General features: G+C 66.9%; 51 protein-coding genes and 1 pseudogene (1 of these 52 running past the window's edge). 16 read left to right on the forward strand and 36 right to left on the reverse strand.

Features of this window, described 5'->3' with window-relative positions:
* Positions 1–26: 26 nt before the first annotated feature.
* The 22 genes and pseudogenes from rpsO to tsaB form a co-directional block, all read right to left on the reverse strand.
* The gene (gene rpsO, locus OCH7691_RS02100; protein ID WP_085881763.1) at positions 27–296 is read right to left on the reverse strand and encodes a 30S ribosomal protein S15; all 270 of its coding nucleotides are present in this window, start codon (positions 294–296) and stop codon (positions 27–29) included.
* A 15-nt stretch (positions 297–311) separates the two neighbouring features.
* Positions 312–1208: a tRNA pseudouridine(55) synthase TruB gene (truB, locus tag OCH7691_RS02105; protein WP_085881764.1), complete on the reverse strand. Its 897-nt coding sequence runs from the start codon at positions 1206–1208 to the stop codon at positions 312–314.
* An 11-nt stretch (positions 1209–1219) separates the two neighbouring features.
* On the reverse strand, positions 1220–1624 hold the full coding sequence (rbfA, locus tag OCH7691_RS02110; RefSeq protein ID WP_217807744.1) for a 30S ribosome-binding factor RbfA: 405 nt from the start codon (positions 1622–1624) through the stop codon (positions 1220–1222).
* Between the two features lie 61 nt (positions 1625–1685).
* Positions 1686–4364 (reverse strand): translation initiation factor IF-2, encoded by a 2679-nt coding sequence (infB, locus tag OCH7691_RS02115; RefSeq protein ID WP_085881766.1) that lies wholly within the window; start codon positions 4362–4364, stop codon positions 1686–1688.
* Between the two features lie 2 nt (positions 4365–4366).
* Positions 4367–5023, reverse strand: a complete 657-nt coding sequence (locus tag OCH7691_RS02120; RefSeq protein WP_085881768.1) for an RNA-binding protein — start codon at positions 5021–5023, stop codon at positions 4367–4369.
* Positions 4998–6578: a transcription termination factor NusA gene (gene nusA, locus OCH7691_RS02125; protein ID WP_085881769.1), complete on the reverse strand. Its 1581-nt coding sequence runs from the start codon at positions 6576–6578 to the stop codon at positions 4998–5000. The genes OCH7691_RS02120 and nusA overlap by 26 nt, the downstream gene beginning before the upstream one ends.
* A 17-nt stretch (positions 6579–6595) precedes the next feature.
* Positions 6596–7105, reverse strand: a pseudogene (rimP, locus tag OCH7691_RS02130) (ribosome maturation factor RimP); the annotation flags it as partial.
* Positions 7106–7218: 113 nt separating this feature from the next.
* A complete protein-coding gene (gene trmB, locus OCH7691_RS02135; protein WP_085881770.1) occupies positions 7219–7959 on the reverse strand; it encodes a tRNA (guanine(46)-N(7))-methyltransferase TrmB in 741 nt (246 codons plus the stop codon).
* 13 nt (positions 7960–7972) lie between these two features.
* Positions 7973–9142 (reverse strand): methionine adenosyltransferase, encoded by a 1170-nt coding sequence (gene metK, locus OCH7691_RS02140; RefSeq protein WP_085883446.1) that lies wholly within the window; start codon positions 9140–9142, stop codon positions 7973–7975.
* 196 nt (positions 9143–9338) lie between these two features.
* A complete protein-coding gene (locus OCH7691_RS02145; protein ID WP_085881771.1) occupies positions 9339–9767 on the reverse strand; it encodes a helix-turn-helix domain-containing protein in 429 nt (142 codons plus the stop codon).
* A gap of 194 nt (positions 9768–9961) precedes the next feature.
* Positions 9962–10321 (reverse strand): helix-turn-helix domain-containing protein, encoded by a 360-nt coding sequence (locus OCH7691_RS23155; protein ID WP_176244893.1) that lies wholly within the window; start codon positions 10319–10321, stop codon positions 9962–9964.
* Between the two features lie 59 nt (positions 10322–10380).
* Entirely contained in the window at positions 10381–11979 is a 1599-nt protein-coding gene (gene lnt / locus OCH7691_RS02155; RefSeq protein WP_085881772.1) for an apolipoprotein N-acyltransferase, read from the reverse strand.
* Positions 11979–12953, reverse strand: a complete 975-nt coding sequence (locus OCH7691_RS02160) for a hemolysin family protein (protein WP_085881773.1) — start codon at positions 12951–12953, stop codon at positions 11979–11981. The genes lnt and OCH7691_RS02160 overlap by 1 nt, the downstream gene beginning before the upstream one ends.
* A 26-nt stretch (positions 12954–12979) precedes the next feature.
* Positions 12980–13513 (reverse strand): rRNA maturation RNase YbeY, encoded by a 534-nt coding sequence (gene ybeY, locus OCH7691_RS02165; protein WP_217807748.1) that lies wholly within the window; start codon positions 13511–13513, stop codon positions 12980–12982.
* Positions 13452–15824 (reverse strand): HD family phosphohydrolase, encoded by a 2373-nt coding sequence (locus OCH7691_RS02170; RefSeq protein ID WP_085881775.1) that lies wholly within the window; start codon positions 15822–15824, stop codon positions 13452–13454. Before OCH7691_RS02170 ends, ybeY begins: the two co-directional genes overlap by 62 nt.
* Positions 15821–16795, reverse strand: a complete 975-nt coding sequence (locus OCH7691_RS02175) for a PhoH family protein (RefSeq protein WP_217807749.1) — start codon at positions 16793–16795, stop codon at positions 15821–15823. The genes OCH7691_RS02170 and OCH7691_RS02175 overlap by 4 nt, the downstream gene beginning before the upstream one ends.
* A gap of 50 nt (positions 16796–16845) precedes the next feature.
* Positions 16846–18198, reverse strand: coding sequence for a tRNA (N6-isopentenyl adenosine(37)-C2)-methylthiotransferase MiaB (gene miaB, locus OCH7691_RS02180; RefSeq protein ID WP_085881776.1), 1353 nt, complete (start codon positions 18196–18198; stop codon positions 16846–16848).
* Positions 18199–18318: 120 nt separating this feature from the next.
* Complete coding sequence (locus OCH7691_RS02185; RefSeq protein ID WP_085881778.1) at positions 18319–19152, reverse strand: lysophospholipid acyltransferase family protein; 834 nt, start codon at positions 19150–19152, stop codon at positions 18319–18321.
* Between the two features lie 49 nt (positions 19153–19201).
* On the reverse strand, positions 19202–19645 hold the full coding sequence (locus OCH7691_RS02190) for a Fur family transcriptional regulator (RefSeq protein WP_370853099.1): 444 nt from the start codon (positions 19643–19645) through the stop codon (positions 19202–19204).
* A 113-nt stretch (positions 19646–19758) separates the two neighbouring features.
* A complete protein-coding gene (locus OCH7691_RS02195; protein ID WP_085881779.1) occupies positions 19759–20178 on the reverse strand; it encodes a Ros/MucR family transcriptional regulator in 420 nt (139 codons plus the stop codon).
* Between the two features lie 154 nt (positions 20179–20332).
* Complete coding sequence (locus tag OCH7691_RS02200) at positions 20333–20797, reverse strand: GNAT family N-acetyltransferase (protein WP_217807750.1); 465 nt, start codon at positions 20795–20797, stop codon at positions 20333–20335.
* Positions 20794–21477 (reverse strand): tRNA (adenosine(37)-N6)-threonylcarbamoyltransferase complex dimerization subunit type 1 TsaB, encoded by a 684-nt coding sequence (gene tsaB, locus OCH7691_RS02205; RefSeq protein WP_085881780.1) that lies wholly within the window; start codon positions 21475–21477, stop codon positions 20794–20796. The genes OCH7691_RS02200 and tsaB overlap by 4 nt, the downstream gene beginning before the upstream one ends.
* A 64-nt stretch (positions 21478–21541) precedes the next feature.
* On the opposite strand from tsaB, the gene ddpX reads away from it, so the two are divergent.
* Positions 21542–22117 (forward strand): D-alanyl-D-alanine dipeptidase, encoded by a 576-nt coding sequence (gene ddpX / locus OCH7691_RS02210; protein ID WP_085881782.1) that lies wholly within the window; start codon positions 21542–21544, stop codon positions 22115–22117.
* A gap of 13 nt (positions 22118–22130) precedes the next feature.
* On the forward strand, positions 22131–23213 hold the full coding sequence (locus tag OCH7691_RS02215; protein ID WP_085881784.1) for a polysaccharide deacetylase family protein: 1083 nt from the start codon (positions 22131–22133) through the stop codon (positions 23211–23213).
* A 21-nt stretch (positions 23214–23234) separates the two neighbouring features.
* On the opposite strand, the gene OCH7691_RS02220 is transcribed toward OCH7691_RS02215, so the two are convergent.
* Both OCH7691_RS02220 and OCH7691_RS02225 read right to left on the reverse strand, forming a co-directional pair.
* The gene (locus OCH7691_RS02220) at positions 23235–24146 is read right to left on the reverse strand and encodes a glucosaminidase domain-containing protein (protein ID WP_085881786.1); all 912 of its coding nucleotides are present in this window, start codon (positions 24144–24146) and stop codon (positions 23235–23237) included.
* A 13-nt stretch (positions 24147–24159) separates the two neighbouring features.
* Positions 24160–25089 (reverse strand): glucosaminidase domain-containing protein, encoded by a 930-nt coding sequence (locus OCH7691_RS02225; protein WP_085881788.1) that lies wholly within the window; start codon positions 25087–25089, stop codon positions 24160–24162.
* A gap of 161 nt (positions 25090–25250) precedes the next feature.
* On the opposite strand from OCH7691_RS02225, the gene OCH7691_RS02230 reads away from it, so the two are divergent.
* On the forward strand, positions 25251–26507 hold the full coding sequence (locus OCH7691_RS02230; RefSeq protein WP_176244894.1) for an adenylate/guanylate cyclase domain-containing protein: 1257 nt from the start codon (positions 25251–25253) through the stop codon (positions 26505–26507).
* On the opposite strand, the gene OCH7691_RS02235 is transcribed toward OCH7691_RS02230, so the two are convergent.
* From OCH7691_RS02235 to mutS, 7 genes are all read right to left on the reverse strand, one after another.
* Positions 26483–26971, reverse strand: a complete 489-nt coding sequence (locus tag OCH7691_RS02235; protein WP_085881790.1) for a universal stress protein — start codon at positions 26969–26971, stop codon at positions 26483–26485. The two genes, OCH7691_RS02230 and OCH7691_RS02235, sit on opposite strands and share 25 nt — an antisense overlap.
* Positions 26972–27053: 82 nt before the next feature.
* Positions 27054–28028: a DUF2333 family protein gene (locus OCH7691_RS02240; RefSeq protein ID WP_085881791.1), complete on the reverse strand. Its 975-nt coding sequence runs from the start codon at positions 28026–28028 to the stop codon at positions 27054–27056.
* 98 nt (positions 28029–28126) lie between these two features.
* Positions 28127–29125, reverse strand: coding sequence for a tryptophan--tRNA ligase (gene trpS / locus OCH7691_RS02245; RefSeq protein WP_085881792.1), 999 nt, complete (start codon positions 29123–29125; stop codon positions 28127–28129).
* Positions 29126–29206: 81 nt separating this feature from the next.
* Positions 29207–30805: a murein biosynthesis integral membrane protein MurJ gene (murJ, locus tag OCH7691_RS02250; protein ID WP_085881793.1), complete on the reverse strand. Its 1599-nt coding sequence runs from the start codon at positions 30803–30805 to the stop codon at positions 29207–29209.
* 59 nt (positions 30806–30864) lie between these two features.
* Complete coding sequence (locus OCH7691_RS02255) at positions 30865–33666, reverse strand: [protein-PII] uridylyltransferase (protein WP_085883451.1); 2802 nt, start codon at positions 33664–33666, stop codon at positions 30865–30867.
* 141 nt (positions 33667–33807) lie between these two features.
* Positions 33808–34575, reverse strand: a complete 768-nt coding sequence (locus OCH7691_RS02260) for an SDR family NAD(P)-dependent oxidoreductase (RefSeq protein ID WP_085881794.1) — start codon at positions 34573–34575, stop codon at positions 33808–33810.
* A gap of 92 nt (positions 34576–34667) precedes the next feature.
* On the reverse strand, positions 34668–37298 hold the full coding sequence (mutS, locus tag OCH7691_RS02265; RefSeq protein ID WP_085881795.1) for a DNA mismatch repair protein MutS: 2631 nt from the start codon (positions 37296–37298) through the stop codon (positions 34668–34670).
* A 206-nt stretch (positions 37299–37504) separates the two neighbouring features.
* Here mutS and OCH7691_RS23720 point away from each other — a divergent pair, with 206 nt between their 5' ends.
* From OCH7691_RS23720 to OCH7691_RS02280, 4 genes are read left to right on the forward strand one after another with little or no spacing between them, the layout of a single operon-like run.
* Positions 37505–39769: an NADP-dependent malic enzyme gene (locus tag OCH7691_RS23720; protein WP_085881796.1), complete on the forward strand. Its 2265-nt coding sequence runs from the start codon at positions 37505–37507 to the stop codon at positions 39767–39769.
* 25 nt (positions 39770–39794) lie between these two features.
* Complete coding sequence (locus OCH7691_RS02275; protein WP_085881797.1) at positions 39795–40640, forward strand: sigma factor; 846 nt, start codon at positions 39795–39797, stop codon at positions 40638–40640.
* A 36-nt stretch (positions 40641–40676) separates the two neighbouring features.
* A complete protein-coding gene (locus OCH7691_RS23725; RefSeq protein WP_281251874.1) occupies positions 40677–40808 on the forward strand; it encodes a hypothetical protein in 132 nt (43 codons plus the stop codon).
* 37 nt (positions 40809–40845) lie between these two features.
* Positions 40846–41445 carry a ferritin-like domain-containing protein gene (locus OCH7691_RS02280; RefSeq protein ID WP_085881798.1) on the forward strand — a complete coding sequence of 200 codons (600 nt, stop codon included), beginning with the start codon at positions 40846–40848 and terminating at the stop codon, positions 41443–41445.
* 108 nt (positions 41446–41553) lie between these two features.
* On the opposite strand, the gene olsB is transcribed toward OCH7691_RS02280, so the two are convergent.
* From olsB to OCH7691_RS02305, 5 genes are all read right to left on the reverse strand, one after another.
* Positions 41554–42423: a l-ornithine N(alpha)-acyltransferase gene (gene olsB, locus OCH7691_RS02285; protein ID WP_085881799.1), complete on the reverse strand. Its 870-nt coding sequence runs from the start codon at positions 42421–42423 to the stop codon at positions 41554–41556.
* 137 nt (positions 42424–42560) lie between these two features.
* On the reverse strand, positions 42561–43991 hold the full coding sequence (locus OCH7691_RS02290) for an AmpG family muropeptide MFS transporter (RefSeq protein ID WP_085881800.1): 1431 nt from the start codon (positions 43989–43991) through the stop codon (positions 42561–42563).
* A complete protein-coding gene (locus tag OCH7691_RS02295; RefSeq protein ID WP_085881801.1) occupies positions 43988–45094 on the reverse strand; it encodes an alanine dehydrogenase in 1107 nt (368 codons plus the stop codon). Before OCH7691_RS02295 ends, OCH7691_RS02290 begins: the two co-directional genes overlap by 4 nt.
* Positions 45095–45125: 31 nt before the next feature.
* Positions 45126–45581, reverse strand: a complete 456-nt coding sequence (locus tag OCH7691_RS02300; RefSeq protein WP_085881802.1) for a cyclic nucleotide-binding domain-containing protein — start codon at positions 45579–45581, stop codon at positions 45126–45128.
* Between the two features lie 20 nt (positions 45582–45601).
* Positions 45602–48256 carry an ABC transporter transmembrane domain-containing protein gene (locus tag OCH7691_RS02305; protein ID WP_085881803.1) on the reverse strand — a complete coding sequence of 885 codons (2655 nt, stop codon included), beginning with the start codon at positions 48254–48256 and terminating at the stop codon, positions 45602–45604.
* A gap of 178 nt (positions 48257–48434) precedes the next feature.
* Here OCH7691_RS02305 and OCH7691_RS02310 point away from each other — a divergent pair, with 178 nt between their 5' ends.
* The 9 genes in view from OCH7691_RS02310 to OCH7691_RS02350 are tightly spaced (at most 7 nt apart) and all read left to right on the forward strand, a layout consistent with a single transcriptional unit that may run on beyond the window.
* On the forward strand, positions 48435–49643 hold the full coding sequence (locus OCH7691_RS02310) for a glycosyltransferase family protein (RefSeq protein ID WP_085881804.1): 1209 nt from the start codon (positions 48435–48437) through the stop codon (positions 49641–49643).
* A 2-nt stretch (positions 49644–49645) separates the two neighbouring features.
* Complete coding sequence (locus tag OCH7691_RS02315; RefSeq protein ID WP_085881805.1) at positions 49646–50899, forward strand: glycosyltransferase family 4 protein; 1254 nt, start codon at positions 49646–49648, stop codon at positions 50897–50899.
* A 7-nt stretch (positions 50900–50906) separates the two neighbouring features.
* Positions 50907–52043, forward strand: coding sequence for a glycosyltransferase family 4 protein (locus OCH7691_RS23730; protein ID WP_085881806.1), 1137 nt, complete (start codon positions 50907–50909; stop codon positions 52041–52043).
* The gene (locus OCH7691_RS02325) at positions 52040–52624 is read left to right on the forward strand and encodes a histidine phosphatase family protein (RefSeq protein ID WP_085881807.1); all 585 of its coding nucleotides are present in this window, start codon (positions 52040–52042) and stop codon (positions 52622–52624) included. Before OCH7691_RS23730 ends, OCH7691_RS02325 begins: the two co-directional genes overlap by 4 nt.
* Positions 52617–53768 carry a glycosyltransferase family protein gene (locus tag OCH7691_RS02330; RefSeq protein WP_139839487.1) on the forward strand — a complete coding sequence of 384 codons (1152 nt, stop codon included), beginning with the start codon at positions 52617–52619 and terminating at the stop codon, positions 53766–53768. The genes OCH7691_RS02325 and OCH7691_RS02330 overlap by 8 nt, the downstream gene beginning before the upstream one ends.
* A gap of 5 nt (positions 53769–53773) precedes the next feature.
* The gene (locus OCH7691_RS02335) at positions 53774–54538 is read left to right on the forward strand and encodes a polysaccharide deacetylase family protein (RefSeq protein WP_085881809.1); all 765 of its coding nucleotides are present in this window, start codon (positions 53774–53776) and stop codon (positions 54536–54538) included.
* On the forward strand, positions 54528–55091 hold the full coding sequence (locus OCH7691_RS02340; protein WP_139839488.1) for a hypothetical protein: 564 nt from the start codon (positions 54528–54530) through the stop codon (positions 55089–55091). Before OCH7691_RS02335 ends, OCH7691_RS02340 begins: the two co-directional genes overlap by 11 nt.
* A complete protein-coding gene (locus tag OCH7691_RS23735; RefSeq protein WP_085881811.1) occupies positions 55091–56977 on the forward strand; it encodes an ABC transporter ATP-binding protein in 1887 nt (628 codons plus the stop codon). Before OCH7691_RS02340 ends, OCH7691_RS23735 begins: the two co-directional genes overlap by 1 nt.
* Positions 56974–57671: the beginning of an ABC transporter substrate-binding protein gene (locus OCH7691_RS02350; RefSeq protein ID WP_085881812.1), read on the forward strand. The gene runs 1225 nt beyond the window's last position; only the first 698 of its 1923 coding nucleotides appear in the window; it begins with the start codon at positions 56974–56976; the stop codon falls past the right edge of the window. The genes OCH7691_RS23735 and OCH7691_RS02350 overlap by 4 nt, the downstream gene beginning before the upstream one ends.

Below are 57671 nucleotides of genomic sequence, written 5' to 3' on the forward strand. Positions count from 1 at the left end.
CGGGCGCGTCGTGTGCGACCGTTGCCTCAGCGGCGAATGCCAAGGCGCTGGATCAGCGTGCTGTAGCGATTGACGTCCTGGCCCTTCAGATAGTCGAGCAGGCTCCGACGGCGGCTGACCATTTTCAGGAGGCCGCGCCGCGAATGGACGTCATGCGTGTGTGACTTGAAATGTTCGGTCAGGTTGGTGATCCGCTCGGTCAGGATCGCCACCTGGACTTCCGGTGAACCGGTGTCGCCTTCATTGGTGGCATATTCCTTGACGAGCTCAAGCTTGCGCTCTGGCGTAATCGACATCGGTCTCTCCTGAAATCAAAGGTTGAAAACGCGCAGCGGACGGACCTTTTCCCGATCGACCTCGGCAAGAGCCACCGGCTCTCCTCCGGTCGTCACGCAAACCGTACCGTCGGCTGCACCGGGCACCGTCACCGGCTGACCATGTCGAAGGCGGTCGGCCTGCGGCTCCGTGATGGCCAGCGCCGGGATGTCGTCCAGCGCGGTCAGGATCGGGAGCAGGTGCTCGTTAGGCGCCGGAAACTGCCACATCGTGGCAAGCTTATCCAGCGAAATCGCCCGATCCTCGGAAAACCCGCCGACCTTCAGCCGGCGGAGTGCCGTGACATGGCCGCAGGTACCCAGCGCGCGGGCAAGATCGCGGGCCACGGCGCGGACATAGGTGCCCTTGCCGCAATCGATTTCGAGGCTCGCATGGTCGGCATCCGGCGTTTCCACGAGGCGCAGGGCGTCGATCCGGACGCTGCGCGGCTGCAGGTCCGGGGTCTCGCCCCGCCGGGCCAGGTCATAGGCCCGTGCGCCGCCGACCTTGAGCGCGGAATAGGCCGGTGGCAGCTGCTCGACGTCGCCGATGAAGGCGCCGAGGGCGCCCTCGATCTCGGCCGCCTCCGGGCGCACGGCAGACTGTTCGACGACCGGGCCTTCGGCATCGTCGGTTTCCGTCGTTTCGCCCCAGCGCACCGTGAAGCGGTAGCGCTTGGCGCCGTCCATGACGTAGGAAACGGTCTTGGTCGCCTCGCCGAGCGCGATCGGCAGAATTCCGCTGGCCAGCGGATCGAGCGTACCGCCGTGGCCCGCCTTCGCGGCGCCGGTAATCCGGCGGACGGCGCCGACGACCTGGGTCGAGGTCATGCCGACGGGCTTGTCGATGATCAACCAGCCATGCACCGGCAGACCGCGACGTTGTCGCGCCATGTCCGGCTCCTTCAGTCGCGATCGATGTCGTCGGAACCCTGTTCCGCGGCCACCTGCCGGAGGAGGCTGTCGATGCGGCTCGCCTGCTCGAAGCTGTCATCGCTCTTGAACGTGATCCGCGGCGTGTTGCGGAGCGGCACGGCGCGGGCGAGCAGGGTGCGGATATAGGTGGAACAGCGATTGAGCGCGGCCACGACGGCGGCCGCGTTCTCGCCGCCGAGCGGCGTCACGAAAGCGGATGCGTTCTTCAGATCCGGGCTCATCGAGACCTCGGTCACGGTAACCGAGACGCCGGCCAGATCCGGATCGCGAAAGGTTTCCCGCGTCAGCAGATCCGCCAGGGCGTGCCGCATCTCTTCGCCGACACGCAACTGGCGCTTGCTGGCCGGGCGTTTCGCCTGCCTTGTGCCCGCCATCATTCCCTCACGAAAATCCTGTCGAAAGACGCTGTCGCGGCGGCCGGAGCCGCCGCATGTCTCACAGCGTCCGCTCGACCTCTTCGAGTTCGAAGCACTCGATCATGTCGCCGGTCTGGATGTCCTGGTAATTCGCCAGCGCCATACCGCATTCGGCCCCCTGCTTGACCTCGCGGACCTCGTCCTTGAAGCGGCGGAGGGACGAAAGATCGCCCTCGTGGATCACCACGTCGTCGCGCAGGAGACGGACCTTGCAGCCACGGCGGACGACGCCCTCGGTGATCATGCAGCCCGCGACCTTGCCGGTCTTGGTGATGTTGAAGACTTCGCGGATCTCGGCGTAGCCCAGGAAACGCTCGCGCACCGCCGGCGCAAGCATGCCGGACAGCAGGCTCTTCAGGTCGTCGATCACGTTGTAGATGATCGAGTAGTAGCGGATATCGACACCATCGCGCTGGGCCATCTCGCGGGCCTGCTTGTTGGCGCGCACGTTGAAGCCGATGATGATGCCGTTCGAGGCCCGCGCCAGGATGACATCGGACTCGTTGATGCCGCCAACCGCCGAATGCAGGATCTCGACCTTGACCTCGTCGGTCCCGATCTTCTCGGCCGAACCGACCAGCGCTTCCGCCGATCCCTGCACGTCCGCCTTGATGACGAGCGGCAGGAGCTGGGCCTGGCCTTCCTTGATCGCCGAGAACATCTGTTCCAGCGTGCCCCGCTGGCCGACCGCGGCGCGCTTCTCTCGGGACTGCCGCTGCCGGAACTCGGCGATATCGCGGGCCCGGCTCTCGCTGTCGATGACGCTGAGCAGGTCCCCCGCTTCCGGCGCGCCCTGCAGGCCGATGACCTCGACCGGCTCGGCCGGTCCGGCGCTCTCGACATTGTTGCCGCGGTCGTCGATCAGGGCGCGCACGCGGCCCCATTCGGCGCCGGCGACGAAGACGTCGCCGATCCGCAGCGTGCCGCGCTGGACGAGAACGGTGGCCACCGAGCCGCGCCCGACTTCGAGCTTCGCCTCGACCACCACGCCCTCGGCATTGCGGTCCGGGTTTGCCTTCAGTTCGAGGATTTCCGACTGCAGGAGGATCGCTTCCTGCAGCTTGTCGAGACCGGTGCCCTTGGCGGCCGAGACCTCGACGTCCTGTACGTCGCCGCCGAGGCTTTCGACGACAATCTCGTGCTGCAGCAGTTGCTGGCGGACCTTGTCGGGGTTGGCTGCCGGCAGGTCGCACTTGTTGATCGCGACGATGATCGGGACCTCGGCCAGCTTGGCATGGCGAATCGCCTCGATCGTCTGCGGCATCACCGCGTCGTCGGCCGCCACGACCAGGATGACGATGTCCGTCACCTTGGCACCGCGCGAGCGCATGCCGGTAAAGGCCTCGTGACCCGGGGTGTCGAGGAAGGTGATGGTAGCGCCGCCGGAGAGTTCGACCTGGTAGGCGCCGATATGCTGGGTGATGCCGCCGGCTTCGCGGGAAACCACGTCGGTCTTGCGCAGCGCGTCGAGCAACGATGTCTTGCCGTGATCGACATGGCCCATGACCGTGACCACCGGGGCCCGCGGCTTCAGGCTCTCGACCGGATCGTCGTCACCGGACAGGCCGACCTCGACGTCCGAATCCGATACCCGGCGAATCCGGTGGCCGAATTCCGAGACCAGAAGCTCCGCGGTGTCGGCATCGATCGGCTGGTTGATGGTGACCATCACGCCCATTTTCATCAAGGCGCGGACGACATCGACGCCGCGTTCGGCCATGCGGTTCGCAAGCTCCTGGACGACGATCGTCTCAGGCACCACGACATCGCGAACGACCTTGGTGGGCGCTTCATCGCCCCTGCCGCCGGAACGGGCCTTCTCGCGGGCACGGCGTACTGCCGCCAGGCTCCGCTGCCGCTGGCGGCCGTCACCGGACACCAGCGCGTCGGTCACCGTCAGGCGGCCGGTCCGCCGGCTTTCGCCGCGGCGGGTGGCAACGGCGCGATCGGCCGTCTTGCCGCGACGGGCCTTGGTCGCGCCGCGCGGGCTGCCGCGATCGGAATCGCCTTCCCGCTCCTCGGGGGCACCGGCACGGGCCGCGGCCGGTGCCGCCGCGCGACTGACTTCCTGGCGTTCTCGCGCGGCTTCCGCATCGGCCTTGCGCTTCGCCTCATGCTCTTCGGCAAGGCGCTTCGCAGCCTCTTCCTCCGAGCGACGTCGGGCATCGGCGTCGTTGCGCTTGCGATCTTCCTCTTCCTGCTGGCGCCGTTCGGCGGCAGCACGTTCCTCGGCTTCGCGACGCTCGGCGAAATCACGCTCGCGCGCTTCCTCCTCGGCCTTGACACGGGCCTCGGCCGCTTCCTTGCGCGCACCATGCAGGGCTCGCACGCGGGCAGCCTTCTCCTCGGCCGTGAGCTGCTTCAGGACGACGCGGCCGCGCGTCGCATGGCGCGGCTGATCGTTGCGCGGCCGTTCCTTCTGCGGGGCCGGCGCGGGCGCGCTCGGCTTCGCCTGGACCGCAGGCGCGGCGGCCGGCTCGGGCTTCGGCGCGGTCGTCTCGCCGGTCTGACCGGCAGTCGTGCCGGGCCGGGGCGGCACGCGCTTCTTGCGAACCTCGACCTGGACGGTCTTGGAACGGCCATGACTGAAGCTCTGGCGGACCTGACCGCCCTCCGGACCCTTGCGCATTTCAAGCTTGCGCGGCTGCTTGTTCAGACTGAGCGACTTGCGCTCGTCCTTGTCGTTCGCTTCGGACATACCTACTCCGCCACCTGTGCCGGTTCGGCGCGCGATGCGCCGTCCCCGTCGAAATCGCCCCGGAACTCACTCAACCGGGCGATTTCTGTGAGAAAAGGCTGCGCCAACCGTCCATGGATCAGCGCAGCATGTACCACATTTTCCCGCCCCAATGCCAAACTCAAATCCGCTCGCGAGAAGTAGCGGCAATTGGGCAGTCCCGCGGCCGGAGCCGCGAGCTTGGCGCCGGATTGCGGCGCCGCATCGGAAGCTTCAATCAGAACGGCGACACGACCCTCTCGGAGCGCGCCGCGCACTTTCTCGAATCCGCATTCGAGGGCGCCGGCGCGCTTGGCGATACCAAGGCGGTCGAGACACCGGCGCACCAGCAGACGATCGACACGGTCGACGAGATCCGTCGGCACCGCGACATTGCTGCGCGCGGCGCGCGCGAACAGCCGCTTGTCGACGGCCCGCTGCAGAGACGTACGGTTTGGCGTCAGCCAGATGCCCCGGCCCGGCAGAATCTCCGCCAGGTCCGGAACAATGTCCCGGTCGGGGCCAACGACGAATCGGAGCAAGCCCGGCTTCGGCTTGCTCTCGCCGGTGACGATGCAACGCCGAAGCGGTCCGGCTTCCCTGTCAGGGAGCCAGTCACTCGGGGCGCACGGATTGTTCATCGGCCTCCTTGGCGCCGGCCTCGACCGTCGCCTCGTCTTCGTCGTCGAACCAATGGGCCCGGGCGGCCATGATGATGTCGTTCGCCTCGTCCTCGCCGAGGCCATGCTCGCGCAGGATCCCGTCCTGCGCATTGACCAGTTCGTCGCCGGCGAGATCGCCGAGATCGTCGAGCGTCTTCACCCCGGCCTCGCCGAGGGCGACCAGCATGGCCGGCGTCAGCGCCTCGATCGCGGCGACCTCGTCGCTGACCCCGAGCTCGACCCGGCGCTCCTCGTAGGCGGTGTTGACGCCGTCGACATATTCGCGGGCGCGCTGCACCAGCTCCTCGGCGAGATCCTCGTCGAAGCCCTCGATGTCGGCGACCTCGGACGCCTCGACGAAGGCAACCTCCTCGACGCGGCTGAACCCTTCGGTCACGAGCAGCTGGGCAATCACTTCGTCCACATTGAGCGTGTCGATGAAGTGCTGGCTGCGCTCGCGGAATTCAAGCTGGCGGCGGTCCGATTCCTCTTCCTCGGTCAGGATATCGATATCCCAGCCGGTCAACTGCGAGGCGAGCCGCACATTCTGGCCACGCCGGCCGATGGCGAGCGAAAGCTGCTCGTCCGGAACCACGACCTCGATCCGTCGGGTTTCCTCGTCGAGCACAACCTTGGACACTTCCGCCGGCGCCAGCGCATTGACGATGAAGGTCGCCGGGTCGGGCGACCACTGGATGATGTCGATCTTCTCGCCCTGCAACTCGTTCACGACCGCCTGGACGCGCGAACCGCGCATGCCGACGCAGGCGCCGACCGGATCGATCGAGCTGTCGTTGGACAGCACGGCGATCTTGGCCCGGCTGCCGGGGTCGCGGGCCACCGCCTTGATCTCGATGATATGGTCATAGATCTCCGGCACTTCCTGGCCGAACAGCTTCGCCATGAAGGTCGGATGGGTGCGCGACAGGAAAATCTGCGGGCCGCGCTGTTCGCGGCGCACGTCGTAGATATAGGCCCGGATGCGGTCGCTCTGGCGGAAACTTTCCCGCGGCAGCAGCTCGTCCCGCCGGACAATCGCCTCGGCGCGGCCCAGATCGACGGTGATGTTGCCGTATTCGACGCGCTTGACGAAGCCGTTCACGACCTCGCCGATGCGGTCCTTGTATTCCTCGTACTGACGCTCGCGCTCGGCATCGCGGACCTTCTGCACGATGACCTGCTTGGCGGTCTGCGCGGCGATCCGGCCGAAATCGATCGGCGGCAGGGGCTCGGAAATAAAGTCCCCGACCTGGGCCGCCGGATGGCGCGCCTTGGCCTCGTCGATGGTGATCTGGATCGCGTCTTCCTCGATCTCGTCGACCACCTCGAGCAGGCGGGCGAGACGGATCTCACCGGTCTTGCGGTCGATCTCCGCCCGGATCTCGTTCTCGTGACCGTACTTCGCACGGGCCGCCTTCTGGATAGCCTCTTCCATCGCTTCCAGAACGATATCCCGATCGATGCTCTTCTCCCGGGCAACCGCGTCGGCTACCTGCAGAAGCTCCAAACGGTTCAAGCTTGTCGCCGATTCCATCGTCTTCCTCGTCAATCACGATCGTTCAACGACGCCGCAATGAGCGCGTCCGTCAATACGAGACTGGCCTTGTCGATTGCCTCAAGCGGCACCCGGCGAACAGCGGTCTCTCCGGCATCGTCGGCGCGGATCATGACCTCGTCGCCTTCAACGCCCAGCAGCTCGCCACGAAAACGCTTGCGGCCGTCGATCAGCTCGACCGTCTCGAGTTTCGCCTCGAAGCCCGCCCATCGCTCGAAATCCTTGCGCCGGGTCAGCGGCCGATCGATACCCGGCGACGAGACCTCGAGATGATACGCACTCTCGATCGGGTCCTCGACATCAAGCAGCGCCGAGACCACCCGGCTTACCTCCGCGCAGTCATCGATACCCATCGTTCCGTCGGGCCGCTCGGCCATGATCTGGAGCGTCGCGCGCTTGCCCTCGGCAAGCCGCACCCGCACCAGTTCAAACCCCATATCCTGCAGCGCCGGGCCGATGATTTCCGCTACCCGAGCCGCCGGCCCTGGTCTCTGTCTTGTTCCCAAGCCTTGCGCCAAAATAAAAAAAGTGGGCCAATGGCCCACTGCCCTTGAGGCCGCCGAACGCGGCATGAACAGTTTTATCTGTGACTCCAATGATAGAGACAAAGTCGGATCTATCAAGCCTTTTCTGGCGCGCGCGGACCCGATTCCGGGCGCCGGATCGCCCGCAAGTAAAGGCATGAAGCCCCCCCGGCCAGCGCCTTTTCCTCGTAGCGGGTCGGGTACCAGTCGTGTGGCCTCCGACGCCATTCCCCGGGGCCTTCCGGCAGCCACTCGAACGCGGGGTGGTCGAGCAGATGCCAGAGGATCCAGCGACCGTATTCGGCGTGATCGGTCGCAAGGCGCAATTCGGCGCCCGGAGCCAGCGCGCTTGCCAGTCCGTCCAGCGTATCGCGGTTGACCAGGCGCCGCCGGTGATGGCGGCTTTTCGGCCACGGATCGGGAAACAGCACGAAGGCGCGCTCGATCGATCCCGGCCGGAGCGCGGCGAGCAGCATGCGGGCGTCGTCGTCGAGGATGCGGATATTGTCGAGCCCCGCCTCGTCGATCGCCCCGAGCAGCTTGGCGACGCCGTTCAGGAACGGCTCGGCGCCGAGCAATCCGCAGTCCGGATGGCGGCCGGCCTGTCCGGCGAGATGCTCGCCGCCGCCGAAGCCGATCTCCAGCCAGATCGCCCGCTTGCGGGCCGGGAACAGCGACATCGGATCGAGACTGCCCGGCGCCGCGTCGCCGAGCGCGATCCGCAGGTCGGGAAGAAGGGCGTCGACCAGCCGCTGCGGCCGGGGCCGAAGCGGCTTTCCCCGGCGTCGGCCGAAGCTGCGCGCCGGAGCCACGTCGGGCCGCCCCTCGTCGGCCATGGCCGGAACCCGTTCAGGCGAAGTGGCGTTTCAGCGCATCGACGAGGTCGAGACGCTCCCAGGAGAAGCCCCCGTCGTCCTCGGGCGCGCGACCGAAATGCCCGTAGGCCGAGGTGCGGGCGTAGATCGGCCGATTGAGCGAGAGATGCTCACGAATGCCGCGGGGGCTGAGATCGACCATGTCCTGCAGCACCGTCTCGAGACGGGCCGGATCGACCGTATCGGCGCCGTTCAGGTCGACATAGAGCGCGAGCGGCTTGGCGACCCCGATCGCGTAGGCGAGCTGGATCGTGCATTTCTCGGCCATGCCCGCGGCGACGATATTCTTGGCCAGATAACGCGTCGCATAGGCTGCCGAGCGATCGACCTTGGTCGGGTCCTTGCCCGAGAAGGCGCCGCCGCCATGGGGCGCGGCACCGCCGTAGGTGTCGACGATGATCTTCCGCCCGGTCAGGCCGGCATCGCCGTCCGGGCCGCCGATGATGAACTTCCCGGTCGGGTTGACGTAAAAATTCTCTTCGTCGCACATCCAGCCGTCCGGCAGGACCTCGAGAACATACTTCCGCACGATCTCGCGGATCTCGTCCTGGCTGACCGCCTTGTCGTGCTGGGTCGAGACCACGACGGAGGTCGCGCGCACCGGCTTGCCGTTCTCGTAGGCGAGCGTCACCTGGCTTTTCGAATCCGGGGCGAGGTGCGGCTGCTCGCCGGAATGACGAACCTCGGCCAGACGCTTCAGGATACGGTGGGCGTAGAAGATCGGCGCCGGCATGTATTCTTCGGTCTCTTGCACGGCGAAACCGAACATGATGCCCTGGTCGCCGGCACCCTCGTCCTTGTTGCCCGCCGCGTCGACGCCCTGGGCGATGTCGGCTGACTGGCCATGCAGGTAGATCTCGACGGCGGCGTTCTTCCAGTGGAAGCCTTCCTGCTCGTAGCCGATCTCGCGAACCGCATTGCGGGCGAGTTCGGTGATCACCTCGTGCGACACCGAAGCCGGACCGCGGGTTTCGCCGGCAATGACGATCCGGTTGGTCGTCGTCAGCGTTTCACAGGCCACGCGCGATTGCGGATCGGCAGCGAGAAAGGCGTCCACGACCTCGTCGGAGATCCGGTCGCAGACCTTGTCCGGATGACCCTCGGACACGGACTCGCTCGTGAAAAGATAGCTCGATCGCCGCACGGGATATGCCTCCGTCAAATGTAGCACCGGACCGGCCGGTAATGTGCCGCGCCGGGGCCGAGTCGGGCCCACAGAGGCGTGGACCCTGTCGACGGTATTCGACGGGCTTGCGCGAATCCGGGGAATATGGCGATGCGCCGGGTGGACGGTCAAGCGGCAATTGCCGTTCCGTCCCGCGAAGCGGAACCGAGGGCGGTCAGACCCTGGGCGTACGCGCCTCGTCCTCGCCGTCCGCGACATGATTGGCGACGGCCTTGACCAGTTCGAAGACCCGCTTGCGGACGTTGGGCTCGGCGATCCGGTAGTAGGCGCGAACCAACTCGAGGGTCTCGCGGCGGGTCAGGTCGTCCTGCTGGTATTCTTCCTGGCTGCCGGCCGAGAATCCCGTCGTCTCCTCGACTTCATCCGACATGTCGTCGAAGAAGAAGGACGGCGGCACATCGAGAACCTGACAGAACTGGAACAACCGGCTCGCGCCGATTCGGTTGGCACCACGCTCGTATTTCTGGATCTGCTGAAAGGTCAAGCCGACGGCTTCGCCAAGCTTCTCCTGACTCAGGCCAAGCAGGGTCCGACGCAATCTCACGCGCTTGCCTACGTGAACGTCGATCGGATGATGCGCCACGCGCTAAGCCTCCAGACTCGAATACTCAGTGGTTCCCGCGACAGGACTGCCGCGCCCGGGGAGGGGTGGAAACGCCCCCAACGCCTACGGGTGTATGGTGACGGGAAGTAACCGTCAAGTGCAAAACATTTTCAAAATTGACGCTTCCGGTTCATGGCCGATCCATACAACTTGTTGATATCGCAAGCGTTCTGTTATCGGAGCGCGGCAAGCGCCTTGACGTGGCGGAGGACCGTCTCTCGCATTTCGGGAGTAAGTTGATAATAATGCAATATTAAATCGCGCGACTCGGCGGCCATGGGCGGGGCGAGATACTGTTCTATCGGGTCACTGCTACCGACGGGATACAGAAGTTGGGGCAATGTTACTTTCAGGGCATCGGCAACCTGTCTCAGGCGGTCGACCGAAATATGGCTCGAACCGGCCTCGTATTTCTGGACCATCTGCGCGCTGATCGACAGCCGTTCAGCCAGTTCGCGCTGCGACAGTCTCTGATCCCGGCGAATCTGCCGGATGTTCTTTCCGATCGTTTCGTCCAGGCTGTCCCGTGCCACCGCAGTCTTGCCCCCTGTTTCCGGGCGATCATACGAAGGTATGCAACTTGCGGGAAGGTTTATGCGCGCCTGTCGGCCGGACGGGCATGACGGCCAAGCCGGGCGCCGAGCGCGGCCACCGCGGCGGCGGCGAGCAGCAGCACCAGGGGGATGACATCGCCGAAGCGGCGATAGGGCGTCACGCCTGCCAGCGGTGGCGGGAGCGCGCCGTCCAGGACCCCTCCCTCGCCGAGGCCGAGGCTGGACAGCACACGGCCATGGCTGTCGATGAAGGCCGATATGCCGGTGTTGGCGGCACGAACCATCGGCAATCCCTGCTCGACCGCGCGGAAGCGTGCCTGGGCAAGATGCTGGTAGGGCCCGGCGGTGTGACCGAACCAGGCGTCGTTGGTCACGTTCAGCAGCCATGCCGCGTCGTGATCGCCAGCAAGCATCTCCGGAAAGATGGCCTCGTAGCAGATCAGCGCGCGAACCGGCGGAAGCCCGGCAACCCGGAGAATCCCGTCGCCCCCGCCAGGTCCGAAATCCGCATTGCCCGAAACTCCCTGCACGATCTTGCCGAGGCCGAGGGTCGTCAGCAGGCTGCGGAACGGCAGATACTCGCCGAACGGCACCAGATGCTGCTTGTCGTACGTGGCGCCGATCTCGCCGTCGCCGGTGAGGACCTCGACGCTGTTGCGATAGTGATCGCCCTCGGCATCGCGGAAGAACCGGGGCGTTCCGGTAAGCAGGTAGCGGTCGGGACCGACCATTCGCCCGAGAAGTTGGCGAAGCGCCGGTTCCCGGTCGAGGAAATAGGGCAACGCCGTCTCCGGCCAGACCAGGTAGTCGATCGGGCGCTCGGACGGGCGCCCGGACAGTTCGATCAGCCGTTCCACGTGGCGGGCGCGCAGGTCCGCCTGCCATTTGAGCTTCTGATCGATATTGGCCTGCACGATGCGAAGCCGGGGCGCCTCGGCCTCGGCCGCAATCTCCGCGCCGTCGAGCCGGACGAGCCCGAAGACGGCGATCCCGATGCCGAGCAGCACCGGCGGCAGCAAGGCTGCGACCGGTAGCGCGCGACCGGAACTGCCGGAATCGGATGTGCCTGCCAGTGCCGCCGGCGCGGCCGCGGCCCAGACCGTCGCGAAGCCCAGGGCATAAACGCCGGAGAGCGCGGCCACCTGCATCATGACCGGGCTGAAGGCCCACACCTGGCCGATCTGGTTCCACGGAAAGCCGGTGAAGATATGGGCGCGGACGAGTTCGGCCAGGGTCCACGTCGCGGCCAGCGCGAACGGTTGCCAGCGGCGATCCGGCGCGATCATCCGGGCGCCGAGCAGGGCCAGACCCGGAAAGATCGCGAGTATGGCGGGAAAGCCGATGAGCGGGAGCGGCAGCAGGAAGCCGTGGCGGGCGATATCGACGACGAAGGCGAAACCGATCCAGTAGAGCGACAGCATGAAATGGCCGAGGCCGAACCACCAGCCGACAAGGAAGGCCGCGCGCCGACCGCGGCTGCCGGCCAGCAGCCAGCAGAGCCCGGTGAAGGCGACCGGCAGGACCGGAACCAGGTAGAGCGGGGCGAATCCGAGTGCCGCGAGGGCGCCGAGCAGGTAGGCGAGGCCGTAGCGCCGCCAGCCGCCGAGGCGGCCCAGGCGTTCGGCGAGAGCGGTCATCAAGACTCCGTTCTCTCTTCCATGCCTTTCAGCCGGACGCGGAGGCGTTTGACCCGGCGCGGGTCGGCATCGACGACCTCGAACTCGATACCGGACGGATGGCGGACGACCTCGCCGCGCTGCGGCATGCGGCCGAGCAGATGCATGACCAGGCCGCCGAGCGTGTCGACTTCCTCGTCCTCTTCCTCGGGCAACAGGTCGATATCGACCATCGCCTCGAAATCCTCGATCTCGGCCCGGGCGTCGGCCTCGATCAGTCCGTCGCCGCGATCGATCAGCAGTTCTTCCTCGTCCTCGTCGTGCTCGTCCTGGATCTCGCCGACGATTTCCTCGACCAGGTCCTCGATCGTGACCAGGCCGTCTGTCCCGCCGAACTCGTCGACCACGACAGCCATATGGATGCGTGTCACGCGCATCCGCACCAGCAGGTCGCGGACCGACATCGACGGCGGCACGAAGAGCACGTCACGCATGATGTCGCGAAGCTGGAACCCGTCACCGTCGGACCAGTAGGGCAGGAGGTCCTTCAGGTGCACCATGCCGATGACGTTGTCGAGCGCGTCGCGATAGACCGGAACCCGGGTATGGCCCGCCTCGCGGAACAGCGCGATCAGATCGTCAAGCTTGGCCGACGCCTCGACGGCATCGATGTCGGCGCGCGGCACCATCACGTCGTCGGTCCGCAATTCGCCGAAATTGAGGATATTGTGGAGCATGGCGCGTTCGTCCGCACTGAGCGGCTCGTCGCTTTCCACATGCTCCTCGATCAGTTCCTCGAGCGTCTCGCGGAGGCTGCCCTCGCCGCGCCCGCCGCCGAACAGGCGCGACACCAGACTGAACAGGCCGCTCGATCCGCCGCTCCGGCCCTCTCCTTCCCTGACGGGCCTGGAGGGGGTCGCTTCGCTGGTCGCCCCGTCAAGCCGGGGCTCGATAGACTGGGGTTCCTCGTCCCCGGCGATCTTGGTTGCGCTCATAACTCCTGTGCTCTTCACTTGACCCATCAGCCTTCGAGGTCGGCGTCCCGCGGTCCCGACCCGTACGGATCGGCAATACCCAGACCGGCGAGAATAGCGCGCTCCCTCGTCTCCATCAGTTCCGCATCGTCATCGTTCTCGTGATCGTACCCGAGCAGATGCAGAACGCCATGCACCACGAGATGGGAAAGATGATCGCCCGGCGACTTATTCTGCAACTGGGCTTCCTGCAAAATCGTTTCAAGGGCGACGATGATGTCGCCGAGAAGCAACGGCGGCCGATCGCCATCGCCGATATCGGTCCCGTCGGCCCCGTCGTCCCGCATGTCGCCCTCGAAGGAGAGCACGTTGGTCGGCTTGTCCTTGCCGCGGTAATGGCGGTTCAGGGTCCGCACCGACTCGTCGTCGGCCAGTACGACGCTGAGTTCCAGCCGGCGTTCCGCCAGGCCTTCCTCCGCCAGGGCCGCCGATGAGGCGCGGATCACGATCGCCTCGCCGTCAGGAAGAACGTCGCGCCACGTCTCGCAGGAAACCGAGACGGCGATCTCGGGGGCGTTCATCGTTGTCATCTCCACGCCTGCCACCGGTTTCGACGGGCTTCAGCGGTTGCGGATACTCGATACGGCTGTGATAGACACCGAGTGTCAGGGTCCGGCGGAATGCGTCCCGGATCGCCGCCAGATCGCGGATCGTGAGGTCGCTTTCCTCGAGCTGGCCGTCGGCGATCTTGTGATCCATGACCGAGGCGATCCGCGCCTCCAGCTCGGCCGGGCCCGGGCTCTTCAGTGCCCGCGTCGCCGCCTCGACGGAATCCGCGAACAGCAGGATCGCCGCTTCCCGGCTCCTGGGCTTCGGCCCCGGATAACGGAAATCCTCTTCCCGCACCGGCTGGCCGGTCGTTTTCGCCTGTTCGACGGCGCGGTCGTAGAAGACCTGGAGCAGGGTCGTTCCCTGATGCTGGGTGATGGCGTCGAGTACCGCCCGGCCGAGCCGGTGCTTGCGGGCGATATCGATGCCGTCCTTGATATGGGCGAAGATGATCCGTGCCGAGAGTTCCGGCGGCAGCCGGTCGTGAATGTTGCCGTCATGCTGGTTCTCGGCGAAGTAGGCCGGCCGGACCGACTTGCCGAGATCGTGGTAGAGCGCCATCACGCGGCACTTGATCGGATTGGCGCCGATCGCCTCGCCGGCCGCCTCGGCCAGATTGGCGATCATGACCGAATGATAGTAGGTGCCGGGACTGAGCAGCGCGATCTGCTTGAGCAGCGGATTGTCGGCCGAGGCGAGCTCGAGCAGCCGCATGTCGGTTGCTTCGTCGAAAATATGCTCGATCACCGGCAGGGCGCCGGTCGCGACCATCGCCGAGATGGCTCCGGAAAAGAGCGCGAAGAAACACGAGACGACGATCATCTCGGTGCCGCCCGCCCCGCCGCCGGCGCCGAGCACGAGCACCATCGGCACGCTGATCGCCTGCACGAGGCCGATCGCGAGGCCGGAACGCAGCAGTTCGCTGCGGCGCCGGACCCGTCGCGCGGTGACGCCGGCGACCAGCACGCCGAGCAGGTAATAGGCCAGCAACCAGATATCGCCGCCGACCCGGTGGGTCAGCATGAGCGAGAGTCCGATCCCGGCCAGCAGGCTGGTCCGTGCGTCGACAAGGAGGGCGATCAGGATCGTCGCGGTCGCGACCGGGATCAGGAATGTCCCCGACCGCGGATCGATGTCGAGGCCGACCGCGATGCCGCGGCCTGCGAAATGGAATCCGAAGCCCAGCAGCGCAGCGCCGGCCGAAACGGCGAGCGTGATGTAGACCTGCTTCCGGGTCAGACGGAAGCGGTGTCCGCTGCGCTGGAAGAACAGCGCGCCGAGCAGCAGCATCAGGGTGACAAGGGCGCCGAAGGCCCCGGTCTCACCGAGATAGGGACGGTTTGCCGCCTTTTCCTGCAGGGCGTGCAGCCGGTCGAGGGCCGCCTGTGTCACGCGGTCGCCCTCGCGGACGATCACCTCGTCGGCGGCGATCTTGACATAGGTCGCCTCGACTGCCGCCCGCTTCTGTTCGCGGGCCGCGCCGGTCGCAGCAAGATCGGCAATCAGGTTGGGGCGGACCAGCGCCAGGGCGGTCTCCAGCACCCAGCTGCGGACGATCCGCGCCTCGCCGTAGGTCGCCGTCGCGGCGCGCGCCTGGACCAGCCGGCGCAGCTTGCCGAGATCGATCACCCGGCTCGGATCGGTAAGCTGCCACTCGTTCTGGGTAACCGTGTCGCGGATCTGGATACCGCCACGGCGCGGCAGTTCGTCCCGCGCGGCGACCACCATGTGATCGAGACCGATGCCGACGAAGGTGTTGATCGCGCGGGCGACGTCGGCCGGATCCTCGAACGCCTCGAGAAGCGCGAAGACCGTCGCGTTGACCGGCTGGCCGAGATCCTTCTGGAAGGCGAGGCGGCGCTCGGCTTCCTCCAGTTCCTTCGATGCCGCGCGCGCGGCCATCGCCGCCGCGGCCTTGTTGACCCGTTCGACGATGTTGAAATAGAGCTCCGGATCGTAATTGAAGATCGGCTTCACGGACGCTTCGGCCGCCTTGCGCCGAAGCTCGGTCGCGGCGTCGTCCTCGATCAGCAGGTCGCGGTCCGCCCGGATCGTCGATTCGGCGATCGCGCCGACGACCGGCAGCGGCCCGGCGTCGCGCCAGTTCGGCGGCGTGAACAGCAGGGTCAGGAAGACGACGAAGGCGACCAGCAGCGGATAGTCGATCCACGGCCGCACGGTTTCCCAGCGATCGTCGGCGAGTGCCTTGATGGCGGTCGCGGACAGCAGTGCCCGGGCGGCCGCGAGCGGCGATGAACGGTTACCCGTCATGTCCTCGCTCAAGAAGCATCCCCTGTCTTGCCGGCGGCCTTGCGGTCATCGCGCGCATCATAGGCGCGCACGATGCGGGTCACCATGGCATGTCGGACGACATCATCGTGGGAGAATCGGATTGTCACAATCCCTTCGACGCCGGCCAGGACCTCAAGCGCATCGACAAGTCCCGACCGGGTTCCCGGCGGCAGGTCGACCTGGCTCGGATCGCCGGTCACCGCCATGCGGGAATTCTCGCCGATTCTGGTTAACAACATCTTCATCTGCATCGGCGTTGTGTTCTGCGCCTCGTCGAGCAGCACGAACGAATTGGCCAGCGTCCGCCCGCGCATGAAGGCGAGCGGGGCGACCTCGATTTCGCCGTTCTCGAGGCGTTTGTGCACCTCGTCGGCCGGCAGCATGTCGAACAGCGCGTCGTAGATCGGCCGCAGGTAGGGATCGACCTTCTCGCGCAGGTCGCCGGGCAGGAATCCGAGCCGTTCGCCTGCCTCGACGGCGGGCCGCGAGAGCACGATCCGGTCGACCTGACCGGTGATCAGCATCTGCACCGCGACGGCAACGGTGAGATATGTCTTGCCTGTGCCGGCCGGACCCAGGCCGAACACCAGGGTCTGGCCGCGAAGCGCCTCGACATAGCGGGACTGGTTGGCGTTCCGCGGCATGATCGTGCGCTTCTTGGTGCGGATCTCGTGCCGCTGGGCGGCGCCGAGGGCATCGCTTTCCTTGCGATGCACGACTGCCTCGGCGAGCCGGATCGCGCCGTCCACATCGCCGTCGCCGACCGCCTGACCCTTCTCGAGCCGGGCATAGAGATCGTCCAGCGCCAGCTTGGCGACGGCGCATTCGGCCTCCGCGCCCTGCAGCACGACACTGTTGCCCCGGGCCGAGAGCTCGATGCCGAGGCGCTGCTCGAAGCGTGCCAGATGCCGGTCGTTCACACCGACCAGGGCCGCGAGTAGCTGGTTGTTCGCAAACGTCATGATCGTTGGCGCCGGCGGCGTGGCAACGGCCGCTCGGGGGGCCTCTCCCATCACGCGGCCGCCGCGTCGGGCGTCACGAGGACACCCTTGAGCGAACGGCCGAATCCGGCCTCGATACGGACCTCCGCGACCCGGCCGATCCGGTGCCGGGGCGCCTCGACGAAAACCGACTGCATGTAGGGGCTGCGGCCGACAAGCTGTCCGGTCTGCCGGCCGTCGCGTTCGAGCAGGACCGGCAGGACACGACCCGCGAAGCCGGCGTTGAAGTCCGCCTGCTGGCCATTGAGGAGCACCTGAAGCCGTTGCAGCCGCTCGTCCTTGACCGGCTCCTCGATCATCTCGCCGGCGGCCGCCGGCGTACCCGGACGAGGGGAATACTTGAAGCTGTAGGCCTGGGCGTAGCCGATCTCGCCGACCAGGGTCATGGTGTCCTCGAAATCGGCCGCGGTCTCGCCGGGGAAGCCGACGATGAAGTCGCTCGACAGGGCGAGGTCGGAACGCGCCGCGCGCAGCTTGTCGACGATCCGCCGGTAGTCGTCGGCACTGTGCCGCCGGTTCATCGCTGCCAGGATGCGGTCCGAACCGGACTGCACCGGCAGATGCAGGTAGGGCATGAGCGCCGGCACCTCGCCATGGGCACTGATCAGGTCGTCGGTCATCTCGAGCGGGTGCGAGGTCGTATAGCGCAGCCGCTCCAGCCCCGGCGCCTCGGCGAGCAGGCGGATCAGGCGGCCGAGCGTTACCGGGCGCCCGTCGGGGCCCTCGCCGTGATAGGCATTGACGTTCTGGCCGAGCAGGGTGAGTTCGCGGGCGCCGCCGGCGAGAAGCTGGCGCGCTTCCTCGAGGATCGCGGCAACCGGCCGCGAATATTCCGCGCCGCGCGTGTAGGGCACGACGCAGAAGCTGCAGAACTTGTCGCAGCCTTCCTGCACCGTGAGGAAGGCCGAGACGGCGCTGTCAGCGGCGCGCGCCGGCAGGGTGTCGAACTTCGGCTCGGTCGGGAAGTCGGTGTTGAGCGTGGCGCCGGCGCCGCGGCTCGCGCGGGCAACCATCTCGGGCAGCTGGTGGTAGGCCTGCGGCCCGAACACCATGTCGACATAAGGCGCCCGGCGGAGAATTTCCTCGCCCTCGGCCTGGGCGACGCAACCGGCAACCGCGATGATCATCCCGCCGTTCCCCGCTGCTTCCCGCTCGCGTCGCGTCGCGCGCAACCGTCCGAGCTCCGAGAAGACCTTCTCCGACGCCTTCTCGCGAATATGGCAGGTGTTCAGGATCACCATGTCAGCGTCATCGGGCGCCGCCGCGGGACGATAGCCCAGGGGACGCAGAAGCTCCGCCATACGATCGCTGTCGTAGACGTTCATCTGGCAGCCATGGGTCGAGATGAATAGTTTTTTCGTCACGTCTCGTCGCGCCCGTCCGGGGCCATGGGGCCCGCGCCTGTCAACGGCCGGCCAAGTCGGCCGACGCCCTCTCGGGAAGGCCGTAATTCCGGCGGGACATTAGCAGCGGCCCTCCGAGAGTCAAGAATGCTGCGGCTCACCATTACCGCGTGCCGGGGCGGCGAAACTCGGGGCCGGCTCCGGCCGCCCGGTGAGCGCCCGGGTCAGGCCGTCGGCGATCACCGTCTGGCAATAGCTGCTGAGCGCCTTCCGCGAGCCGAATTCCTCGATCGTCACCGGCTGGTGGAAGCGCAACTCGGCTTCCAGGCGTCCCGATTTCAGGAGCTGCCAGAGATGCGGCGGCAACTCCTCGTCGCCGACCCAGGCGACCACGTTCATCCAGCCCCGCGTCAACGGCAGGCCATCGAGCTTGGTATAGGCGATCGTGACCGGCTGCACGGTGAGCGGGCCGCCGCTGACCGGCTTTTCGGCGACCGCCAGGAAGGCACTGCGAAAAGGCAGCACCCGGACACCGTCATTCGACGTCCCTTCGGGGAACAGGATAAGGCTGTGACCCTGATCGAGGCGCTGCTGCATCTCGTCGCGATGGCCGGCCGTGGCCGTCCGCTTGCGCTCGACGAAGACCGACCTCTGCAGCCGCGCCAAGGTGCCGAAACCGGGAAAATCGCCGACCTCGCGCTTGGCGACGAAACTGCCCGGCAGGCCCTGCGAGATGACCGGGATATCGAGCCAGGAGATGTGATTGAGTACGAACAGCGTCGGGCGGACCCGGCTCACGGTGCCGATATTGCGCACCCGGACGCCGAGGATCCGGCAGACCACCTTGTGGTAGAAATGCGGCAGGCTTTCCGCGAGGCGCCAGTTGAAACGCACCGCCAGGGCCTGCAGCGGGATCAGAGGCAGAGTCCAGAGGGCGAACAGCACCAGCACGATGCCGGCCCGGATCGAGGCCATCACCGCGCGGTCTCTCGTGCACCGCGAGGATTGCGGTCGGTCGCTTCGCTCACCCGGCCGTGTCCTCGCCGAAGTCGTCCGCCTCGTCGCTGTCCGGCACGCAATAGAGTTCCAGCCGGTGATCGATCAGGCGGAAGCCGAGCCGCTTGGCGATCTTTCGCTGCAGCGCCTCGATCTCGTCGTCCCGGAACTCGACGATCTCGCCGGTCTTGACGTTGACCAGATGATCGTGATGGGTCTCGGGCACCTCTTCGTAGCGGGCCCGGCCCTCGCGAAAATCGTGACGGTCGACGATCCCGTGTTCCTCGAACATCCGCATGGTCCGGTAGACCGTCGAGATGCTGAGATTGGGATCGATCTTGACCGCGCGACGATAGACCTGCTCGACGTCCGGATGGTCTTCGGCCGAGGAGAGAACGCGCGCGATCACGCGGCGCTGCTCCGTCATGCGCAGACCCTTTTCCACGCAAAGCTGTTCTAGCTTTGTGGGTATCGACACTTCACTCCCCCTGCTCTGCTACGACCGCAATAGTAGGGTATCCGGACGGCAACGGCCAGAAGTCCGGTCGGGTAATTCTCAGCGGGCAGGATGCCGCGGCGCCGTGCTCAGGCGCGCTTGGACGAGCGGCGGCGATTGGTGCCGAGACCGATGCTCTTGGCCAGTTCCCGGCGCTGGCTGGCGTAATTCGGCGCCACCATCGGGTAGTCCGGGGGGAGATTCCATTTCAGACGGTAATCCTCGGGCGACATGTCGTAGGCCGTCTTGAGATGGCGTTTCAGCATCTTCAGCTTCTTGCCGTCTTCGAGGCAAATGAGGAAGTCCGGCGTGACCGAGCGCCGCACCGGGACGGCGGGCTGCTGGCGCTGCGCTTCCTGCTCGACACTGCCGACACCGGCAAGCGTGCCGTAAACATCGCGAATCAACCTCGGCAAGTCGCCCATTTCTACTTTGTTGTTGGACAGATGCGAGGTGACGATTTCCGTCGTCAATGCCATCAGTTCTTTTTTGTCCATCGGTTCCGACATTTAACATGACCTCTTCTGGCTCAGACGCCCCGATATATTCCGATTGGCATATCGAAGCAACAGATTATCAACCGGTCAACTCAAATACAGTCATGATTTACCGGGGACAATTCTTTCTTCCTAATAAGTGGCAATAGTAAGTGTATAAGAGGGCTCAGATATCACGTTTCAATACCAGGGCATCGTCTCTTTTCCCATCGGACCTCTGATAATATTCCGGACGGCGGCCGGCGTGACGGAACCCCAGCCCGAGATATAGCGCCCGCGCTGCCACATTGTTCTCGGCAACTTCCAGGAACAGCTCGACCGCACCGGCCGCGCGCGCGTCCTCGATTCCCCGCCCGAGCAGCATCCGCGCCACGCCCTGCCGGCGCCGGTCCGGCAGCACGGCGAGCGAGAGCAGTTCGCATTCGTCGGCCGCGGTCCGCAGAAGCGCGAAGCCGAGCGGCAGCGGCGGCGTCGTGTCCTCGGCGACCGCAAGCAGGGCGAACGCCCCGGGCGTGGCCAGAAGCCGCGCAATCTCGCCCGGCGGCCAGGCCTCGCTGAAGGTCCTGGCGTGAAGCTCGGCCAGCACGAGCACCATCTCCGCGCCGGCGCGCCGGATCGTCGGCACGCTCACCGACGGCTTCCCGGCGCCGGCGCCGCTGGGAGCTTGGCGTCGGGCGCGCGCAGATAGAGCGGGGCAGGCACCTCGCCCGTCCTTGGCGGCGGCAGGGACGCGGCATAGCGGGCGACCCAGCGCGCGTCAGGCTCCAGGATCCCGTCCAAGCAGGTGATCGCGAGCGCGCCGTGGGCGGCGGCAAGCAGGGCGGCGCCGCTGCCCGCGGCAAGAACCTGCCCGTCCGGCAGAAGCGCTGCGGCGCGGCGCGGCGCGATCGCCAGCGCATCGCCGAGCGGCCGGCCATTAGCATCGAAAGACTGCAGATAGATCTCGCCCCGCCGGGCATCGAGGGCGACGACGAGCGGCCGCGGATCGTTCCGGTCGGCCCGCGCGGCCCGCTCGATAGCCCGCAGCGTGGTGACGCCGACGAGCGGCAGGCCGGTGGCAAGCGCCAGGCCGCGCGCTGCCGCCAGGCCGATACGGAGGCCGGTGAAGCTGCCCGGTCCGACCGTCACGGCAAGCCGGTCTAGCGCGGCGAAGGCCAGCCCGGCATCGGCGCGAACCGCCTCGACCATCGGCATCAGCGCCTCCGCCTGCCCGCGCGCGCCGAGCCGCGTCCGATGGGCGAGCACCCGGCCATCCTCGACGATCGCGACCGAACAGGCGCCAAGCGCCGTATCGAGTGCCAGGATCTTCATTTGCCCGTCCGGACCGTTCGATTAAACTCGCGACATGACATGTCTTTTCTCCGTTTGAGCCGCCATGACCGAGCTTCTGGTCGACATCGCGGGCCAGTTCGATGTCGAGATCGACATCCGCTATGCCGGCGACAACAACTTCACTGGTGCGCCTGTTTACACGCGCCCGGGCTGCTACCTCAATCCCGAAGCCGCCGGACTGCTGGAACGCGCTGTCGCACTGGCCCGCCCGCTCGGTTTCCGGTTCCGCGTCTTCGACGCCTTCCGCCCGACCGAGGCGGCCTGGGCGCTCTGGCACCATACCCCGGACCCGGAATTCCTCGCCGACCCGCGACGGGGGTCGCCGCATTCGCGCGGCGCGGCGGTCGATCTGACCCTCGTCGATGGCGATGGTCGCCCCCTCGACATGGCGACCGACTTCGACGCCTTCCTGCCACAGGCCCATCATGCCCGGACCGACATCCCGGTCGATGCGCAGCGGAACCGCGCCCTCCTGCTCGGGATAATGACCGCCGCCGGCTGGGACAACTACCGGAACGAATGGTGGCATTACCAGCTCTTCGAGCCGCGGCGCTTTCCGCTGCTTTCCGACAGCGCCGCCGGCACCCGGATGATGGACAGCGCTGGCCGTGCCGCGTAACACTGGCCCGATCATGACGCGCCGATTCAACCCAGAACCCGGCCGGAACGCGCGCACCCGGAGAGAGCGGCGGCGCCGGATCCATACCGGGCTCATCGCCCTCCTGTCCCTGGCGCTGCTGGTCGCCGCCGACGCCGGCGCCCGTGCCGCCGACTGGGCGACGGTGGTGATGTATCACCGCTTCGGCGAAGACAGCGCGCCGTCGACCAATATCCGGCTCGACCAGTTCGACGTCCATCTCGCCGAACTCGCCTCCGGCGCCTACACGCCGATGGCCGTCGACGCGATACTGGCGCGGCTGGCCGCCGGCGAGGCGCTGCCCGACCGCACGGTCGCGATCACCGTCGATGATGCGTTCCTGTCCGTCTATACGGAAGCCTGGCCGCGGCTGAAGGCGGCAGGCATCCCGTTTACACTGTTCGTCGCGACCGAGCCGATCGACCAGGGCCTTGCCGGTTACATGACCTGGGACCAGATCCGGGAACTCGCGGCCGACGGCGTGACCATCGGCAGCCAAACCGCGGCGCATCCGCACATGCCGGCGATGTCGGCCGAGCGGAACCGCGAGGAGCTGGCCCGATCGAACGCCCGTTTCGAGGCCGAACTCGGCAGCCGGCCCACCCTGTTCGCCTATCCTTACGGGGAATATGGGAACGCCGTTCGCGAGATCGTCGCCGAGGCCGGTTTCGCGGCCGCCTTCGGCCAGCATTCCGGTGTCATGCATGGCGGGATGGATGCCTATTCGCTACCGCGTTTCGCGATGAACGAGAAGTACGGCTCGATCGGCCGTTTCCGCCTCGCCGTCAACGCGATGCCGCTCAGGGTCCGCGACCTCACGCCGGCGGACACCGTGTTGCGGCAGAACCCGCCACTGTTCGGCTTCACCATCGATGACGAGATTGACAATCTTGACCAGTTGGCCTGCTTCGCCTCGAACCAGTCCGGTCCGGCCACCATCGAGAGACTGGGCCAGACCCGTTTCGAGGTTCGCCTCGACGGCCCCTTCGCGGCCGGGCGCGGACGGGTGAACTGCACCCTGCCGGGCCCCGATCGGCGCTGGCGCTGGTACGGTATCCAGTTCTTCATTCCCGGCTGACGGCCGCGACAAGCAATCCGCTCAGTCCACGCCAAACGCCGCGCGCAAGCCGGTCGACGGAGCCAAACGTGCGCGGTCGAAGGCGTCGAGACCGTTGACCCGGATAACCGTCTGCAGGCTCTCGACATAGCTTTCGCCGAGTTCCGAGTACGCATCGAGCTGTCCGGCGAGACCGGTGCCGTCGAACGGCCCGCTGGCGGCACGCATGCTGCGTCGCATCTCGCGAAAGCCGCGGTAGGCGGCATGGCGATTGAGGTTGATCATGTAGGCCCGAACGGAGCCCGCGAGCGTATCAAAACGCCGGATGCGATGGGTCGCACCGGCCGCCCGGCTCTTCGGCACCATGCCCGGGTCGTTCGCATCCCAGGTCCATTGCCCGAACAGGGCATTGCCCTCGCGGGCAAATCGCGACCGCCCCCAGCCCGATTCGATTGCCGCCTGGGCGATGACCAGCGACGGCGGCACGATATCGATCCGGCGCAGCAGGCTTCGGGCACTGTCGTCGTCGACCCGGTATCGCGCCGCAAGCATGGCGCGCCATCCCGGCGTCGCGTCGCCATCCTTAAGGCGGCGGCGGATCTCGCGCACCCGCTCGTTCTCGCGAAGGACGATCGGCAACAGGACGCGGATGAAATCGCGCTTGCGCTCGGTCGTCGAGGGGACGGTCGCCCAGTCGGGCGGAAACGCGGCGAGAAAGACGCGCGGGACCGGCGCTCCAGCGCGGATCGCCGGCAGCGACAGGTCCCGGGCATCGAGCAGTGTCTCGAGAGCGGCATGATCGGCGACCCGCCAGTCCTGCCCCGAAGAGGGCCCCAGGTAAGACCAGAGCACGGCGAGCGTACCGGCAGCGAGCCAGACGCCGAGCAGGGACAGCGCAACCTTCCGGCCGTCGCCCGCGGACGTGACGGCGCGGCCCGCGTCTTTCGCGTTCATCGGTGCGGGACGGCTATTTCACGGTCCCGAACAGACGCGCGGAGCGTTCGCGGGCGAGCCGGGCGTCATCGAAATCCTCCAGCCGGTTCCCGTCGATGATCTTCTCCAGCGTCGCCACGTAATCCTCGCCGCGCTCCGAATAACTCAGCAGGGTCGCGGCCAGGACGCCACCGGTTACCGCCTCGCTCTCGGCGCGGACCCGCGCACGCTCCTCGCGGAATTCCTCGTAAGCCGGGTGCGTGTTGAGATTCAGGACATAGCGATAGACCGAATCCTGCAGGCTGCCGAAGGTGCGCACCTCGTGGGAGGCGTCCGCATCGCGGCGCACCGGGACCATGCCGGCGCCCTTCTGCCAGGTGCGCTGGCCATAGACTGCGTTGCCGTGCCGGGCAAATCGCGAGGTTCCCCAGCCGGACTCCTCGGCGCCCTGTGCCAGCGCCAGCGACGGCGGCACCACGTCGACCCGCGCGATCAGTGCGTCGAAATCGCGCGGCCCGACCCCGTACTCGGCCGCCAGATGCTCCAGCCAGCGACGTTCGCCCCGGTCGAGGGCGACGCCGGCGCGGTGCCGGGCGGCGAGATAGAGCAGAAGCTCGCGATCGGCGAGAACCTGCTCGTTGATGTCGAGCAGGATCGGCAGCAGGATCTTGATGAAGGCGGCCTTGCGGAGCGACCCGGCTTCAACCTCCGGAAGATCGTCCGGCAGCGTATCGATGAAGATCCGCGGCACGGCCGCGCCGCGCCGGATGTCGCGAAGCTCCCGTCCCTGGCGTTTCCAGAGATCGAGAAACTCCTGAACACCGGCCGCTTGTGAAACCTGTCCAACCGACGCGGTCTGCGCGTTCGCTGCCGCCGGCGCCCAGAACGGCACCGGCACCGGCACGGCGAGGACAAGACAAAGAAAAGCGACACGGAGCTTGGTTGAGACTTGCTTCCGCAGCATATTCGGTAACGTCTGTTTCTTGATCGGGTTCCGTCCGGGCAAAAATGATCTCCGCCACGCGGGGGCCGGCAGCTCCCCTGTCGGGGAATCGGACGGCAGGCAGCCGGGACCGGCGTGTTCCGACGGAAAATGCGTTAACAGAATCTTTAGATCAAGGCCCAATGTCAGCGAGAACGAACGAGAATGCCGGCCTGGCCCCGTCGGCGGCCAGTACCGCAAGCATGCATGCCCGGGATCACCGGTCGATCGAGAACTGGCTGATCGGCAATGACGGCGAGATTTTCGGCGCCGCGACGCTGGACGCGCTCTGCCGCCGGCTGATCGCCGCGGGGGTTCCGGTCAGCCGCGCCTCGATCGGCTTGCTCGCGATGCATCCCGAGACCTTTGCCAGCAACCTGCTCTGGCATCGCGAGAACGGTTCCGAAACGGTCACCCGGAGCCATGCGATAGCGACCTCCGACGTCTATCTGAAGAGCCCCGTCTACATCATCCATCAGGGCGTCGATTCGATCAGGCGACGCCTGGATATCGAGAACCCGCAACTCGATTTTCCGTTGCTCACGGAACTCCTGGCCGAGGGCGCGACCGACTATGTCGCCATGCCGCTCCGTTTCCGGAACGGCCAGATCAATTACATCTCCTGGGTCAGCGACCGGGCAGGCGGCTTCTCGACCGCAAATCTCGCGCTGCTTTACGGACTGCTGCCGGCGATCGCGCTGCGCGCGGAATTGTACAGCGCCTACGAGCTCAGCCACGATCTGATGAACACCTATATCGGCCGTCGCGCAGCCGACCGGGTGTTGAGCGGGACCTTCAGGCGGGCAATGGGCGAGCGCATCGAGGCGGCCCTGCTGCTCTGCGACCTGCGCGGTTTCACGGCGATGAGCGAGCGGCTGCCGATGGAGGAAGTGATCGAGACGCTCGACGATTATTTCGACTGCATGGCGCGGCCGGTTGCGCAGAACGGCGGCGAGATCCTGAAATTCATCGGCGACGGCATGCTGGCGATGTTCCCCCGGGACGACGCCAGCCAGACCCTGGGCGCGCCCTGCCGGGCCACCGCCTCGGCGCTGGCGGCACTGGAGGAACTCGACGCGCTCAACCGGCGGCGGGCCGAGAACGACAAGAGTCCGCTCAAGACCGGGATCGCGCTGCATACGGGAACGGTGTTCTTCGGCAATGTCGGCGCCGCGCACCGGCTGGACTTCACGGCAATCGGTCCGGCCGTGAACGCGGTCGCCCGGATCGGCGCGCTCTGCCCCCGGCTCGAACGGCCGATTCTCGCCTCCGGCCGCTTCGCCGCGCAATGCCGGGCCTTCCGGATGCAGTCGGTCGGTTCGCACGTCCTGCGCGGCATCCGCGAACCGGAAGAACTGTTCGCGCCGCACGGCGCTCAGGTGAGTTCGTCGATTTCCTGATCGGTCAGCGTGCCGGGGACGACGGTGATCGGAATACTGACCGCGCCGGAACGCTCGCTCACCAGGCTCTTGATGAGCGGCCCGGGATTGGTCGCCTCGGCGGCGGCGGCGAGCACGAGGATGCGGATGTCGGGATCTTCCTCGATCAGCCCGACGACCTCGTCGCGCTTGTGACCCTCGCGAATGACGAATTCCGGAATCAGGCCGGAATGCGCCTGGATCTCCGACGCCATCCCCTGCAGCAGCAGTTCGGCTTCCTGGCGGGCCTCTTCGCGCATGACCTCGCCGACCCCCATCCAGTGCTGGAAGTCGGGCGGCTCGAGGACGTGAAGCAGGGTGACGCCGCCGCCCACGCGGACCGCGCGCGCGGTTGCGAAGCGCACCGCGACCTTGCATTCAGGCGTGTCGTCGACGACCACCAGGAACTTGTTTCGGCGCCGGGCGCCGCTTTGCATCTCGGACATGTGGATGCCCCCATCCGGTTTCACCGCATCCTGCAATGGCGCCGCAGATCCGGCAAGCGGCGCCTGCGCCGCCCTGCCGCGGCTATTTCAGGAGGACGTTGGTGATCTCGCGCAGCTGGGTGCGCGCCCGAAGCAGGTAAAAGCCCTGCACTGCCAGATGGTTGGGCAGGAACAGACCGGCCGGATCACCGTTCACGACGACCAGCGGATCGAGGACCGCGGCATTCCGCATGCTGAGCAGCATCTGGTCCCAGGCGGTGCCGATCTCGCGCTCGTCGATGGTCTTCGCGAAATCGCGGCGCAGCTCGCGAAGCAGCAGGTAATAGGCGTAGACCTGCCCCTTGATGTTGTAGAACACGTCGTCGGATTGAAAGTCGATCCAGTCGCCGGCGTGCTCGTGAATCTGCCGGTCGAGAACGGCCGTCGAGGACCCGAGATCGAGGGCGATGCGATCGAGGGTCGCCATCAGGTTGTCACCGCGACGTTCGAACACCGCCTCGCCGGCCGCGAGGCGCCGGTTGTAACTCAGGAGCTTGCGGCGGGCGTTCTCGTACTGCTTCTCCGACGACGTGGTCGGGGTCCAGGAGGTTTCCAGGTCCCATACCCAGATCGTGCCGGAATATTGCAGCTTGCCCGAAGCGTCCTGCAGATCCGGGTCGGTCTGGCTGGAGCCGCGCGTGCGGCCGAGCTGGTCGGTCAGCTCGAAGGTGAAGCGTGCGAGCGCACCGACGATGCCCTGCTGGAAGCTCGGCATGTTGTCCAGGGCCGCCGCAGGCAGGAAGAACGGATCGTTGGCGGTCCAGCGGTTCCGGTTCACTTCCCGGTCGATCAGCGCCGCCATCATGTCGACCGTGTGGCTGCCGCCGGCGATCTCGTCCGCCTCAGGCACCGCGAAATCGACATCGTCGTCGACGGCATGCACGATCAGCATGCCGATGGGGTAATAGAGCAGCAGGAACAGAAGGAACAGGAACAGCACGACCCGGACCCTGCCGGCCGTCACGATCCGCCGCCCCGAGCCGACGCGGCGGGGGCTGTCCTGTCCGATTTCGCTCATGCCGCCCGTTCCCTTCTCACACGTTTGCCCCTTGGAGGCCCCCGTAGAGGTAAGACCCCGGCTCCGGTGGCGCAAGTCGCGTGAACGGCGCCGGCCGCTCAGACCGACAGGAAGCCGACCGTTTTCTTCACCTCGTCGACGATCGGTCCGGCGATCGCCCGGGCCCGCTCGGCGCCGTCGCGGAGTACCGCATCCACGTGGTCGGGGGCTGCCATCAGGCGCTGCATTTCGAGCCCGACCGGACCGAAGGTCTCGACCATCAGGTCGGCCAGAGCCGGCTTGAAGGTGGAGAACGCCGCGCCGGCGAATTCAGCCAGCACATCCGCCCGGGTCTTGCCCGCGAGCGCGGCATAGATTCCGACCAGGTTGCGTGCCTCCAGCCTGCCTTCGAGTTCCTTCTCGGTCTCGGGCAGCGGTGCCGGGTCGGTCCGCGCCTTGCGGATCTTCAGCGCGATCTCGTCCGGACCATCGGTGAGATTGATCCGCGAATAATCCGACGGGTCGGATTTCGACATTTTCTTCGAGCCGTCCCGCAGGTTCATCACCCGCGTCGCCTCGCCCAGGATCAGCGGTTCGGTCAGGGGAAAGAGTTCGACGCCGTAATCATGGTTGAACTTCTGCGCGATGTCGCGGCAGAGCTCGAGATGCTGCTTCTGATCCTCGCCGACCGGCACATGGGTCGCCTTGTAGGCCAGGATGTCGGCGGCCATCAGGTTCGGATAGGCGTAGAGGCCGACGGAGGCGTTCTCCGCGTGCTTGCCCGCCTTCTCCTTGAACTGGGTCATCCGGTTCAGCCAGCCCATGCGGGCAACGCAGTTGAAGATCCAGGCCAGCACCGCATGCTCGGGCACGTGGCTCTGGGCGAAGATGATCGACTTCTCCGCATCGATCCCTGCCGCCAGGTAGGCGGAGGCCACCATGCGGGTGGTCGCGGTCAGCTCAGCCGGATCCTGCCAGACGGTGATGGCGTGCATGTCGACGATGCAATAGAGGCACTCGTAATCGTCCTGCAGTCCGACGAAATTGCGGATTGCGCCAAGATAATTGCCAAGATGCAGGTTTCCGGTCGGCTGGACGCCGGAAAAGACGCGCGACATCACTCGTTTCCTTGATTTGCGGTGCTTCGGACCACCCGTCCCGACGGGCACTGGCGGTTATCGCGCGCAGGCGCGACGCGGTCAACTCGGATCGCCGCCCGCATCCGCGTCAGGCCCGGGTTTCGCCGCCGCCGAAGGCTCGCGACGGAACAGCGCCTTGAGGTCGGCCGGCCGTGCGCCGCCGCCGAGCGTCACGGAGATGGCGAAGACGAGCGCCCCGCCCGCGACCAGCCCGATCAGCACCGCGATCCGCATGGTCGGGCCATCGGCCAACATCGGCATGACCAGCGGGCGGGCGGCGAGCAGGGCCGCGCCCATCAGCGTCGCAGCGAGGACGATGCGCGGAAAGCGTCGGCGGAAGCGCGGGTCGGCGGCAAGGAAATCCCGGCGGTGCAGCAGGACCATCAGCAGCAACGCGTTCAGCCAACCGGCCAGCGTCGTCGCCAGCGCGATCCCGACATGACCGAGCGGCCCGATCAGCGCCAGCGAAAGCGCGATGTTGGCGGCGACGGCGGCGGTCGCGACGATGACCGGCGTCCGGGTATCCTCGCGGGCGAAGAAGGGCGGCGCCAGTACCTTGACGAGGACGAAGGCCGGCAGCCCGAAGGCATAGGCGGCCAGCGCCCCGGCGGTCGCCATGCTGTCGGCCGCCGTGAAGGCGCCACGCTCGAACAGCACGATCGCGATCGGCCCGGCAATGGTCGCCAGCGCGACCGCGGCGGGCAAGGTCAGAAGCAGCGAGAATTCGAGACCCCGGTTGAGCGACTGCATCGCCGCCCCGTCCTCGCCGGCGCGAAGCTGGCGCGAGAGCAGCGGCAGCAGCGCGGTGCCGATGGCGATCCCGATCACGCCGAGCGGAAGCTGGTAGACCCGGTCTGCATAGTAGAGATGGGCGATCGCCCCGGTCGATAGGAACGAGGCGATCATCGTTCCGACGACGATGTTGATCTGCGTCACCCCGGCGCCGAGCGCGGCCGGCAGCATCAAAGTCAGCAGGCGGCGGATGGCGGCGTCGAAGCGCGGCCGGACGAGCCGCGGTCGCAGGCCCTCCCGCGCGCTGGCAACCATCAGGTAGACAAGCTGGGCAAGGCCGGCCACCGCGACCCCCCAGGCCAGCACCTGGCCCGGCAGGCCGACCAGCGGCACCACGATGGCGAGCGCGGCGATCAGGATGATGTTGAGCAGCACCGGGGCCGCCGCCATCGCGGCGAACCGGTAGACGGCGTTCAGCATCCCGCCGAGCAGGGAGACGAGCGCCATCGCCAGCAGATAGGGAAAGGTGATCCGGGTCAGTTCCACGGCCAGCGCGAACTTGTCCGCGTCGGCCGAGAAGCCGGGCGCCAGGCCGTACATCAGATAGGGCATGAAGATCTCGGCCAGCAGCGTGAACAGGCCGACGGTGACCAGCATGACGCTGAACACCTGCTCGCCGAAGGCCCGCGCCGCCTCCTTCCCCGATGCTTCCAGGCGACGCGAGAACATCGGCACGAAGGCCGCCGTGAAGGCGCCTTCGGCGACCAGCCGGCGGAACAGGTTCGGGATCCGGAAGGCGACCACGAAGGCGTCGGCGAGCGGGCCGGCGCCGAGCATGGCGGCGATCAGGATGTCACGGACGAATCCGAGGATGCGGCTCAGCATGGTGAAGCCGCCGACGGTCGCCGCCGCTTTGGCGAGATTCATGGGCTTGGCCTATAGCGGAATCCGCTTGCCGGCGGAAGTGGGAAGCGCCCGGCGCACACCTATTCGGCGGCTTGCGTCTCCTTGCCGGCGGCCGGCTTCGGCGACGCTTTCTTCTTCTTCTCGACGGTCCCTGTCAGCGCTGTCAGCAGGCGTTTCTCGATCAGCTTCAGCTTGCCCTGGTTGGTGATCTTGAGGCCGAACAGGTCCTTCACGTAGAAGACGTCGACCGCGCGTTCGCCGAAGGTCTCGATATGGGCCGAGGAAATCGAGAGCGACAGATCGAAGAAGGCGAGCGTCAGTTCGGCGAGCAGGCCAAGCCGGTCGCGACCGTTGACCTCGATCACCGTATGGGCGAGCGACGCATTGTTGTCGATCAGCACGACCGGCTCCACGGTGAAGACCCGGGTCCGGCTCGGCAGCGCCGAGTTGCGCCGGTCGGCCAGTTCCTGGCGCGGTCGCCGGGTGCCGTTGAGGGTCTGTTCGATCGCCGCCGAGAGCCGGGCGAGCTGGCCCGGATGGTCGAAGGCGCCACCCTCGTCATTCTGGATCAGGAAGCTGTCGAGCGCCAGGCCGTCGGCGGTGGTGAAGATCTTGGCGCCGACGATATTGGCGCCGGCGATCGCGATCGCCCCGGCGATGCGGGCGAAAAGGCCCGGATGGTCGGCGGTGTAGAGCGTGATCTCGGTGATGGAACGGAAGCTGTCGCTGCGGTTCTCGAGCGTGAGCGGCGCCCGCTCGCGATCGGCGCGGCGAATGATATGGGCATGCCGGACATGGGCCTGGGTCTCGAGCGAGAGCCAGTAGGGGTCGTAGTGGCGGGCGATATAGCGGTCCAGTTCCTCCGCGGTCCAGTCGGACATGGCCTCGCGGAATGCCTCCTTCGAGGCGCGGATCCGCGCCTCGCGGCCCTTGATCGCGTGACCGCCGCTGAGCACGCTTTCCGCGACATAATAGAGTTCGCGGAGCAACTGCCCCTTCCAGCCGTTCCAGACCTTCGGGCCGACGGCGCGGATGTCGGCGACGGTCAGCACCAGGAGCAGCCTGAGCCGCTCCGGGCTCTGCACGATATTGACGAAGTTCTCGACCGTCTTCGGGTCGGCGATATCGCGCTTGAAGGCGAAATGGCTGAACACGAGGTGATAGCGCACCAGCCAGGCGACCGTCTCGGTTTCGGCCGCGGTCAGGCCGAGCCGGGGGCAGAGCGTCTCCGCCACCTCGGCGCCGATTACCGAATGATCACCGCCGCGACCCTTGGCGATGTCGTGCAACAGGACGGCGACATAGAGCACGCGCCTGGACAGCACCTTGTGAATGATGTCGTTGCTGAGCGGATGGTCCTCGCCGAGCACGCCGGACTCGATTCGCGCCAGCACGCCGATCGCCCGGATGGTGTGCTCGTCGACGGTGTAGACATGGTACATGTCATGCTGGGTCTGGGCCACGACGCGACCGAAATCGGGCACGAAACGACCAAGCACGCCGGCCTCGCTCAGGCGCCGGAGCGTGGTTTCCGGATCCTTCTTGGAGGTCAGCATTTCCAGGAACATCCGGTTCGCTTCCGGATTCTCCCGCACCGAGTTGTCGATCAGCTTGAGATTGCGGCGAATGATCCTGAGCGCGTTCGGGTGGATGTCGAGATCGCGGCTCTGGGCGAAATGAAAGAGCCGGATCATCAGCACCGGGTCCGCCTTGAGCGACACTTTCTCCGCCATGTCGACCCGCTTGCCGTCGACCGTCAGGCCCTCGACCGGGACCTTGGTGAAACGGAAACGCGGCATCCGGAAGCGGCCCCGGCCCTGCTGCTCCGCTTCGAAGGCGGCGCAGAAGATCCGCGTCAGGTCGCCGACATCCTTGGCCACCAGGTAATAGTGCTTCATGAAGCGCTCGACGCCGAGCGTCCCGGCATGGTCCTTGTAGCCGAGCCGGCGGGCCAGTTCCGGCTGGACGTCGAAGGTGAGCCGCTCCTCAGCGCGGTCGACGATCAGGTGCAACTGGCAGCGCACCGTCTTCAGGAAGTCCTCGGCCTTGAGAAACCGCCGACGCTCGGCCGCGGTGAGGACGCCGCGGGCGACCAGTTCGGACACCTCGTCGGCGCGGTAGAGATATTTCGCGATCCAGAACAGCGTATGCAGGTCGCGAAGTCCGCCCTTGCCTTCCTTGATGTTGGGTTCGACCAGGTAGCGGGAATCGCCGAGCCTGGCATGGCGTTCGTCGCGCTCGGCAAGCTTCGCCTCGACGAAATCGAGGCCCGAGCCCTCGACGATCTCCTTCATGAAGCGGCTGCGGAGCTGGCGCTCGAGCGGCCTGTTCCCGGTGATGTAGCGCATCTCGAGAATCGAGGTGCGGATCGTGATATCGGCCTTGGCGAGGCGGATGCAGTCGTCGATCGAGCGCGTCGCATGGCCGACCTTCAGGCCGAGGTCCCAGAGCATGTAAAGCATGAACTCGACGACCTGTTCGCCCCACGGCGTCTGCTTGTAGGGAAACAGGAACAGCAGATCGACGTCCGAATAGGGCGCGAGTTCGCCCCGCCCGTAGCCGCCGACGGCGATCACCGAAAGCCGTTCGCCGGACGTCGGGTTGGTCAGCCTGTAAATCCGGCCGACGGTGAAATCGAAGATGCAGCGGATGACCTGGTCGGTCAGGAACGTGAAGCCACGCATCGCCACGCTGCCGTCGCCGTCCTCCTTGAAGCGCTGCTCGACCACCGTCCGGCCATGGGCCAGAATCGTCTTCAGATACTGCAGCGCCTCGGCGCGAAACCCGGCGGAATCCGGGGCGTGCTCCGTGGCAATGCCGTCGAGGCCGGCAATGACGGCCTTGCGGTCGACGATTTGGCGGCGGTTTCGCAGGTTTTCCATCGATATCATAGCGGGGATCGCTTTCCGGCGCGGCGCGCCCTTGCTTGCGACCGAACATTCCAGTCCATCAAGATACGCGCGGCGGCACGCGTTTCAAATGCAACGCGTCGGCCGCCGTTGTCGCGCCGGAACTGATCGCCGTCAGGTGATCGTCGCGCCGCCGTCGATCACCATCGTGTGCCCGGTCATGAAGGCACCGGCGTCGGAGGCCATGAACACGGCCGCGCCGGCGATCTCCTCCGGTGTGCCGATGCGGCGCAGCGGCGCCTTCGAGGTCGCCTGCTTCAGGATCTCCGGGTTCTCCCAGAGCGCGCGGGCGAAATCGGTCTTGATCAGGCCCGGCGCGATCGCGTTTGCGCGAATGTTGTAGGGGCCATACTCGACGGCGATGTTGCGGGCCAGTGCCATGTCGGCGGCCTTCGAGATGCCGTAGGCGCCGAGCACCGGCGTGCCCTTGAGGCCGCCGATCGAGGAGACGATGATGATGACGCCGTCCTTGCGCGCCTTCATTTCCGGCAGGACCATCTGGCAGAGCCAGTGGTTGGAGCGGATGTTCGAGGCCATGATCTTGTCGAAGGCATCGTCGGGGATGTCCGCCATCCCGCCGAAATACGGATTGACCGCGGCATTGCAGACCAGGATATCGATCTGGCCGAGACGCTTGCGGGTTTCATCGACCAGCGCCTGCAGCTGTTCCTTGTGCGAGATGTTGCCCGGGATCGCCGTCGCCGAACCGGCGCCGTCGCCTACCGCGGCGTTGATCTCGGCGGCGACCGCATCACAGGCATCGGCCTTGCGGCTCGATACGACGACTTTGGCGCCGGCCTTCGCCATCGCCTCGGCGATCGCCTTGCCGATGCCCTTCGTGGAACCCGTGATGACGGCGACCTTGCCCGTCAGATCGAACATGCGTTTCTCTCCCCGATAACATTTCCCAGGCGACCCGAACGCGCCGCCGGCCGAGCACGATAGACGGCTCCACCCCCTGCTGTCGATCCGCCCTATCGCCCGGCGCGTTCGGCCGCCAGCCGCTTGAGCTCGTAGATCAGGTCGAGCGCCTCGCGCGGCGAGAGGTCGTCCGGCGCGATCGTCGCCAGCCGGTCGTCCAGCGGATCCGGCACGTCCGGCTCCTCCCGCGACCGCCCGTTCTGCCGGAGCATCTCGGCGAACAGCGGCAGATCCTCGGCCAGGCGGGTCGCGGCCGAGGCCTGATCGCCCGATTCGAGCCGCTCCATGACCTCCTGGGCGCGCCCGATCACCGCCGCCGGCAGGCCGGCCAGCTTCGCCACCTGGATGCCGTAGGAACGATCGGCCGCGCCGCCCGTCACCTCATGCAGGAAGATCACCTCGCCCTGCCATTCCTTGATCCGCATGGTGTGGTTTGCCAGCCCGTCGAGCTTTGCGGCGAGTGCCGTCAGCTCGTGGTAATGGGTCGCGAACAGCGCCCGGCAGCGATTGACGTCGTGCAGATGCTCGACCGTCGCCCAGGCGATCGAGAGCCCGTCGAAGGTCGCCGTGCCACGCCCGATCTCGTCCAGGATGACCAGCGACCGCGGCCCCGCCTGGTTCAGGATCGCCGCCGTCTCGACCATTTCGACCATGAAGGTCGAGCGGCCCCGCGCAAGGTCGTCGGAGGCACCGACCCGGCTGAACAGCCGGTCGACGACGCCGATACGGGCGCTCTCCGCCGGCACGTAGGCACCGATCTGCGCGAGAATCGCGATCAGCGCGTTCTGCCGAAGGAAGGTGCTCTTGCCGGCCATGTTCGGGCCGGTCAGCAGCCACAGGCGGCTGTCCCCGTCGAGCCGGCAGTCGTTGGCAACGAAGGGGCCGGCATCGGCCTTGCGGAGCGCCGCCTCGACGACCGGGTGACGGCCTCCCTCGATCGCGAAGCCGGTGCCGTCATCGACTTCCGGTCGGCACCAGTTCTCCGCGACCGCGAGTTCGGCAAGCGCGGCCGCAACGTCGAGCCGCGCGAAGGCAGCCGCGGCGGCGAGGATCGTTGCGCCCGATTCGAGTACCCTGGCCTGCAGCATCTCGAAGCATTCCAGTTCCAGCGCCAGCGCGCGTTCGGCCGCCCGGCCGATCTTGTCCTCCAGCTCACCGAGCGCCACGGTTCCGAAACGAACCGCGTTCGCCATGGTCTGTCGATGGATAAAATCGGCACCGAGCTTGTCCGCGTGGCGCGGCGAGATCTCGACGAAATAGCCGAGCACGTTGTTGTGGCGGACCTTCAGGCCGGCCACCCCGGTCTCCTCGCGGTAGCGTTCCTGGAGCGCCGCGATATGCCGCCGGCTCTGGTCCCGGAGCATGCGGAGCTCGTCGAGTTCCGGCCGGTAACCGGCAGCGACAAAACCGCCGTCGCGGGCCTGCAGCGGCAGCTCGGCGGCGAGCGCCCGGTCCAGCTCATCGACCAGCTCCGCATGAAAGCCGAGCGCGTCGAGGGCGAGGGCGATGCCCTCGGGCGGTCCGCCCAGGCGGTCGTCCATGAAGAGTGTCCGGACCTCGGCCGTGAGTCCCAGCGAATCGCGGATCGCGGCCAGATCGCGCGGGCCGCCGCGGCCAAGCGACAGCCGGCTGAGCGCCCGCTCGAGGTCGGCGCACCGGCGCAGCAGCGCGCGGAGCGCGCCGCGCGGCTCGCTGCCGCCGGTGAAGTACTGGACCATGTCGAGACGCGCGTTGATCGCCGCCGGATCGGTCATCGGACCGGCGAGATCGGCGGCCAGCCGGCGCGCGCCCGGCCCGGTGACGGTCCGATCGATGGTCGCCAGCAGCGAACCGTCGCGGCCACCGGCCAGCGTCTGCACCAGTTCGAGATTGCGCCGGGTTGCCGCATCGATGGAGACCACGGCGGCCGATTCGAGCCGTTCCGGCGGGCGGATCGTCGGCAGGCGGCCTTTCTGGGTCAGCGCGACGTAATCGACCAGCGCCCCGGCGGCGGCCAGCTCGGCCCGGCCGAAGGCGCCAAAGGCGTCGAGCGCGGCCACGCCGAACAGCGATTTCAGGCGGCGGGCGCCGTTGTCGCTGTCGAACCGGACCGACGGCAGCGGCGTTATCGCACCTTCGGCCGCCGCCTCGATGCCGCGCTCGGCAATCTCGCCCATGAGCCGGTCGGCGAGCAGGATCTCACCGGGCGCCAGGCGGGCAAGCTCGGAAGCGATCTCGCGATCGGCGAGCGCCCGGGTCGCGAATTCGCCGGTCGAGATGTCGAGCCAGGCGATCGCCCATTCACCGGCCGCCCGGGCGAGGCTGGCCAGGTAGTTGTGGCGACGGGCGTCGAGCAGATTGTCCTCGGTCAGGGTGCCGGGCGTGACCAGGCGAACGACATCGCGCTGCACGACCGACTTGGCGCCGCGTTTCTTCGCCTCCGCCGGGTCCTCGGTCTGTTCACAGACAGCGACCCGGAAGCCCTTCCGGATCAGCCGCGACAGATACCCGTCTGCCGCATGGACCGGGACGCCGCACATCGGGATATCCTCCCCCGCATGCTTGCCGCGCTTGGTCAGCGCGATGTCGAGGGCCGCCGCGGCGGCGACCGCGTCGTCGAAGAACAGCTCGTAGAAATCGCCCATCCGATAGAACAGGAGGCAATCGGAATGGGCCTCCTTCAGCGCCAGGTACTGGGCCATCATGGGGGTTATTTTCGGCGCGTCGGCCGCCTGATTCGCACGTGCTTTCGGCATGGGGCGGAAGCTAGCATGCGTTTTCCGCCGCTGCATCAATTGTCGGGGCCACACCCGCTCCTCTAAGATGATCGCCCGACGCCGCAAGCCTGTGGTCTCGGGACGCGTACCATCGGGCCGCGAAACAGGTGAATGGTCGAGAGGTCGAAGAGAGAATGAGCGACGACAAGGATCCGGGACTCTACGAGGAAGCGCTCCGCTATCACGCCCAGGGGCATCCCGGAAAGCTGCGGATCATGGCCTCGAAGCCGGTGGCGACACAGCATGACCTGTCGCTCGCCTATTCCCCCGGCGTCGCCGCCCCGTGCCTGGCGATCGCCGAGCGCGAGGAACGGAGCTACGACTATACCGGGCGCGGCAACCGGGTCGCCGTCATCTCGAACGGCACGGCTGTGCTCGGTCTCGGAAATCTCGGCCCGCACGGCGCCAAGCCGGTGATGGAGGGCAAGGCGGTCCTGTTCAAGCGCTTTGCCGATATCGACGCGATCGACCTCGAGATCGACAGCGAGGACGTGGACCAGATCGTCAACGCGATCCGCTACCTCGGCCCGAGCTTCGGCGGCATCAACCTGGAGGATTTCAAGGCCCCGGAATGCTTCATCATCGAGCAGCGCCTGCGCGAACTGATGGATATCCCGGTGTTCCACGACGACCAGCACGGCACGGCGATCATCGCCGCCGCCGGATTCATCAACGCGCTCGACCTGACCGGGCGGCGAATCGAGGACACGAAGCTCGTCGTCAACGGCGCAGGCGCGGCCGCGATCGCCTGCCTCGAACTCCTGAAGGCGATGGGCCTGCCGCACGACAACGCCATCCTCTGCGACACCCGCGGCGTCATCTACAAGGGCCGCGAGGCCGGAATGAACCAGTGGAAATCGGCCCATGCCGCCGACACCCGGGCACGCACCCTGGCCGAGGCGATGAAGGACGCCGACTGTTTCTTCGGGCTGTCCGCGCCGGGAGTCGTCGATCGCGACATGGTCATGTCGATGGGGCCGAAGCCGATCATTTTCGCGATGGCCAATCCGGAGCCGGAGGTCCGGCCGGAAGAGGTGCTGGCCATGCGCGACGACGCGATCATCGCGACCGGGCGTTCCGACTATCCGAACCAGGTCAACAACGTCCTGGGCTTCCCCTACATCTTCCGGGGTGCGCTCGACGTCCGGGCGACGACCATCAACGAGCCCATGAAGATCGCCGCCGCCCGGGCGCTCGCGGAACTCGCCCGCGAGGACGTGCCGGACGAGGTTGCCGCCGCCTACAAGGGCGAGCGGCTCCGCTTCGGGCCGAGCTACATCATCCCGGCGCCGTTCGACCCACGCCTGATCCATTCGATTCCGCCGGCGGTGACCCGCGCGGCCATGGAAAGCGGCGTCGCCCGGATGCCGATCATCGACGAGGAGGGCTACCGGAACGACCTTCGCGCCCGGCTCGACGTTACCGCGGGCACGCTGCAATCGATCTTCGCGCAGGTCCGCAACATGCCCCGCCGGGTCGTCTTCGCCGAGGGCGAGGAGGAAAAGGTGGTGCGCGCGGCGATTGCCTACCAGCGCGCCGGCTACGGCACGCCGGTGCTGATCGGGCGGGAAGCCCCGATCCGCGAGATGATGCGCACCGTGGGTGTCGGCGGCGACATTCCGGTTGAGATCTACAACGCCCGCGAACTGCAGGATCGCGAGCGCTACTACGACTTCGTCTACAGCCGCCTGCAGCGTCAGGGCATGCTCTATCGGGATTGCGTCCGGCTGGTGAACCAGGACCGCAACAGCTTCGCCGCCTGCATGGTCGCGCTCGGCGATGCCGATGCCATGGTGACCGGGGTGACGCGCCGGTTTTCCGCCGCCTTCGAGGAGGTCTCGCGAATCATCGAGCCGGAGCCCGGCCGCCGCGTCTTGGGCGTTTCCACGGTGATTGCCCGGGATCGCACGGTGTTCATGGCCGACACGACGGTCACCATGATGCCCGATGCGGCGGCGATCGCCGACATCGCCGTGCAGGCCGCCGAGTTCGCCCGCCAGATGGGCCATGTTCCGCGGGTCGCGCTGCTCTCCTATTCGACCTTCGGCAACCCGAAGCACGAGACCGGCGACCGGGTTCGCGAGGCGGTCAAGCTGCTCGAGGCGCGCCAGCCCGATTTCGAGTTCGACGGCGAGATGTCGGTCGACGTCGCGCTCAACCCGGAAACCCTCGCGCTCTACCCGTTCTGCGGACTGTCCGAGCCGGCCAACGTGCTGGTCTTTCCGGGCCTCCATTCGGCCAATATCGCGTCGAAGCTGATCGCCGCCATCGGCGGCGCCACCGTGGTCGGACCGTTGCTTCTCGGCCTGCAGAAGCCTGTTCAGATCGCGCCGATCGGGGCAACGGTCTCGGACCTCGTCAATCTCGCGGCGCTCGCCGCGCATGAGGTCGGCCTGTAAGGCCGCCGGCGGGATCCGCGGGACGATGAGCGAGCGACCGCAAGACGACGATACCGCGGCCCTGCTCGATCGCGTCGCCGCGGGCAATGGCGCGGCCTTCGCGGAACTCTACCGGCGCTGGGCGCCCCGCGCCCATGCCGAGGCGTTGCACCACCTGGGCGACGCCGAACGGGCCGAAGCCGCGTTGCAGGAAGGCTTCCTGCGGGTCTGGCACCAGGCCGGGTCGCAGCCCGGTGGCCCGGACCGGGCCTGGCTCATGACCCTGTTCGAGGCGGCGATCGCCAGTTATGGCGACGGGCCGGTCGCCTGCGACTTCACCCGCGAACCGGTGCCGCCACCGGCACGGATCTGGCAGGGCGTTGCGCTGGTCACCAGCGGCAGTCGCGGCGGACGCGACGAGGACGACGGGCGGCGGCGAAGACCGGGCGCCCGCATGTCCGGTCCGACGCCGGCGACCATGCCACCCTTCTGGCGGCGGCCGCGGGTTCTGGCCATGGTCTTCGCCGTGGGCGCGCTGATATTCGTGGCCGGCCGATACGACCGGTCACCGCCGGCCGAGCCCGGCGAGGCGCACTGGTACATTCATGTCGACCTGGCGGAGCATGAGATCACGGTACGTCCCGATCCGGCCCTGAAGGGCACCGGCGACAGCACGCTGATGCTGTGGCTCGACCCGGGCGCGCCCGAGGTCCTCGTCCCGGTCGGCGCGCTCTGGCCGGACCGGGAGACGCATCTGCCGGCCACGCGCGCCGTCGCCCGTTCGCTCGCCAAGGCCAGGCGTTTCGTCATCACCCGCGAGACGGGCACCGCCGAGCTAATCCGGCAGCCCACCGGACCGATCCTGTTCGAGGGGCCACTGCCGCCCGGGTGAGCCTTCCGACGGGCCCGCGCACGCGGGAGCCCGCGGATGCGAAAAAAATCCCGCATGCCGACATCCGCCGGAGATATTTCGGCGTATCATTCATTAGTGTTCGGTGCTGCATCCGACACCCGGCTGTTCGCCGCCGTGCCGGCAACGCCGGCCGCCGCGTCCGACTGACGCGGCTCGCTCGAAAACAAAGGAAGGAACTTCCCCCATGTCCACCAATCAATTCGTTGCCGAAAGGCTGATTGTGCCGGCGCGTCGCGTGTTTATGAGCGATGTCGGGAAGGCCGCGCTCTCGGCGAGCGCCGTGGCAATCCTCGCCGGTTGCGAGAGCATGGCGTCCGGCCAGGCCGACACGTCCGCCTCGGATGCCGAGATTCTCAACGTCGCCCTCGGTCTTGAACATGAGGCGATCGGCGCGTACCAGCTCGGCGCCGAAAGCGGCCTGCTGCAGAAGCCGGTGCTCGACGTCGCGGTGCTGTTCCAGAGCCATCACAAGGCCCATCGCGACGCCCTGATGGGCGCGATCTCGAAACTCGGCGGGGCGCCCGTCGAATCGAAGAGCCTGGACGACTACGCCGCCTCGCTCGGCGCCGCCTCGCTGAAGAGCCAGACAGACGTCCTGATGCTCGCCGCGAAGCTCGAGAAGGGCGCGGCGAATGCCTATCTGGGCGTCATTCCGTCCTTCGGCGATCGAAATATCGCCCAGGTCGCCGGCCGTCTCGCGGCCGACGAAACGATGCACTGGACGGCCCTTGCCGGCGCCCTCGGCCAGCCGCTGCCGCAGAATGCACTGACCTTCGGCGCCTGATCACCAAGGTGATCGACCGCGTTTCCCGGGCGGCTTCGGCCGCCCGGGGTCGTTTTCACGGTCTCTGGAGGGACGGTTATGCGCAGCCGGTGGAGCGGACGCCGGGGCTCAGCCGCGGCGTGAGGCGCGGTCGCCTCGGTCGAAATGGCCGAAATAACGCTCGCCGATACGTTCGACCGGCAACAGCACGAAGACATCCGTGGTCCCGAACTGGTGGTCGACCACCGCACCCTGGCCAATATGGGCGCCGAGCCGGATGTAGCCCTTGACCAGCGGCGGCAGCGCCATGAAGGCCCGACGGGCATTGATCTGGTCCGCCGGCAGCAGGTTCATTTCCTCGTAGCGTTCGGCAACCGCCCGGACCCGCAGATCCTCGGGCGCCAGGTGGTTGTGATGCAGGTAGGAAAGCGGCTGGGCGTGGGCTTTCGGATCGACTCCGGGAAGGCTGGCGCAACCGAACAGCGCGGTGATCGCGTGGGCCTCCATATAGGCCGCGATGCCGCGCCAGAGCAGCTGGATGGTCGCCGTGTTGCGATGATCGCGGCGCACGCAGGAGCGGCCGAGTTCCATCAGGCCCCCCTTGCCCGGCGGGTTGAGCACGGGATGACCAAGCAGCGGCGTCAGGTCGTATTCATCGGCCGAATAGAAACCGTCGTGCTTCTCCGCGACCGCCTGGCGAAGCAGCCGGTAGGTCCCGACCACGTTGTTCGGACCCTTTTCCTCCCGATCGATGACCAGGAGATGATCGCAAAGCGCGTCGAAGGCATCGAAGTCCCGGCGCGCGGCATCCATGGCCGGGGTCGCGAGGGCTGCCATCTCCCGATAGAAGATCTGGTAGCGCAGCGCCTGGCTGCGGGCGATCTCCTCGTCGGAGCGGGCGAGACGAACCTCCAGCCGGCCGTCGACAACCGCGAGCGGAAACGCCTCGGCCCATGGCCTCGGTTCGCGGGTGAGTTCGCTGCGCAACGGAACTTGCATGCTCTTACCGGTGTTTTGCACTAGGTCTCAACCATACCGGTTTTCTTGACGACTGTATGACGCGGCCCGGGGCGGGGAAATATCCACGACCGGGCCGGACATCCGGCGTCTTTCGATCATGGCATCGCGCATCGTCGTCATCGATCCCTCTTGACGAACCCCGCTGACGGATCGCCCTCATCAGCCGATCCCTGTCGTCGTGCCAGCGCCCATAGTAATATCAGACCGGGCACGGCGGCAAAAGCAGTCACGGCAAAAAAGAGAAACCAGCCGAGTTGCTCGGCGAAATAGCCGGCGGTGGACGAGAGCACCGTGCGCCCGACGCCCGAGAGCGCGGAAAGCAGCGCGAACTGGGTCGCTGTATACAGCCGGTTCGTGCAGAGCCCGCTGATATAGGCGACGAAGATCACGGTCCCGAAGCCGCCGGTCAGGTTCTCGACAGCGATCACCGCCACCAGCACGTTCAGATCGGCACCGACGGACGCCTGCCAGCAGAACATCAGGTTCGACGCCATCTGCAGGATGCCGGCAAGCCAGAGCGCCTGCAGCGTGCCGAGGCGCCGGTAGAGATAGCCCCCGGCATAGCCGCCGATCAGCGTCGCCGCGAACCCGAACAGCTTCACGACCCGGCCGTAGTCGGTCTTGTCGAAGCCGATATCGAGCACGAATGTGCTGGTCATCGTCCCCGCGAAGGCGTCGCCGAACTTGAACAGCGTGATGAACAGCAGGATCAGCAGCCAGGAATCCCGCGCCGCGAAATCGCGGAACGGATCGAACACCGCCTGCCGGAAGCGTTCGCCGAGCGTCAGCGTCCCGGCCGTTGCTTCCGGCCCGGCCGGCTCGTCCGTGGCGAGCGTCGTCATCACGCCGATCAGCAGGCAGCCGGCCATTACCGCATAGCCGACGAACCAGGCCGAATTGAGCGCGAAGCCGTTCGCCTGCAGGATCGAGACGAGTTCGTACATGCCGGCGGTGCCGACGAGCAGCGCAATCCGGTAGGCGGCGACGTAATGGGCCATCGCGCCGGCCTGGTTCGCCGCCTCCAGCTTCTCGATCCGGAAGGCATCGATCACCAGGTCCTGGGTCGCCGAGAAGAAGGTGACGACAAGGGCGATCAGGGCGACGAGGAAAAGATCGTCCGCCGGATCAGCGGCACCAAGCATCAGAACGCTGCCGATCAGCGCCGCCTGGCTGGTCAGAAGCCAGCTTCTCCGGCGGCCCAGTCGGCGATGCAGGAACGGGATGTGGATGGCGTCGATAAGCGGCGCCCAGAGGAATTTCAGGACGTAGGGCAGGCCGAGCAAGGCGAACAGGCCGATCGTGACCTTGCTCTGGCCGCTCTCGAAGAGCCAGACCGACAGCGTCTGTCCGGTCAGCGCAAGCGGCAGGCCGGAGGCAAAGCCAAGCAGCAGCACGGCAACGACGCGCGGGTCGCGATAGAGCGCGATCGCGCCGGCAAGGCCGGCAGGACCCTCGTCCGCCGGACGGGCGGGCGTCCGGGCGGGGTCGGAAACGGCCCGGTCGGGTGGCGGATTGTCGGGTCCTCGCGGGCGATCCTTCTCGCTCACGCCGCCTCGATTCCGAGGAAGCGGTCGACCGGCACATGATCGCGCTTCTGGATCCGCGCCGTCTCGGCGTGGGTGAGCGTGCCGTCGGCGCAGGTCAGGCCGCGGCGCAGCCAGGGATCGTGCCGGCAGGCCTCGAGCGCGCCTTCGCCGGCGACATGACGGATATGGGGCAGGATCGCCCGGGCATAGCCGGCCGATGCCGCGACCGGCACCGCGCCGGGAATGTTGTCGACGCAGAAATGCCGGATTCCCTCCTCGAGATAGACCGGGTCGCGCCAGCTTGTCGGGCGACTGGTCTCGATCGCGCCGGCCTCGTCGCAGGAGATGTCGATGATCGCGGCACCCGGTTTCATCCGGCCGAGATCGGCCCGGTTCACCAGATGGTCGTTGCGATGCTTCGGCCAGAGGACGCAGTTGATGACCAGATCCAGCCGGTCGAGAAGGCCCGACAGAATGTCGATATCGCCGCTGCGGAAGCGTCGGCCGGACCAGTCGAGTTCCGCCCGGCCCCGGGCGCCCCTGTCGATATCCAGCCCGATGACGTCGACGTCGAAGGCGAGCAGAGTGCGCAGTGCGCCGCGTCCGACATTGCCGAGCCCGACGACCGCGGCCTCGATCGGCGGAGCGCCGAAATGGGTGAACAGATGGCGGCCCGTCCCGCCGTTCGGGGCGAAGACGAGGCGCAGCCCCTCGAATGCGCCGATCTCGCCGGCCAGCGCGCAGTTCGGCGAGCCGTAGCGATGGGTATCCTCGAGCGCGATCGCGGTCAGGCCGACCTCGAGGAACCTGTCGACCTCGTTCCGGTTGAGCGCTCCGTGGATGTTCGTCATGACGATATGGTCGGGACGGAGGGCGCCATATTCCTGCGGCAGCACCTCCTTGACCTTGGCGATCAGCCGGGCGCTTTGGTAGACCGCCGTGCCGTCATCCAGCAGCGTGGCGCCGGCCGCGGCATAGTCCGCATCGGTCACCCCGCTCAGGATCCCGGCACCGCGCTCGACGAAGACCTCGTGGCCGTCGTCCGCCAATTCACGGACCTCGCCGGCCAGCAGCGCGACCCGGCCTTCCTGCGGCTTGATCTCGCGCGGCACACCGATACGCATGGCTGTCACCCTGTGAAGCGGAAGCGGCGCCTCAGCCCTGGCCCTGCTGGCGCGCCTTCTGGAGGTCGGCCGTGGTCTTGACCACGCGTTCGGCAAGAACGCGCATCATCTCCACCGCCATCTGCGGGAATTCGTTGACCAGCCGGAAGAACAGATCCTTGGAGATCCGCAGGGTCGTCAGCTCGCTCTGCGCGGTGATCGTCGCCGTCCTCGGCACATCGATCAGGACCGCGATCTCGCCGACCACGTCGTTCTTGCCCATATGGGCAACCGTCAGCGGCCCGGACGGGGTGTCTACGATGACATCGGCGGTGCCGTCCATAATGACATAGGCGGCATCGCCCACATCGCCCTGTCGACACACCGTCTCGCCGGCACGGAAGGTCAGCCGCTCGGAAGTGAACGCGAGTAGCTTGAGCTTCGACGGCTCGATATTCGCGAACAGCGGGATGTTCCGCAGCAGTTCGACTTCCTCGTTCAGGCTCACGTGTTCTCCTCCCGTCGACGCTAGCTCGCCGCGATCAACTGCCTGTAGGCGCTGCCGTCCCTGTCGAGATCCTGGAAAGGACCCTGCTCGACGATCCGGCCGCCCTGCAGGACGACAACATGGTCAAAGGCCTTGGCGTCCTTCGGCCGGTGCAGCGACCAGACGACGCTGCGCCCTTTGAATTCCTCGAGCACCGACGCCATTATCTTCTGCTGCGTCGCGCTGTCCAGCGCCGCGGTCGCCTCGGAGATGATCAGGAGATCCGGCCGCTTGATGATCGCCCTCGCCAGGGCCAGCTTCTGGCGCTGGCCGACATTCAGGCGCGTGCCGGCAATGCCCACCTCGAAGCCGAGCCCGACGCTGGTGATGGTGTCGTACAGGTCGAGTTCGGCAACGACCTCGCCGACCAGCGCGCCGATCTTGTCGGAGGCCTGCGCCTGGCCGTAGGCGATGCGGCCGAACAGGATATTGTCCTGGATGTTCGAGGCGGCGTTGTAGCTGTCGACGTCGAAGAAGGCGACCTTGCCCTTCAGGTCGTCGGGCAGCTTCTCTGCGAAGATCTTCCGCGCCGTTACGATGCTGGCCATCGTCTCGTCGCTGATCACGCCGAGCCGGTGCCGGGCCTGGATCAGCTTGAAGGGAAGCGACAGCAGGCGGGTCCGTTCCTCGGGCTTCAGATCGTCGAGCCGGTCCCGTTTCACCCGCGTCACCAGCGACTGGAAATCCTCCAGGTCGTCGGCGGCGATGAAGCTGTATTGCTGGAAGAACTCGTGATCGGGCGGGAGATCGGCGAACAGTTCGACCATCAGGGTGGCGACTTCGTAGCCGTTCTCGAGAAGGGTCCGGGTCAGGCCGGCTTCCTCGAGCACTTCCAGCACGTAGGGATTCTCGGCCAGCCGGTTGATGTCGAACGTCTCGTCGGTCGGCGTGCCGAACATCAGGTTCTCGGCCAGCGTGGCGTTGCTGTTGTAACGCTCGACATCGAACGGCTCGATCATGCCGGCGTAGCTCTCGTTCGAGGCGACGTGGCGGGCAAAGCTTTCGCGCGCCTTAAGGATCGCTTCCGCCCAGTCGGGATGGGCGACCGGATCGATCGTGCTGCGCAGGCCGAACTGGTAGACGTCCTGATCCAGGCTGACGATGGCGAGCGCCTGCAGCCCGCGGGCAACGAGCGAGGAATAATCGGTCGCGCCGGCGGCCGCGTAATCGGTCCAGTCGGACGTGATGTCGTCGGGCGAATTGCCCGAACGGATCGCCTCCTGCACGTAGCGCTTGTGCGCCTGCTCCATCGTCTCGTCGCGCTCGGGCTCGCCCAGCGGCAGATGACGCAGGCTGTAGAACAGGTTATCGCCGAGCGTCGTATTGAAGATGAAACCGCTCGGGCCGACGTAGGAAATCCGGCGGCCCGTCATTGCGGAGTCCGCGTTCGCAAGGTCGATGTCGCCGATCCGGATCGAGCCGCTGTCGGGCTGCCGCAGCCGGGCGAGCGCGAGCGCCAGTTCCTCGCGGCCCGAACCGCTCGGCCCGACGAGCGCCACAAACGACGGCAGCTTGAGCTGCAGGCTGACGCCTTCGATGAACGGATTGTCCTGCTCGTCGACCATGCCGAGATTGGAGACGACGATCTGCTCGCTGAGCGGCGGCACCTCGGTGACATGCGGCACATCGAAGCCGTCTTCCGCGATCCCGCTCGGGGAGAACTGCTCGATCACCTGCTCGTACTTGATGCGGGCGTCTTCCTTCTGCTGGTAGTAGGTCAGCAGTTCCTTCCACGGCGCCGCCATGTCCTTGTGGGCGGCGATCGCGGCAACCAGCGTGCCGATCTCGAGTGATCCGGTGATCACCAGGTAGCCGCCGATCGAGTAGAAGAAGAACGGCCCGAGTTGCTGGATGAAATTGTTCAGGAACTTGATGACGAACTTCTTCTGGTAGATGTCGAAACGGACGAAGAAGATGCTCGACATGCGGTGCGAGAAGTCCGACAGCATCAGCGCCGAGGTGTCGTGCGCATGCACTTCCTGCACGCCCTGGACGGTCTCGCCGATGCGGTCCGAGAGCCGGCGAACCAGGCGGACGCGTTCCTTGCCGAGCAGGTTCACCTGGCGCTGCAGACGCGGGATCAGGAAGGCCTGCAGCGGGTAGAGCGCGACCGCCGCGGCCGCCATCACCGGATCCTGGACGAGCAGGAAGCCGAGGATCACGAGCAGCGTGCCGCCCTGGAAGGCGGGCAGCGAGAAGGCGTCGCCGATGAAGCCGCCGAGCGTCTCGACCTCCTGGGTGATCATCGGGATGATCTCGCCCTGGCTCATCTTGCGGAAGGTCGGCAGCGGGAAGCGCAGGAGGCGGAAATAGAGCTGGAACCGGAGGCGGCGCAGCATGCGTTCGCCGGTCAGGCCGCGATAGACGTTGATGACATATTTGAAAGCCTGGTTGATGACCACCAGGACGAGGAAAAGCCCGCAGAGCGCCAGCAGATACTGGATCTGTGTCAGCTCGATGCCGAAGATATCCGTCGGATACTCGATGCCCTTCGCCGAAATCCCCTTATTGATGATGATCTTCGGGACTTCGTAGAGCGCGTAAAGAAAGGGAAACGACAACCCGGCCATGATCGTCAATATGATCTGCTGCCGCAGGCTGTAGCGGATGATAAAACGGTAGATTGTCGATTCCATATAAGGGCCTTGGTTTCGTGGCCTGACGCCGATTCTTTCCCTCGGCGAAGAACATATATTAGCGGCTTCGGGCCGTAAACGTTTCAAATCCAATCAAAAACACGCTTTCGGCTGAGGCGGTCGCCGTGTAATAGTGCGGCCTTCATATCAGGGGCCTTTCGAGACTGAAGGGGACATAATGGGATCGCGGATCCTGATATACAGTCACGACTCGTTCGGTCTCGGCCACCTGCGCCGTTGCCTGACGATTGCGCATTCGCTTGTCGATAATCACGAGGATCTTTCGATCCTGATCCTTTCCGGATCACCGATCATAGGCAGTTTCGATTTCCGCAATCGCGTCGACTTCGTGCGCGTTCCGGGCGTGATCAAGCTCCGCGACGGGGAATATACCTCGCTGAGCCTGGCCATCCATTTCGAGGAAACGCTCGCGCTTCGCGCCTCGATCATCAAGCACACGGCCGAGGTATTCGACCCGAACATCTTCATCGTCGACAAGGAGCCTCTCGGCCTGCGCGGCGAGGTCGGCGAGACCCTCGAGCTGCTGAAGGGCCGCGGTACCCGCCTGGTGCTCGGCCTGCGCGACGTGCTCGACGAACCGCGCCTGCTGGCCCCGGAATGGGAGCGCAAGAACGTCCTGCCGTCGCTCTGCAACCTGTATGACGAAATCTGGGTCTACGGCCTGCGCGAGATCTGCAATCCGCTCGAGGGCATCGGCATGCCGGCCTCGGTGCAGGAGAAGATGGTCTTCACCGGCTACCTGCCGCGCAAGGTCAGGGGCGCGATCAACGAGCCCCTGCCGGCCATCGTCGAGCGCCCCTATCTCCTGGTCACGACCGGCGGCGGCGGCGATGGCGAAGGCCTGATCGAATGGGTGCTGCGCGCCTACGAGACAGATCCGCTGCTGCCCTATCCGGCGCTGCTCGTGCTCGGACCGTTCATGCAGGCCGACCGCCAGGTCGAGTTCCTGAACCGCGTCCAGCGCCTGAAGCGGGTCGAGGCGATTACCTTCAACGCCCACCTGGAAAGCATCAGCGCGAAGGCCGCCGCGATCGTCTGCATGGGCGGTTACAACACCTTCTGCGAAGTTCTGTCGCTCAACAAGCGGGCGCTCATCATCCCCCGCACCGAGCCGCGGATGGAGCAGTTCATCCGCGCCAGCCGAGCCGAGAAGCTCGGCCTCGTCCGCATGCTGGCGGAAGACAAGAATTATCCGCCGGAGGTGATGGCCGAGGCGCTCCGCGCCTTGCCGAGCCAGCGCCAGCCGATGGACGTCGTGATTCCGGGCCTGCTCGAGGGGCTGGTCAACGTCAACCGACTGGCCACACCCTGGCTCGGCCAGCGCAATTCGGAGGCGGCAGAGTCCAGGGCGGCGGCCGGCGCCTGAACATGACCGCGGCCGTGTCCGCCGTTGCCTTTATCCTGAAGGGCTACCCACGGCTCTCGGAAACCTTCATCGCCCAGGAAATTCACGCCCTCGAAAGGCTCGGGCTCGATATCCGCATCGTCTCGCTACGCCATCCGACGGACAAGGCGCGGCACCCGGTGCATGGCGAGATCCGGGCCCAGGTCGGCTATTTGCCGGAATATCTGCATCACGAACCGTTACGCGTCCTGGGCGCGCTCGCCCGGGTCTGGCGGCGTCCCCGCTTCGCCGACGCCCTTGCCGCCTGGTGGCGCGACCTGAAACGCGATCCGACGCGCAACCGCGTCCGCCGCTTCGGCCAGGCGCTGGTCCTGGCGGCCGAGCTCGACCCCTCGGTCGGGCGCCTGCATGCACATTTCCTGCATACCCCAGCATCGGTCGCCCGCTACGCCAGCCTGCTGAGCGGCCTGCCGTGGAGCTGCTCGGCCCATGCCAAGGACATCTGGACAAGCCCGGCCTGGGAGATTCGCGAAAAACTGGCGGAACTCGACTGGCTGGTCACCTGCACGGCGGCGAACGCCGACTTCCTCGCGGCGCTGGCGCCCGGCCCGGATTTGGTCCAGCTGGTCTACCACGGTCTCGATCTCGACCGCTTTCCGGCGCCCGAGCGATCGCCCGAGAGTACCGGACAAGGCGGGCCCCTGCGCCTGCTGACGGTCGCGCGCGCGGTCGAGAAAAAGGGCCTCGACGACCTGCTGAAGGCGCTGGCGATGCTGCCGCCCTCGCTCGACTGGCGTTGGGAGCATATCGGTGGCGGCCCGGACCTGCCGCGCCTGAAGTCGTGGGCCGCCGAGGCCGGCCTCAGCCCCCGCATAAGCTGGCGCGGCGCTGCCCCGCAGGCGGCGGTGATCGCCGCCTGTCGCGACGCGGACCTGTTCGTGCTGCCGAGCCGGATCGCCGCCGATGGCGACCGTGACGGCCTGCCCAATGTCCTGATGGAGGCCCAGTCGCAGCGTCTCGCCTGTGTCGCCACGGCGGTATCCGCGATCCCCGAGTTGATCAAGGACAGCGAGACCGGGCTCCTGGTCGCCCCGGACGATCCGGCGGCGCTGGCCGCCGCGATCGAGCGCGCGGGCCGTGACCCGGACCTGCGCGACCGCCTCGCCGAGCGGGCGCTCGCCAACCTGCGGGAGAATTTCGCCCTGGCGCCCTGCCTCGCACCGCTGGCGGCCCGATTCGGCCTCGTCGCGGCGCCGGCCGCACGCGCCAACGGCTGAGCCTGCCATGCGGATCGCCTTCTACTCGCCGCTGAAATCGCCGGACCATCCGAACCCGTCGGGCGACCGTCGCATGGCCCGGGCGCTGATGGCGGCGCTCCGCGCCATCGGCCACGAGGTAACCCTGGCCAGCGAGTTCCGGAGCCTCGAGCCTGTCGGCGATGCCGACCGGCAGGCGGCCGTCCGCCTCGAGGGCGAAGCGATCGCAGCGCGTCTGATCGCCGGCTGGACGGCCGCGCCGGCCCGAGCCCCGGCGCTCTGGTTCACCTACCATCTCTATTACAAGGCGCCCGACTGGATCGGCCCGCGGGTCGCAGCCGCGCTCGGCATTCCCTATGTGGTTGCCGAGGCAAGCCACGCGCCGAAGCGGGCCCGCGGCCCTTGGGACCTGGGTCACCGCGCGGCCGAGGCGGCAATCTCGGGCGCCGCCGCGATCTTCGCCCTGACCCGTCACGACATGGCCTGCCTGCGCCCGGTGGTCAGCCGGCCCGACCGCCTGCATTACCTGCCGCCCTGGCTCGACGCCGGTCCCTACCGCGCCGCCGCCCGCGCCCGGCCGGAACATCGGCGGGCACTGGCCGCGTCCCTCGACCTCGATCCCGCGCTGCCCTGGCTGCTCGCCGTCGGCATGATGCGACCGGGCGACAAGGCGGCCTCCTACCACCTGCTCGCCGAGGCGCTCGAACGGCTCGGCACCCGCGGCTGGCAGGCGATCATGGTGGGCGACGGCCGGGCGGCGGACGAGATCCGCGCCCGTTTCGCACCGGTCGCCGGGCAGATTCGCTGGGCGGGCCAGATCGACACGGCGGCCCTGCCGGCAATCTACGCCACCTGCGACCTCTATGTCTGGCCGGCGGTCAACGAGGCCTTCGGCATGGCCTTCCTGGAAGCGCAGGCAGCCGGCCTGCCCGTCGTGTCGGTGGCAACCCGGGGCGTCCCGGACGTGGTCGCCGACGGACGGACCGGCCTGCTCGTCCCGGCGGACGATCCGGCCGCCTTCGCCGCCGCGATGCGCGCCCTGATCGACGACAAGACCCGCCGCCAGGACCTCGGGACAGCCGCGTCCCGCTTCGTCGCCGGGGAACGCGCGCCCGCCGGCGCCGAAGCGCTGCTGGCCGCCGTCATCAACGGGCTCCGGCCATGATCCGGCTCGCCCTTCTCCGGCATGGCCCGACCGCGTGGAATGCGACGAAGCGGCTGCAAGGGCGAAGCGACCAGCCGCTGTCGGAAGCCGGGCGCGCCACCTTTGCCGGCAGGCGCCTGCCCGCCCGCTTCGCCGACTATGCGCTGGTTACAAGCCCGCTCCTGCGCGCCCGGGAAACCGCTTCCCTCGTCGGGCATGGCCCGGCACAAATCGAGCCGGCACTGATCGAGATGGATTTCGGCGCCTGGGAGGGGTGCACGATCGCGGAATTGCGCGAACGATACGGTGACGCAATGAAAGTGAACGAGGATCGCGGCCTCGACATGCAGCCGCCCGGCGGTGAATCGCCCCGCGCCGTGCAGCGCCGCCTCGACGTCTGGCTCGCCGGTCTGCAACGGGATACCGTCGCGGTCACCCACAAGGGCGTCATCCGGGCGCTGTTGGCAGCCGCGCTCGGCTGGGATATGACGGGCAGGCAGCCGGTCAGGCTGGACTGGTCGGCGCTCCATCTTTTCGCCTGTTCGGGCGGCCGGACGGACCTCGTCGAAGCCAACATTCCGCTGGAGGCGATCGGTGACTGAGGGCGTGTTCTTCTACGTGCAGCATCTGCTCGGAATCGGGCATCTGCGGCGCGCCGCGACCATCGGCCGGGCCCTCGCCGAGGCCGGTCTCGACGTCGAGGTGGTCTCGGGCGGCCATCCCCTGCCCGGCCTTGATCTCGGTCCGGGCCGCCTGGTGCAACTCCCGCCGACGCGCGCGACCGACCTCTATTTCAAGGTCCTGGTCGACGAGAACGATCAACCGATCGACGACGCCTGGAAGGCGCGCCGCGCGAACGCCCTGATGGAGGCATGGCGGGCCAGCCAGCCGACATTGCTGCTGTTCGAGCTGTTCCCCTTCGGGCGCCGTCAGATGCGCTTCGAGATCCTGCCGCTGCTGGAGGCAGCGAAGGCCTCGGCGCGCCCGCCGGTCATCGTCTGCTCGGTGCGCGATATCCTTGTCGCCCAGAACAAGCCGGAGCGAAACGACGAGATGCTCGACCTGATCGAGCGATATTTCGATCACGTCCTCGTCCATGGCGATCCGGCGCTGATCCCCTTCGACGCGACCTTCCCGCCGGCCCACAAGATCGCCGACAAGATCCGCTATACCGGCTACGTGGTCGATCGCTCCGGCAGCCGGGGCGGCCCGGACAGTCCCGGCCACGACGAGGTGATCGTGAGTTGCGGCGGCGGCGCGGTCGGTCTCAACCTGCTCCGGACGGCAATCGCCGCACGCCCACTGACCGAAGCCGCCGGAAGGCGCTGGCGGGTGCTGGTCGGGGTGACCGTGCCCGAGGACGAGTTTCGCGCCCTCGCGGCGAGCGCGGGCGACGGCGTGATCGTCGAGCGCGCCCGGCCCGACTTCCCGACGCTGCTGATGAACTGCGCACTCTCGATCAGCCAGGGCGGCTACAACACCGTCATGGAAGTGCTTCATGCCGGATGCCGGGCCGTGGTGGTGCCCTACGCGGGTGGCCTCGAGACCGAACAGACGCTCCGCGCACGGCTGCTCGGCGAACGCGGCGCGCTGACCACGCTTGCCGAGACCGAGCTCGATCCCGGCCGACTCGCCGCTACCGTCGACACCGCCCTTGCCGGGCCGCCGGCACGCTCGGCGGTCGCCACCAACGGCCTCGAGGAGACCGTCCGCCTGATCGAGGGCTGGACGCGGTCGAGCGGCTGATCGAGATGGCTTTCGCGACCGTCGTCCTGGAGCTCGATCGCTGGCATGCTGCGGGACGGACGGCCGACTTCTGGTGGCGCGACGACGACGCGGTCGCGGCCGGTCCGGCCCTCGACCGGCTGAGCGCCCTGGCCCGGCGCGCAGGCGTTCCCCTGGCGCTTGCGGTCATCCCGGCGAATCTCGATGATTCGCTTGGCGCCGGCGAGGGCCAATACGTGCTCCAGCATGGCTACGCCCATGCCAATCACGCCGGCCCCGACGAGAAGAAGTGCGAGCTCGCCGCGAACCGGCCGGCCGACGCGGTGCTCGACGAGCTGTGCCGCGGCCGGGCGATCCTGGAACGGCGCTTCGGCGCGCGTTTCCTGAATGTCCTCGTGCCGCCCTGGAACCGCATCGCGGCGCCGCTTGCGGCCCGTCTCGGCGAGGCCGGCTACACCGGCCTGTCGACCTGGAAAGCGCGCCCGGCGGCCGTGCCCCTATCCGGCCTCGTGCAGGTCAATTGCCATGCCGACCCGGTGAACTGGCGCGGTGGCCGGGGCTATCTCGGCGACCAGGCCTTCGCCCTGCAGATCGCCGACCATCTGGCGGCGCGGCGCGAAGGGCGGGCCGATCCGGGCGAGCCGACCGGCATCCTCAGCCACCACCTGGCAATGGACGAGGCGACGTGGGGCGGCCTCGAACGACTGCTCGAACTGCTCGCCGGACATCCGGCGGCGCGTGCCCGCGACGCCGCTTCGCTGTTCGGTCCGGACCCGTCCGATGCAACCTGAGACTGCGACCGGGACCAGTGTCTATCGGTATGGCCGAAAGGCCCTGCTGCGCGACTATCGAAATGCCGGATTCGGGCTGTTTGCGACGGGTGCGCCGCTCTTGTTAGCAAATCCGTCATCTGTCATGGTTTATGTACTTGGTGCGCTGGCGGCCCTGTTCGCCGGCTACGGGGTGCGCGTGATCCATCGACAAGTGAGCGAAATCGTCATCGACGATTCGGCAATAAGGGTTCGCGGCCTCCTGGGAGGACAACTGGACTGGGAGGAACTCGACGATATCCGGCTGCGCTACTATTCGACGCGACGGGATCGAAGCCACGGCTGGATGGAGCTTGTGCTCCACGGTCAAGGGCGGCGTATCCGCGTGGAATCCAGTATCGATGACTTCGATCGGCTCGTCGTGCGCGCAACCCGTGAAGCCCTCTCGCGCGACGTCATCCCAGACGCCAGCACGATGATGAATTTCAAGGCGCTGGATCTGGATCTCGGTCTCGATATCGAGGTCACCGAGACCCGCCGACGCTCCCGCAGCGCGTCGAAAGAAACGGAATAATGGCAAACGTCCTGCTCATTCGCGATCTCAAGGTCGAATTCCACGTCGCCGAAGGCGTCATTCGTGCCGTCGACGGCGTGTCCTTCCGGATACCGGAGGGCAAGACCGTGGCGCTGGTCGGCGAGTCCGGCTCCGGCAAGTCGGTGGTCAGCCAGTCGATCATGGGGATCCTGCCGAAACCGGCCAATATCGCCGGCGGCGAGATCCTCTATTTCGACCCGACCGCCCAGGGCCGCTTCGTCGATATCGCCAAGCTGAAGCCCGCCGGCAAGGAAATGCGGGGCATTCGCGGCCACCATATCTCGATCATCTTCCAGGAGCCGATGACCTCGCTGTCGCCGCTCCATACGGTCGGCAACCAGATTACCGAGGCGCTGCGGCTGCACCGCGACGTCAGCGACGCGCAGGCCAACGAGATCACCGCCGAGATGCTGCAGCATGTCGGTTTTCCCAATCCGAAGGCGGCCCTGCACACCTATCCGTTCGAGCTTTCCGGCGGCCTTCGACAGCGCGCGATGATCGCCATGGCGCTGATCTGCCGGCCCGCCCTGCTGATCGCCGACGAACCGACGACGGCACTCGACGTCACCATCCAGGCGCAGATCCTCAAGCTGATGAAGGACCTGCAATCGGAACTCGGGATGGCCATCCTGATGATCACCCACGACCTCGGCGTGGTCGCCAACATGGCCGACGAGATCGTCGTCATGTATCACGGCAAGGTGATGGAGCAGGGCACGCTCGACGACATCTTCCGCCACGCCGAGCATCCCTACCTGAAGGCGTTGCTGCATGCCGTGCCGCGTTTCGACATGGCGCCGGGTGAGCGCCTGGTACCGATCCGCGAGATCGAGACCAAAATCGGATCGACCTACAGCCGTCCCGACGCCTGGCCGGAGGGTGCCGCCGACCGGCCGCTGCTTTCGGTCAGCAACCTGACCAAGCGCTTCGTCACCCGGAAGAACACCATCTTCGGCTCGAAGCCCGGCGGCGAGGTGCTGGCAGTCGACGACGTGAGCTTCGCCGTCAATCGCGGCGAATGCCTGGGGCTGGTCGGTGAATCGGGCTGCGGCAAGACCACGACCTCGAAGATCATCATGCGGGCGCTGTCGCCGAGCAGCGGCGAGGTCACCTTCAACGACCGCGGCGAGATGGTCGATGTCCTGGCCCTCAAGGGCGACGCGCTGTTCGACTATCGCCGCAAGGTGCAGTTCATTTTCCAGGACCCGTTCTCGTCGCTCAATCCGCGCATGACGGTCTACGACATCATCCTGGAGCCGCTGATCATCCACAAGATCGGGACTCCGGAAGAGCGCGATATTCGGGTCCGCGACCTGATGACCATGGTCGGCCTCGATGTCCGTTTCCTGCGCCGCTACCCGCACTCCTTCTCCGGCGGACAGCGCCAGCGGATCGGCATCGCCAGGGCGCTCGCGCTGCATCCGGAACTGCTGATCTGCGACGAGCCGGTTTCCGCCCTCGACGTTTCGATCCAGGCCCAGGTACTGAACCTCCTGAAGGATCTCCAGGCCGAGCTCGGCCTGACCTACCTGTTCATCTCCCACAATCTGGCGGTGGTCGACTATATCGCCGACCGGATCGCGGTCATGTGCGCCGGCCGGCTGGTCGAGGTCGCGCCCCGCGATCTGCTGTTCCGCAACCCCGTGCATCCCTACACGCAGGCGCTGCTCTCGGCGGTCCCGAAACCGGACCCGGGCGCCCGGCTCGACCTGAGCGCACTGATGGAAGGCAAGGCCTCGATCCCCTCCGCCTGGCCGGCGCCGTTCACCGTCGACGGCCGCACCCGGCCGGTTCTGCACGACCTCGGCGACGGCCATTTCGTCCGCGCCGCGCCCGATATTGAAGCGATGGAGTTGGCGTCATGACCCAGCCTCCCGCCCGGACCGGTAACCGCGTCTTCACCCTCGCCGCACTGTTCCTTGCCGCGGCCGCCGCGCTCGCCAGCCCGGCGCAGGCCTACAGGGAACCGCCCAGCCTGGCGGAAAAGGTCGCTGCCGGCGAATTGCCGCCGATCGACAATCGGTTGCCCGCGGAGCCGCGCATCATCGACATGACGGCCAGCGGCCAGGTCGAAGGCCGCTATGGCGGCGATCTCAACACCATCATCGGCCGGGCCCGCGACGTGCGGCTGATGATGGTCTACGGCTATGCCCGGCTGGTCCAGTATGACGAGAATTTCCGGTTCGTCGCCGATCTCGTCCGTGAGGTCGATGTCGAACAGGGCCGGATCTTCACCTTCCATCTGCGCAAGGGCCACAAATGGTCGGACGGCGAGCCCTTCACCTCGGAAGACTTCCGCTACTGGTGGGAGGATGTCGCCAACAACGAGGAACTGTCGCCTGCCGGGCCGCCGGCGGTACTGCTGGTCGAGGGCGAACTGCCGACGGTCGAGTTCCCCGACCCCGAGACCGTGCGCTACAGCTGGTCGCGGCCCAATCCCGATTTCCTGCCGGCCATCGCCAACGCCGCGCCGCTGCTGATCTACCGCCCCGCGCATTATCTGAAGCAGTACCACAAGAACTACATGGATCTGGCCGGCATGTCGAAGATGCAGCAGAT

It is taken from the genome of Oceanibacterium hippocampi, from assembly GCF_900172325.1.
GTDB lineage: Bacteria > Pseudomonadota > Alphaproteobacteria > Sneathiellales > Sneathiellaceae > Oceanibacterium > Oceanibacterium hippocampi.

What these genes read in the sequence shown, in the direction of transcription:
- rpsO (WP_085881763.1), bottom strand. Translation starts at nt 296, where the DNA reads ATGTCGATTACGCCAGAGCGCAAGCTTGAGCTCGTCAAGGAATATGCC.
- truB (WP_085881764.1), bottom strand. Translation starts at nt 1,208, where the DNA reads ATGGCGCGACAACGTCGCGGTCTGCCGGTGCATGGCTGGTTGATCATC.
- rbfA (WP_217807744.1), bottom strand. Translation starts at nt 1,624, where the DNA reads ATGGCGGGCACAAGGCAGGCGAAACGCCCGGCCAGCAAGCGCCAGTTG.
- infB (WP_085881766.1), bottom strand. Translation starts at nt 4,364, where the DNA reads ATGTCCGAAGCGAACGACAAGGACGAGCGCAAGTCGCTCAGTCTGAAC.
- OCH7691_RS02120 (WP_085881768.1), bottom strand. Translation starts at nt 5,023, where the DNA reads ATGAACAATCCGTGCGCCCCGAGTGACTGGCTCCCTGACAGGGAAGCC.
- nusA (WP_085881769.1), bottom strand. Translation starts at nt 6,578, where the DNA reads ATGGAATCGGCGACAAGCTTGAACCGTTTGGAGCTTCTGCAGGTAGCC.
- trmB (WP_085881770.1), bottom strand. Translation starts at nt 7,959, where the DNA reads ATGGCCGACGAGGGGCGGCCCGACGTGGCTCCGGCGCGCAGCTTCGGC.
- lnt (WP_085881772.1), bottom strand. Translation starts at nt 11,979, where the DNA reads ATGACCGCTCTCGCCGAACGCCTGGGCCGCCTCGGCGGCTGGCGGCGC.
- OCH7691_RS02160 (WP_085881773.1), bottom strand. Translation starts at nt 12,953, where the DNA reads ATGAGCGCAACCAAGATCGCCGGGGACGAGGAACCCCAGTCTATCGAG.
- ybeY (WP_217807748.1), bottom strand. Translation starts at nt 13,513, where the DNA reads ATGAACGCCCCCGAGATCGCCGTCTCGGTTTCCTGCGAGACGTGGCGC.
- OCH7691_RS02175 (WP_217807749.1), bottom strand. Translation starts at nt 16,795, where the DNA reads ATGACGTTTGCGAACAACCAGCTACTCGCGGCCCTGGTCGGTGTGAAC.
- OCH7691_RS02185 (WP_085881778.1), bottom strand. Translation starts at nt 19,152, where the DNA reads ATGGCCTCGATCCGGGCCGGCATCGTGCTGGTGCTGTTCGCCCTCTGG.
- OCH7691_RS02195 (WP_085881779.1), bottom strand. Translation starts at nt 20,178, where the DNA reads ATGTCGGAACCGATGGACAAAAAAGAACTGATGGCATTGACGACGGAA.
- tsaB (WP_085881780.1), bottom strand. Translation starts at nt 21,477, where the DNA reads ATGAAGATCCTGGCACTCGATACGGCGCTTGGCGCCTGTTCGGTCGCG.
- ddpX (WP_085881782.1), top strand. Translation starts at nt 21,542, where the DNA reads ATGACCGAGCTTCTGGTCGACATCGCGGGCCAGTTCGATGTCGAGATC.
- OCH7691_RS02215 (WP_085881784.1), top strand. Translation starts at nt 22,131, where the DNA reads ATGACGCGCCGATTCAACCCAGAACCCGGCCGGAACGCGCGCACCCGG.
- OCH7691_RS02220 (WP_085881786.1), bottom strand. Translation starts at nt 24,146, where the DNA reads ATGAACGCGAAAGACGCGGGCCGCGCCGTCACGTCCGCGGGCGACGGC.
- OCH7691_RS02225 (WP_085881788.1), bottom strand. Translation starts at nt 25,089, where the DNA reads ATGCTGCGGAAGCAAGTCTCAACCAAGCTCCGTGTCGCTTTTCTTTGT.
- OCH7691_RS02230 (WP_176244894.1), top strand. Translation starts at nt 25,251, where the DNA reads ATGTCAGCGAGAACGAACGAGAATGCCGGCCTGGCCCCGTCGGCGGCC.
- OCH7691_RS02235 (WP_085881790.1), bottom strand. Translation starts at nt 26,971, where the DNA reads ATGTCCGAGATGCAAAGCGGCGCCCGGCGCCGAAACAAGTTCCTGGTG.
- OCH7691_RS02240 (WP_085881791.1), bottom strand. Translation starts at nt 28,028, where the DNA reads ATGAGCGAAATCGGACAGGACAGCCCCCGCCGCGTCGGCTCGGGGCGG.
- trpS (WP_085881792.1), bottom strand. Translation starts at nt 29,125, where the DNA reads ATGTCGCGCGTCTTTTCCGGCGTCCAGCCGACCGGAAACCTGCATCTT.
- murJ (WP_085881793.1), bottom strand. Translation starts at nt 30,805, where the DNA reads ATGAATCTCGCCAAAGCGGCGGCGACCGTCGGCGGCTTCACCATGCTG.
- OCH7691_RS02255 (WP_085883451.1), bottom strand. Translation starts at nt 33,666, where the DNA reads ATGGAAAACCTGCGAAACCGCCGCCAAATCGTCGACCGCAAGGCCGTC.
- OCH7691_RS02260 (WP_085881794.1), bottom strand. Translation starts at nt 34,575, where the DNA reads ATGTTCGATCTGACGGGCAAGGTCGCCGTCATCACGGGTTCCACGAAG.
- mutS (WP_085881795.1), bottom strand. Translation starts at nt 37,298, where the DNA reads ATGATGGCCCAGTACCTGGCGCTGAAGGAGGCCCATTCCGATTGCCTC.
- OCH7691_RS23720 (WP_085881796.1), top strand. Translation starts at nt 37,505, where the DNA reads ATGAGCGACGACAAGGATCCGGGACTCTACGAGGAAGCGCTCCGCTAT.
- OCH7691_RS02275 (WP_085881797.1), top strand. Translation starts at nt 39,795, where the DNA reads ATGAGCGAGCGACCGCAAGACGACGATACCGCGGCCCTGCTCGATCGC.
- OCH7691_RS23725 (WP_281251874.1), top strand. Translation starts at nt 40,677, where the DNA reads ATGCGAAAAAAATCCCGCATGCCGACATCCGCCGGAGATATTTCGGCG.
- OCH7691_RS02280 (WP_085881798.1), top strand. Translation starts at nt 40,846, where the DNA reads ATGTCCACCAATCAATTCGTTGCCGAAAGGCTGATTGTGCCGGCGCGT.
- olsB (WP_085881799.1), bottom strand. Translation starts at nt 42,423, where the DNA reads ATGCAAGTTCCGTTGCGCAGCGAACTCACCCGCGAACCGAGGCCATGG.
- OCH7691_RS02295 (WP_085881801.1), bottom strand. Translation starts at nt 45,094, where the DNA reads ATGCGTATCGGTGTGCCGCGCGAGATCAAGCCGCAGGAAGGCCGGGTC.
- OCH7691_RS02305 (WP_085881803.1), bottom strand. Translation starts at nt 48,256, where the DNA reads ATGGAATCGACAATCTACCGTTTTATCATCCGCTACAGCCTGCGGCAG.
- OCH7691_RS02310 (WP_085881804.1), top strand. Translation starts at nt 48,435, where the DNA reads ATGGGATCGCGGATCCTGATATACAGTCACGACTCGTTCGGTCTCGGC.
- OCH7691_RS02315 (WP_085881805.1), top strand. Translation starts at nt 49,646, where the DNA reads ATGACCGCGGCCGTGTCCGCCGTTGCCTTTATCCTGAAGGGCTACCCA.
- OCH7691_RS23730 (WP_085881806.1), top strand. Translation starts at nt 50,907, where the DNA reads ATGCGGATCGCCTTCTACTCGCCGCTGAAATCGCCGGACCATCCGAAC.
- OCH7691_RS02325 (WP_085881807.1), top strand. Translation starts at nt 52,040, where the DNA reads ATGATCCGGCTCGCCCTTCTCCGGCATGGCCCGACCGCGTGGAATGCG.
- OCH7691_RS02335 (WP_085881809.1), top strand. Translation starts at nt 53,774, where the DNA reads ATGGCTTTCGCGACCGTCGTCCTGGAGCTCGATCGCTGGCATGCTGCG.
- OCH7691_RS02340 (WP_139839488.1), top strand. Translation starts at nt 54,528, where the DNA reads ATGCAACCTGAGACTGCGACCGGGACCAGTGTCTATCGGTATGGCCGA.
- OCH7691_RS23735 (WP_085881811.1), top strand. Translation starts at nt 55,091, where the DNA reads ATGGCAAACGTCCTGCTCATTCGCGATCTCAAGGTCGAATTCCACGTC.